Source organism: Muribaculum sp. NM65_B17, assembly GCF_004793735.1.
GTDB classification, from domain to species: Bacteria; Bacteroidota; Bacteroidia; order Bacteroidales; family Muribaculaceae; genus Muribaculum; species Muribaculum gordoncarteri.
Map to the genome: position 1 here is coordinate 115,343 of NZ_SRYY01000003.1, position 57,671 is coordinate 173,013.

Here is a 57,671-nt window from a genome sequence, read left to right on the forward strand (position 1 = left end):
GGTTTGCATGGGGTTGTGTGCGTTCCCCGCCATTCCCCGGGTTGCGATAGCTGCCCAATAAATACCCATCTTATGGAATACGGTCGCGGGGTTACGCACATATAATGCCTAACATTATATGCCATCCGGCATGTACGGGTACAATACATGCGGTTGCGGGACGGGATAAACGATTGTGTTAAAAGGAGATTTTTAGAGTATCTCTTGGTAGGAGATACTAACTTAGAGATTGCAAATCTATGTAAAATGTTTGAATTAAACAAAATATTTTTTGCATAAAATATGTTCAAGTTGCTTAAAATTGTCGATGATTTTTTAAGTTGAAAATTTAAATACTTTGATTCCCAATGGATTATGTGGGTTAGTATCTCCTACCAAGAGATATTTATTATAGAGATCATATAGAAATAGGGTATATGGTAATTTTGAGGAAAACGCTTACAGAGTACACAGTGTGTGACCAACCATGAAATTACTGTATTACAGAGCGTTAGAGAACCGTGTTTTATTATTTTTTAATAATTATTTAATCCAATTATTTACCATTTAAGTAAAACTACAATGAAAAAGTTGACTTACTTAGTCGCTTCGCTGTTGACTACAGCGACAGTCGGTATGACTTTCACCGGCTGTATCGACAATGATGAGCCCTACGGCATTGAGCAACTGCGTGGTGCCAAGGCTGAATTGCTTAAGTCCAAGAAGGCTCTTATTGAGGCTGATGCTCAGTACAAGCTTGCTTTGGCTGAGGCTGAAAAAGTGAAGGCTGCTGCTGAAGCTGCCAAGATTGATGCCGAGCGTGCAAAAACCGAAGCTGAAATCGCTGAAATTCGTCAGAGAATGGAAGCTGCAGCTCTTCAGGCTGAGCAGATATTGGCTCGCCTTCAAGCTGAGGCTGAACTGGCTCGTTTGACCTACGAGCAGGAAAGACTGAATCTCTCTACTCAGCAACAGACCGCTCTCGATGGATTCTACAGAAAATACTTCACCGCTCTTAACAATTACAACGAGAAGTATATGGAGTATGTGAGAGCCCAGAAGGATCTTGTAGCGAATGCTCTCGACCCCAATGGTACTGCTTATGATGCCAAGAAGCGTGTAGAAGAGGCTGTTGCCAACGCTCAGAAGGCCCTTGATGACGCTCAGGCCAATATCGAGGACTATAATGAGCAGCTCGCCGACGCAAAGACCTGGAAGCCTTCGGAACTCGGCGCAAAACTCACCGCTTATCAGGATCAGGTTGAGGAAAATACCGAGAAGATGAAGCTCATTAACCTTACTATTGCTGAAAACAACAACGAAAGCGAAGAGGGTAAGGCTCTTGTAGCAGCAAAGAAGGCTTTAGACGCTCTGTATAACGAAGAGGTAGGGATTCCGGCTTATACCTTCAATGCCGATGGCGCAATCACTATCCCCGGCTTGACTGAACCTGAGGAAGTTATAGGTGAAGGATGGAGCTATACTTGGAATAATCAATACGGCTACCACGGTTATAATGCCGCTCTTAACCGCCTTGATAATTTCAAGAATAGCATTCGCCGTTATGTCCTTGATGACAACGATGTTGAGTGGACTAAGGCAGAAATCAATAACCTTGAGGCTGAAAAGAAGGAAAAAACTGCTGAATTCGACAACCTGTTTGCCGGCTGGAAGATGTTTGCCGACGCTTATAACGTAGGTGGCACTCCCAAGTATGATGCACTCATGAGCTATGATGAGCTTAAGAAGGCTGTTGACGCTTACAATGCACAGCTTCCCGCAACTCAAGCTGCCAAGGATGCATACTATGCTGCTCAGAAGGCCGCTCAGGAGGCTTGGGATGCTTATTACGAGAAGAACAATCTCGAAGGTGATGCCTGGAATGCCTATAATGATGCAGTAAATGCAGCAAACGAGGCTTATGATAAAGCTGTAGCGGCTGCAAATAAAGAACTTGACAAAACCATCACTGATCTAAACAATGCTGTAGTTAAGGCTCAGCAGGAAAAGAATGCTGCCGATAGCAAGTATATGACCGCCCAGGGCTTGGCTGATAAGTACACCGAAGATGCCGACCTTAAGAAGGCTGCTGAAGCCGCCAAGAAAGTGGCTGAAGATGCCGCTAAGGCTCTTGAAACTGCCGAGAAAGCAAGAGAAGAGCAGGCTCCCAAGGCCCAGGCAAAGGCTGAAAAGGCTAATGATCTTGCTGCTGCCACACTGGCCAACGCTATCGCCGATGCTGACAAAGCACGTGAACTTGCACTTAACGAGGCTCCTCAGATTGCCGGTCCGTTGCTTGATGCCGCCAATGCTGCCGATAACAAGGTAAATGAGGCTCGAGAGGCTTATGTCAAAGAATGGAATGAATTAAGTGGACTTGTTAGCTCATGGGATAACGAAACTCAGAGTACTGTAGGTGTTTATGGTGCTATAGTCAATCAAGTTGAAGAGATTGATAATGAATATCAGTATGAGGAAGAGTGGTATGATGGCGAAAATTGGCATACATACACATGGATGCCTTACTGCAGTTATTCATTGTTCAATCAATTCAGGAATGAAGTCAACGGTTCTCAGTGGGATGAAGAAGTAGCTATACCTGAATGTTCGGTTGCTGATGTATGTGCTTATCCTTCTTCCAACATGAGATATAATATCATCGCTTTGTCAAATAAGATATATGGAAGTTACTATTATGATAAAAATGATGACGATATCTTAGGTATACCTTCAGCTCAACTGATACCTCTTACCAAGGAAGATATCGACAAGATGCTTGCCAAGTATGGTATAGATGAAATGAACTATCCCGGTATCTATAATAGTGATTTTGGCTTGTTCGGAAAGACTCTCTATGTCGACAATCGCATCGAAGTAGCTAACGCTTACATCACCAACAAGCCTGCTATTGAGGCTGCATTTGAGGATGTTCAGGCTCAGATTGACAATCTTGTCGCTTCTCGTGACGAATTGTCTGATAAGATTGATGAAGCAGGCAAGGCTGTAAAGGCTGCAGAGGAAGCTGTTGATGAGCTTAACGCGGATTCATGGACTGAATACAATGAACTTCAGCGTCAGAATAATGTTGCCGATGCCATGATTACTGCTATCTCGGAAGCCGCTTTGGCAACCGGTGTTGCTGAAACCGAGCAGTACACTCAGGAAACTATCGATGAAGCTATCAAGGCTATCGAAAATAAGATTGAGGAAACTGAAAATAGCATACCCGGCCTTGAAGAGGCATTGGCAAGAGCTCAATATGTGCTTGACCAGTATGAGAAGCAACTTGTAAGCGACGCTGAAATCGCAGCTCTTGCTGTAGAGGAGGCTAAGCTTGCAATGGATGCAGCCAAGGAAGAACTTGACGCAGCCAAGGCTCGTCTTGATGCAGCTATCAAGAGTGTAGAGGGCGCTGAATAATCTCACCGTCATCCAATTAGAAACAACAACAATCATTTAATAACGAAAAAATGATTAAACGACTTTGCACAATCTTATTGTCGGCACTTCTGGTCGCTCCCACCGTGTGGGGGCAGACCGGGGGATGCCCCGACAAGGGATGCGCATCGTTTGCACCGCACAAGGGTCAATGGGAGTTCTCGTTGATGCTCGGCAGCAGCGGCTCGGTCTATGGCGACGACCAGACCGCCCTGCTCCCGATGTACAACTCCAACTACGGTTCGATCGGTCTTCCCAACGGCGGGACGGCCACTTCGGGCAACCTGAGCGGCTACTTGAACCTCACAGGGTTTGACAACAACAGTCTTGTAAACATACTCGGCATTCAGGCCAAATATTTCTTCCATGACAGCTGGGCGGTGAATCTGTCGGCGGGCATGAACATCGGAGTAACTCCGAAGAAGGACTATATCGAGGCCGAATATGAGGATCTGGACAACCTCCGCATCCCCGACCAGAAGTATGTCAACGCGCAGGTCAACAACAACTGGTATATCAACGCCGGAGTTGACCGCTACTTCAAGACGAGCAACGAGCGCATACACCCTTATGTGGGAGTGACGATAGGGATGCAGATGGCCCGCATCCACACCAAGCAGCCCTACACGGGCATCATGGTTGACGATGAGGACCTAAGCGACCTCGGCGAGCAAATCGAGGAGGCCGTCTACCTTGCCCCGGGTCGTGTGGGCCAGATGATAGCGCTTAAGGGCGCGGCTGTAGCCGGTATCGAGTACAGCCTGACACGCGGCATGTTCCTTGCCGTAGAGTGTCAGCCGGTATCCTACCGCTACGACCTTATCCAGATGGCACCGCAGGGCTTTGACAAGTACAATCTGTGTCACCATAACATCAAGCTCATAGACATGCCTATCGTAAAACTCGGATTCCGATTCTGATTTTACAGAGGTACAACAATCCTGAAGAGGGCGGAGCGGCAGCAGCCGTGCCGCCCTCTCTATAATTGACTAATCAATATTGACGATGAAGACAATCAATTTCATAGTGACGCTGCTTCTTGTGGCCGCATTTACGGCCTGCGGCAGCGGAGCATCCAACAAGCCCGAATGCACGGTGTCGATAGTGTCGCCGGGCGAGGAGTATGCCCGGGCGGTGCTCTACGATGTCGACAACCGGGCGCTTGACTCGGTGGTGTTCAGCAACAACGAAGCTGTGATGGTGCGCCGCGACACGTCCGAGATGCCCTATCTGGGCTTTCTGCGCTTCTACAATCCGGCCGACTCTCTCGACTTTATCGAGCTGCCGATGGCGGTTGAGCGCGGCGACGTGAACATCGACCTGAGCCACGGCATCGGCCTGTCGGGCACACCGCTTAACGAGCGTGTTCACGGGTTCCTGATAGCGCGCGCACGGCTTAACTCGCAGTTTGACATCGAAAACGACACGAGCGTGACGGTGGAGGGGCTCCGCAAGGCGTTCTCGCAGTTCTACGTTGAGCAGATCAATGCCAACCGGGGTAATGTGTTGGGCGACTTCCTTCGTGAATCCTACGGAATCCACGTTCTGCCCGCCGACCGCTCGAAGCTGAAGTGACGGGTTGCGGTCGCGTGTTTTGCGGGCGGATATAAAATATAGTAAGCACGCGCTTATAAGCTGCGGTGGCTGTCAGGCATAAAGCAATACGGTGGGGCATTAGCCGGGCAGCCATCGCAGCTCCTCTCCCTTTTTATTGGTCAGCTAACGCAGCCCCGTCGCTACGCGCATGCCAGCCGCCCCCGCGCAGCGCAGGGCGCTCCCTCCACCCGCAAATCCCCGCGTTAGCGCCAAAGCTGCAGAGCAGCTTAATAGGGTTAGGCCCGCGCAAGGACGCTGTTATGCGTCCGCAGCACGGGTAGAAGGCATGGATTTTAAATAGGTAGAGGGCTGCGTAGCTGCCCATAACCTTCACCAACATAAAACCAGTAAATTATTGAAAAGATGGATATATGCGATCGCATAAATGCGATAATACGACATGAAAATATGAATGTGTCATCGTTTGCCCGCCGTATCGGTGTCGGCGACCAAACGGTGAGGGGCGTCGTGGTGATGCGTCGCAACAAGCCTGGATATGATTTTATTCTTAAGGTGGTGAAGGCGTTTGACTGGCTTGATGCCGACTGGCTCATCACGGGCGAGGGCAATATGGTGCGTGACATGCGCCGTCAAGCCGATCAGTCGCCGATAACCGACCAGGTCGATGCCTTGATGACAATCATCCGCGAAAAGGATGAGCGCATCGAGCAGCTTGTCCGCGAAAATACCCTCCTCCGCCGCAATACGTAACTTATCACGCCTTCGTAGCTGCGTAGCTGTCTAATAAAGGGTTATTTGATTGGGTATTTATTGGGCAGCTAACGCAGCTTTTTTTAGATGCCCCTTAGGGGCGATTGGCCTGATGTTCCGACAGTGTCATGACTATTTTACCGAGCTTTTAGAGAAATAGACTTCGCGCAGGGGTTTCTCCACCTTGGCGCCGGTGAGTGTGACTTCATCCTGCAGCCTGATGTCGGTCGACGATGCGCCCACCTTGACCAGGAAGCGGCCGGGAGCGATGTTCCAGCGGCGTGCGCCTTCGTTGCTGTAGTAGCCCATCTGCTCGGGATGCAGCTTCACGGTGACTCTCTTGGTTTCGCCTGGATTGAGCGACACGCGGGCAAATCCCTGCAGCTGAATCGGGCGCAGATTTTGGTCGTCATTGGCAGGTGAAATGTAGAGCTGTGCTATCTCGTCGCCCTTGACCGCGCCGGAGTTCTTGACATCAAACGACACGACAATCGAGTCGGCCGATGTGGCGGCACTCTTGTCAACGGTCAGATTGGAGTAGTCGAATGTAGTGTAGCTCAATCCGTGGCCGAATTCCCATGCCACGCGCTGATCCTTCTCGGTCGAGCGGTTGTAGCATATAGGCTCGTAGACTTCGGTGTTGGGGTAGCTTACCGACAGCTTGGCCGAGGGCGAGATGTTGCCGTAGAGAATGTCGGCGACAGCGTTACCTCCTTCCTCACCGGGATACCAGGCCTGAATCACGGCAGCGCAGCGGTCGGCGATGTCGGAAATCACTTGAGCGCGACCGCCAAACACAACGAGTACCACAGGCTTGCCCGTAGCAAGCAGCTCCTTCACAAATTGCTCCTGCTTGCCGGGGAGCCGCAGACCCTGACGGTCGCGGTTTTCGCCGCAAAGCATCACATTCTCACCCACGGCGGCGATAATCACATCGGCGTTGCGAGCCATGCGCAGTGCCTCGGCCTTGTCGGCCTTCTCGCCCGAGTCGACCTTGCGGTGTAGGATTTCATATTCCCATGCGCGTTCGTCGCCTCCCACGGTGTACTTCGTTTCGATATCTTCGGTCCAGTCACAGCCGCGCGAATAGCTGATGTCGACACCGTCGGGCTTGCGTGACTCCATGCCCTCAAGAAGCTTCACGACATGGGGATGATCGAGGTCGTCGGTCACCTTTTTCCAGAAATAGCTCATGGCCGGGAACGAATAGTCGCCGCACATGGCCCACATTGAGTTGGCGTTGGGGCCGGTGACAAGAATGTTTTTCTTATCCTTCAGCGGGAGGATGCCGTTGTTTTCAAGCAGCACGACCGACTGCGACGCGATGTCGTAGGCTGTCTGTCGCTCCTCGGGTGAGTCGAGCGTTATAGTTTCGGTGCTGTAGAGGTAGGGATCTTTGTCAAACATTCCCGCGAGGAACTTGTAGCGCAGCACATTCTTCACGGCGCGCTCCAGGGTCTCAGGCTTCACGGTGCCGTTGTCGATGGCCTCCTGCAGGTAGGCGTAGTTGGCTCCGTGGGGGAAGTCGACATCGTTTCCGGCGTTGACTGCCGCAGCAGCCTTCTCGGCACGGGATTCAAGACCGGGAATCTGGTCGATAGCCGTGTAGTCGCTCACCACCATGCCGTCAAATCCGAGGTAGTCGCGCAGAATGTCCTGAAGGATCTCGCTGTTGGCTACGCAGTTGGTGCCTTTATAGGCATGGTAACCCGGCATCAGCGCCTTGCTGCCTTCAAGTCGTATCATAGTTTCGTGGGGCAGGAGAATCTCCTCCATCAGCTCCTTCTCATCGGCATCACCGCCTCCGCCGTAGCCGAGGTAGTGCTTGGAGCATGCACCCACGCCCTTTTTGAGGTCGCCCTGCTGCAAACCCCTTACAAAAGCGGTGCCCATTACGGCCGATAGATAGCCGTCCTCGCCGTAGGACTCCTCAAGACGGTTGAAGCTCGGATTGCGACACACGTCGACCATGGGCGACAACGAGAGCAGTCCGCCCATCTTGCGCAATGCCGTAGCCGTCTGGCGGGTCTTAAGCTCGGCGAGCTCGGGATTGAACGAGCATGCCTGTCCTATCTGCTGGGGGTAGATTGTAGCGTCACGTGTGTTTATGCCCGACAGCACTTCTTCGTGAAACAGGGCCGGAATGCCGTTGGGGGTGTTGTTGATGAGCCACTCCTGCATTGCCGCAACGCGGTCGCGAAGCACGTTGGCATCGGTGGGTTTCTGGCTCGCATATTGCGAGAAGTGACCTATGCCGTTGGGAATCATCTCGGCGCACTTGGCGTTGTCGAGCACTCCGTTTTCGTCAAAGAGGTCGTCCATGTAGCAGCTCTTCAATTGAGCTATGCGCTCCTCCTGCGACATGCGGTCATAGAGTTCATTAACTTGGGTGTCGATGTCGGCGACTTTGTTGTTGCAGCTTGTCAGGGCTACTGTCGCACACATTATTGCAGCTATCTTTTTCATGTGATATTAATTGGTTAACCGCTGCGACATTGCAGCATAATGTGGTGTTGCTATTGCAAAATTACAAGATTTTGTGATAAAAACCATGCCGTGGGGCAACAAAAAAGCGACCGTGATGGTCGCTCTCTCTTATGCGGTGCGTACGGGACTCGAACCCGTGACCCCATGCGTGACAGGCATGTATTCTAACCAACTGAACTAACGCACCGTTTATGTGGGGGCAAAGTTAAGCGATTTATATCGATTATGCAATAGCCGCGGACTATATTTTAGGATTTTTGACGATTTTTATTGTCGAACCGGTTCTTATTGAAGCATGGCCGCTACGCGTTTCAGTGCCGCAATGAATGCATCGGCCTCCTCGCGGGTGTTGTAGAGGGCAAACGAGGCTCTCACCGTGCCCTCGATGCCGAGCGCGTGCATGAGCGGCTGAGCGCAATGATGACCGGTGCGCACGGCTATCCCTAACTTGTCGAGCAGCAGGCCGGTGTCGTAGTGATGGGCATCGCCGATAAGAAACGATATAACCGCACTCTTGCCGGGTGCCGTGCCGAATATGCGCATTCCCGGAATGTCGGCCATGCGCTCGGTGGTGTATTGGAGCAGGTCATGCTCATGGGCGGCGATAGCGTCGATGCCTATACCCTGCATGTAGTCGATGGCGGTGTGCAGTGCTGCTATTCCCACGAAGTCGGGAGTTCCGGCCTCGAACTTGAACGGGAGTTCGGCAAATGTCGTGTGCTCGAATGTCACGTTGGCTATCATCTCGCCTCCGCCCTGATAGGGAGGCATCATCTCAAGCAGGCTGCGCTTGCCGTAGAGCACACCCACGCCTGTGGGGCCGTACATCTTGTGGGACGAGAATGCATAGAAGTCGCAGTCGAGGTCACGCACATCGACTGCCATGTGGGCCACGGCCTGCGCTCCGTCGACGAGCACCGGCACGTCGTGACGATGGGCTTCGGCAATCATCTCCTTCACGGGATTGACGGTGCCGAGCACGTTGCTCACGTGGGTCACGGCCACCATGCGGGTGTGGCTGTTGAAGAGCGAGCGGTAGGCTTCGAGGTCGAGCACGCCGCGCTCGTCCATGGGCACAACGCGCAGTGTCACGCGCTTGTTGCGCGACAGCAATTGCCAGGGCACTATGTTGGCGTGATGTTCCATGACGGTGACAATCACCTCGTCGCCGTCGACAAACGAATCACCCATCGACGAAGCCACAAGGTTGATGGCCTCGGTGGTGCCTCGCGTGAAGATGATCTCCGATGTCGACTCGGCGTTGAGCATTTGGCGAACACGCTCGCGAGTGGCCTCCTGCATGGCGGTCATCTCCTGCGACATCGTGTGCACTCCTCGATGCACATTGGCCTTGGTGTGGAAATAGATGTCGCGTATGGTGTCGACCACACACGAGGGAGTCTGCGATGTGGCGGTGTTGTCGAGATATATCAGCGGCTTGCCGTAAATGGTGCGGTCGAGCACCGGGAAGTCACGGCGCAGAGCGGCTACATCAAGCTGGTTCATGAGCTGAGGGTTTTGCATTGTTGGATTCGTGACATGACGCCGCACAACTGCCGCAGAACGACCGTTGTCCGTGGAAACGCTTGTCGACGAGGTGACGCAGGCGGTCGCGAAGTCCGTCCATGCGCACGGTGTCGATGACATCGGCCATGAACGCCTGCATGAGCATGGTGCGGGCCTCCTTTTCCGAGATGCCGCGCGAGCGCATGTAGAACAGTGCTTCGGCGTCGAGCTGTCCGGTGGTCGCGCCGTGGCTGCACTTCACGTCGTCGCAGTAGATGAGCAGCTGCGGCTTGGTGTGCATGCGCGCCGAGGTCGAAGCCAGCAGGTTCTTGTTGCTCTGATAGGCTTCGATGAATCTTGCCGAGGGATTTACCGTTATTCCGCCCTCGAATGCTCCGGTCGACTCCTCGTCGAGGACATACTTGAACAGCTGACGGCTGTGACAGCGCTCGGCCAAGTGGTTGACGCTTGAATTGTTGTCGGTGTGCTGGTGTCCGGTGCCAATGGCCATTCCGGCGAGCAGGGTTTCGCTGTGTTCGCCCGTGACATCGATGTTGTAGTCGTTGCGCGTCACGCCGCCTATGAGCGTTATGCCGTTGACAAGCAGCGACGATCCGGCTTCCTGACGGGCGAAGAGCTGTGAGTAGCGTGCGGTTTTGGCCGATGACTCCTCCATGTCGTAGAGGTCGAATCGCGCTCCGCGTCCCATAACCACCTCGATTATCTGCGACGATAGGTAGTTGTTGTCGCAATCCTGGGTGTGGTCACACACGAGCAGCTGAGCCTCGCTGTCGTCGTCCATGACGATTAACACGCGGCGCACGGCCATGAGCGATGCGGGGGAGCTGAATATGTTTACGAGCTGAAGCGGCTTGGCAAGCTTCACGCCGCGCGGCACGTAGATGAACACGCCGTCCTGCACGAGCAGGGTGTTGAGCGCAACTCCGGGGCGGTCGAGCGGAGCGAGTGTGCCGTAGTGGCTTGCCACAAGCTCGGGATGCTCGACGGCGGCTTTGCGCAGCGAGTCGAATATCACCCCTTCGGGCAGCTTCGACGCGAGGGCCGACGACGGGTGAAACGAGTCATTCAGTACAAAGGCTATCGCGGTGCTCATGTTTGGGACATCGCAGCGGAACGACGATGCCACATCGACGGGGATGTTGACACGGTTGATATTGAGCCCGAAGTCGGGGGCAAACATCTCGTCGATGGAGGTCTTCTCAAAGCCCTCGTCGCGACGGTCGGGCAGCTCGCGGTCGTCGAGAGCCTCAAGCGCGGCCTGTCGGCGACTGTTCAGCACCTCGGCCGAGTTGCGGTCGATCGCTTCGCGGTTCTGCCTGAAAATATCGGTGTATTGTTTAATGCTGCCCATGGTTTAATCTTGAATGTTTTCGCCTTGCTTAATCCAGTCGTAGCCCTTCTCTTCAAGCTCGAGCGCAAGTTCGGGACCTCCGGTGCGCACGATGCGGCCCTTGTATAGCACGTGTACGAAGTCGGGCTTTATGTAGTTGAGCAGTCGCTGGTAGTGGGTGATGACGATAGTTGCGTTACGGTCGGTCTTCAGCTTGTTGACGCCGCCGGCCACGATGCGCAGTGCGTCGATGTCAAGACCCGAGTCGGTTTCGTCGAGAATCGACAGGCGCGGCTCGAGCACGGCCATCTGGAATATCTCGTTACGCTTCTTCTCGCCTCCCGAGAATCCTTCGTTGACCGAGCGTGACGCAAGCTTGTTGTCGAGCTCCACGATTGCGCGTTTCTGGCGCATGAGTTTCAGGAAGTCGCTTGCCGACAGCGGGGCCTCGTTGAAGTATTTGCGCTTCTCGTTTACGGCCGCACGCATGAAGTTGACCATCGACACTCCCGGAATCTCCACCGGGTATTGGAACGACAGGAAGAGTCCTTCGTGGCTGCGGTCCTCGGGCGACAGCTCGAGAAGTTCCTTGCCGTGTAAGTCGACGGTGCCTTCGGTCACCGAGTATCCGGGTGCTCCGGCGAGAACCATCGATAGTGTTGACTTTCCTGAGCCGTTGGGGCCCATTATCGCGTGAACTTCGCCTTCACGCACGGTGAGATTTATTCCTTTGAGAATTTCCTTGCCGTCGATCGAGGCGTGCAAGTCGTGGATGTCGAGTAATATTTTGTTGTCCATAGGTGGATGTGTTTTTAGCGTTATTGTTAGTGTTAGCCTACCGAGCCTTCAAGGGTGATTTGTAGAAGTTTCTGAGCCTCGACGGCAAATTCCATCGGGAGCTTGTTCATCACTTCCTTGGCATATCCGTTGACGATAAGTCCTATTGCCTCCTCGGTGGGAATGCCTCGCTGGTTGCAGTAGAATATCTGGTCTTCGCTGATTTTTGATGTCGTAGCCTCATGCTCCACTACGGCGGTGTCGTTGAGCACATCTATGTAGGGGAATGTGTGGGCTCCGCAGTGTGAACTGAGCAGAAGACTGTCGCACTGCGTGTAGTTGCGGCAGCCGTCGGCTTTGGGCGCTACCTTTACCAGTCCGCGATAGGAGTTCTGGCTGTGGCCTGCCGAGATACCCTTGCTGACGATTGTCGAGCGGGTGTTGCGTCCGAGGTGAATCATCTTTGTGCCTGTGTCGGCCTGCTGATAGTTGTTGGTCACGGCAACCGAGTAGAACTCGCCCACCGAGCCTTCGCCGGCGAGCACGCATCCGGGATATTTCCATGTTATGGCCGAACCGGTTTCAACCTGGGTCCACGACAGCTTGGAGTAGTCGCCGCGGCATAGTCCGCGCTTGGTTACGAAGTTGTATACACCTCCGTTGCCCTGCTTGTCGCCGGCATACCAGTTCTGTACGGTCGAGTATTTGACCTCGGCGCGGTCTTCGACTATTATCTCCACGATTGCAGCGTGAAGCTGATTCTCGTCACGCATCGGCGCGGTGCATCCTTCAAGATAACTTACGTAGGCATCGTCGTCGGCCACAATCAATGTGCGCTCAAATTGTCCGGTGCCCGAAGCGTTGATGCGGAAATAGGTCGACAGTTCCATGGGGCAGCGCACGCCCTTGGGGATGTAGACGAATGAACCGTCGGAGAATACCGCCGAATTAAGTGCGGCAAAGAAGTTGTCGCGGTAGCTTACCACTGTGCCGAGGTAGCGTTTCACAAGGTCGGGATAGTCCTTCACCGCTTCCGAGAATGAGCAGAATATCACTCCCATCTCGGCGAGCTTCTCACGGTGGGTGGTCTTAACCGACACCGAGTCCATCACCGCGTCTACGGCCATTCCCGACAAGGCCTTCTGTTCCTCAAGGGGTATGCCGAGCTTGTTGAACGTTTCAAGCAGCTCGGGATCCACTTCGTCAAGGCTCTTGGGCCCCTCTTTCTTTTTGGGCGCGGCGTAATAGCTTATGGCCTGATAGTCGATTTCGGGAATGTCGAGATGAGCCCATGTGGGCATCTTCAGCGTCAGCCAGTGACGGTAGGCTTTTAGTCGGAATTCAAGCAACCACTCGGGTTCGCCTTTCTTTTTCGATATAAGACGGATCACATCCTCGTTGAGTCCGCGAGGAATCACATCGGTGTCGATGTCGCTTACAAATCCATACTTGTATTCGCCGTTGGTGACATCGCCTATTATGTCATCGTGGCCGGCAGCAGTATTGTTTTGGTTATCTTTAGTCATTTCGTTGCAAAAGTGGATATAGAGATTTAACAATCACATGGATGGATTGTTGCAGCGTTAACTTACATTGTCAATGGTGGCCGATACCTGTCCGGCAAGTGCGCTGAGCATCTTCGGCGCGAAATTCATCAGTGCCGGAAAGAGTTCTCCGTCCATCAGCGTGGACGAGTGGAATATCGGGCTGTCGGGAGTTATGATGTGCCACAGGTTAAGCACTATGCTCATTATGAGTAGCCATTTGAATACCGAGAATATGCCTCCGAGCAGGTGGTCGAGCCAACCTATCATTATCGCGTGGGTGAGCTTGTGGGCCATCGAGGCTATAAGCGCCACGGTGAAGTAGACAAGGAGGAAAAGCACGATATTGCCCACGATGGAGGCCGCTTGCTGGGAGTGGAATGTTCCGGGTAAAATCCCGGTCATTACCTCGGCCATGTTGTCGCCGAATATGCGGCAGGCGATAAGTCCCAAAACGAACCCGCCCAGGGATGCCAACTGGTTGATAATGCCTTTGATAAGACCGTAAACCAATGCAGCTCCCGCTACTATTAGTATTGTTATGTCGATAGCACTCACTTCACTCTATGATTTAGGCAGCAAAATTACTAATAATTAGCGAGAATGCGAAATAAGATGCTCCCACAAATACACAGCGCCTCCCCCACCGTGGTCAGAGGATGACGGCGATTTCTTTGAAGGCGTGGATGCGGAGGCGGCCGGAGGTGTCGCGGAGGTGGATGTGACCTATGGGGGCTACATCTTCGATTATGGCCGAGAATATCTCGCCGGTGGCGGTGTCGCGATAGGTGCGGCCCTCTTTGCCCCACAGCGACTCGATATAGGCCCGGTGTAGCGATGCCGGATCGGCGATTCCCTCGTCAAGTCGTGAGAGAATTGAGTCGATTACAAGGTTGAGCACCTCGTCGAGATTATATTCGATACCGGTGATGTTCCGCAACGACACAGGATTAGGAGCGTCACTGTGAAACTCCTCCTGATTTACGTTGATGCCTATTCCGGCGATGCTTCGACCGATGCGGTCGCCGGTTATGCTGTTTTCAATTAATATCCCGCATATCTTGCGATTGTCGACATATATGTCGTTGGACCACTTTATCTTCACGCGGTCGGCCGGGAGAAAATGACGTAACGCGTCGGCGATGCCGAGCGCTACTGCTTCCGATATGGTGAACTGGCTGTGGGCCGCAATCGATTCAGGTCGCAGCAGCATGGAGAATGTAAGGTTGGCTCCGGGTTGCGACTCCCAGCTGTTGCCTCGTTGCCCTCGTCCCGCCGTCTGCTCACGTGTAGTCACTACTGTGGCATGAGGAATGTCACGCCCTTCGACAGCGAGCCATGAATTGGTCGATGTCACTGAATCGAGATGCAGGATGTTGTGTTTCATTTTACAGGTAGTGTCATGTAGAGATATGTCGCCATAGTCAATATCGCCAAGCCAAGTACGATGTAGAATATCCTGGCCCATTTACGCGACATGCGTCCGGTGAGCATTCGTGAGTTGACGCTGGTGAAAAACCAATCCCAGCCGGCCATTCCGGCCAGGATTGAAAATAGTCCACACAGCGTGAATATGCCTATCAGCACCAATGTGCCTGTTACGAGCGACATGATGCTACTGTTCGGGTGATGTTACGGTGAGTTCGCGGCTTCCGTCGGGAAGTTCGCGGATGTCTACACGCACAGTGTCGTCGGGTAGTATGTCGGCGATGCGTTCGGGCCACTCGATGAAGCACAATGCACCCGAGTCGAGATAATCCTCAACGCCTATGTCAAATGCCTCCTCAAGGTTTTCAAGACGGTAGAGGTCGAAGTGATATATCAGCTCGGCTGTGGTGTCGGAGCGGTATTCGTTGATTATTGCAAACGAAGGGCTGCTCGTGGGGTCGTCCTCGACACCGAGTGCGCGCGACAGGGCGTTGATAAATGTCGTTTTACCGGCTCCCATCTCTCCGTAGAATGCAAATACGGTGGCATCGTCCATCAGTTCGACGAATTCGTGAGCCGCCTTGTCGAGGTCGGCAATCGAAGGAATCAATATTTTCGTAGTCATGGGTGTTGTTATTATTTTTTGTCGTTTGATTTCGGGGTAAGTATCACAATCGGCACGAGCATCTCCTCAAGCGATATGCCTCCGTGCTGGAATGTGTTGTCGTAGTACTGCACGTAGTGGTTGTAGTTGTTGGGGTAAGCAAAGAAGTCGCGTCCCGAAGCGAATATATAGGTCGATGAAACGTTGGGCGACGGAAGTCCGTAACGCTCGGGATGTTTTATCTCATATACCTGACGCGGATTGTAGTCGAGATTCTTTCCCACTTTGTAACGCAGGTTGGTGTTGGTGTTTCGGTCACCCACCACTTTGACCGCATTGTTCACCTTTATTGATCCGTGGTCGGTTGTGATGACTATGCGGTGTCCTCGGGCACCGGCCTTGCGCAGCAGGTCGAGTACAGGAGAGTGACGCAGCCACGACTCGGTCAGCGACCGGTAGGCGGCATCGCTTGACGCAAGTTCGCGCATCATCCGTGAGTCGGTGCGTGCGTGCGACATTATGTCGATGAAGTTGCACACTACTACATTCAGTCGGTTGGCCTCGAGATTGGCGAAATCCTTTACAAGCCGTTCGGCTGCAACCGAGTCGTTGATTTTGTGATAAGAAAATCGCACATCGCGGCGAAATCGCTGAAGCTGCGTGGCTATGAGCGACGCTTCATTAATGTTTTTGCTCTCGTCGGCATCCTCGTCCATCCACAGGTCGGGAAACAGTGACGCTATGTCGCGAGGCATCAGTCCCGAGAAAAGTGCGTTACGTGCATATTGCGTTGCCGTGGGCAGGATTGAGGTGTAGAGCGACTCTTCAAACGAGAACATGTCGCCCAACAGCGGCTTTATCGCACGCCATTGGTCGAGGCGCAGATTGTCTATGACGAGCATCATCACCTTCTCGCCTGAATCGAGATGCGGAAGTATGTGATGCTTGAAAACATCGTTGCTCATCAACGGACGCTCTTTTCCTTCCATCCATGAGCCGTAGTTCTTGTGCAGAAACTTGCTGAAGGCGGCATTGGCCTCATCCTTCTGCATCAGCAGCAGGGAGTTCATGTCGGTGTCGGCCGACGACAGTTCCATCTCCCAGTACACTATGCGGTCGTAGAGGGCATACCAGTCATTGATCGAACGGCACTCATTGATCATGAGCGACAGCCGTCCAAACTCCTTGCGGTAGTCGCTCGTGGCCTGACGGCTTACAAGCTCGTCGGAGTGCAGTGCTTTTTTCAGCGACAGCAGTATCTGGTTGGGGTTTACCGGCTTTATCAGGTAATCGGCTATCTTGCTTCCTATGGCCTGATTCATGATGTTCTCCTCCTCGCTCTTGGTAATCATGATGACGGGGGTGAGCGGCGATGTCTGCTTTATCATGGCGAGCGTTTCAAGTCCCGACAATCCGGGCATGTGCTCGTCGAGTATTACCAGATCGTAACCGCCTTCGGCAATGAGGTCGAGAGCGTCGCGACCGTTGTTGGCGGTCGTGACATCATATCCTTTTCCGTTAAGGAAGAGGATATGGGGCTTCAGCAAGTCTATTTCATCGTCGGCCCATAGTATCTTGTAGCGATTATTGCTCATTGTCGTTTTCATCATTGTCAGGCACGGGGACGGTTACCGGTTCGTCGGCTGCACGCTCGTTGACATATTTGAAGTAGTCGTCAATCGACCGTCCGTCACGCAGCAAAGCGTTGAAGTCGTCGACACTGATCATGACCGGCGTCACTTTGGGAGGCATTGTGAACGAGGTGTCGTCGTCAAGTACTTTGCGATAGTGTGCAAGTTCGTCAAAGTTAGCAAATCCTTTTACAATCAGCAACCCGATGTTGCCGAAATTTAGACATTCAAGGTCAAAATCCTTTATGACAAACGAGCTGAAGTTGTGTCGTGCCACATTGTAAAGCAGTTGGTTGGCTTCGACTTCATCGACAGGGTATGCGAGGATAAACAGTTGCGGAGTGTCGGGATTAAGCTCAAATTCAGCGGGAGTGTCGGCCGACCCGGCGATTGAGTCGGCGGTGAGTGCCTGTCGCCACACAATGCCGCGTGGATTCTCCGCTCCGCTGAGTATGTGACGGCCCTGATTGAGCCCGGCAAGATAGGCCGAGGCTACAGGCGTTACATCGGCATCGGGGTAGCGGTCGACAATCTCTTTCAACGTGTTCTTGAATCGGTCGGCGTCATTTTCCGTGACATAGCTTAACGCGTCGATAAACATGAATTTGGGCATCAGGTTGCTTAGCGGGTAGTCACGTTTCATCGTGCGCAATGCTTCATGCACTTCCTCATTTCGGTTCCCGATATAGGCCGAGTAGGCCTTGCCGTAAAGTTCCTCTTCGCGACGGGCCATGTCACGCATCCGTTCAAGTCCATCGGGATTACGTAACGCTGTGGCATAACGTGACTCGGGGAAGCGGTCGAGCAACAGTGAGCGATAACGCTCGGCTTGCGTCATGTCGCCGTTTCGGCGATACATCATGTACATATTATAATATGCATCGATGCAGTAGGGGTTGTCGGGGTAGCGTGACAACAGGCGTTCCCAGTAACGGGCGGCCGAAGAGTAGTCATGCAGATCGTCCTTCAGAATCAGAGCGGCGTTGTAGAGCCCGTCCTGAATTATGTCGTTGGCCCTGCGCCGGGCTTCGGCTGTCAGCGGCAACTGCTTCATGTAGTACTCCACATCGTAGGGATTTTCCGATGTCACGTTTCGCTCGTCATCGCTTTGCGTTACATCGTCATCGTTGTAGTCGGTTTCGTCGGTTGAGGTTACGCCTAATGTCGACGAACTCTTGTCGCGTCGTCGCCAGTCATCCTCAAGCCGGCGAGCTCCCCAACGGCGTTGAAATTCGGTGCGTCCCGCGTTACGTACTGCGTTATTGTAGAAGTACCACGAGTCATCGTTGTTAAGTGAGAATGATGTCGGTGCAGCCGCTCCGTCGGTTGACGATGCGGTGGCGTCACCATTTTGCCGATCGGCGAAATATTCCTCTCGTCGAGCCTTTTCGGCCTGCTCCTTGTCACGCTTTTTGAGTTGTGATATATATGCCTTGATTATTGCCGTGCGCTCCTCCTCGGGTTTGTCGGCGAGATTGAGTGTGGAGTCGTTGTGATTTATGTTGTTGATGTAGACGGCAAGTCGGTCAAGGATGTCGCTTAACCGGCTTATTGAGTCATATCCCGGATATGCAGTGGGTAGCAGGGCCACCGCTTCGGCGTAGCATGGTTGAGCCTTGACATACTCCTTGCGCTTGAAATATATGTCACCGAGCGACAGCAGGGTGAAGCCTTTGTCGGTATTCCCTTCGGGTTGTGATTCCAGCGAAAGCCTGTAGTTGGTTACGGCCTGCGCTGTGTCGCCGCGCGACTTGTAGAGATTGCCGATGGCGTAATATAGAAGGCCCCGATAGTCGCTGTTGCTGTCAAAGCGTGTCATGTGCTTCATTGCCTTGACTTCGCGCGTTATGTCATTGGAGGTATACACCTCGCTTTGTCGCACACGGGCGTTGATGCGCGCTCGGTTGGTTGTTGCCGATGAGGTCGATTTCCCGAAAGCGTTATATGCGGCCGATATGTCCCCGGCTCGTGAATATAGTTGTCCGAGCAGATAGTACAGGCGGTGTTTCTGCCATCGCGATGCCTTGGTGACAGCCTTCTCGATATAAGGAATGGCCTTCTCCGGATTTCCTGATGCGAGGAAGCGAGTCGCGCAGGCTATGTCATATAACTCTTCAAGTTGCTGTGACTTGAGGTCGTCGGTCGTTATGCCTTGCAGCAGGCTTTCGGCCTCAAACTCCCAGCCAAGCACACTGTAGCAGCGGGCTTGCCACAGCTTGGCCTCGGTCACTGTTTCGGGCAGCCATGAAAAGTGACGCGCAATGTAACGGAATGTAGCGGCCGCTCCTGTGAAGTCGCCCGATGCATATTGGCTGCGTCCGAGCATCATCCACGCATTGTGAAGAAAAGGATTGTACTCCTCGCGTTTCAGCCACTCGCGGTAGGCCGGATCGTTTGAGCGTCCCGGTTTTCGCGCCGGGCGCCGCTTTATCGAGCGTAGCTCTATTGCTTTCTGTGCTTTTTCGATTGAACGGGTGAAGTCGCCCGACGGTTGGGGTGACATGGGGTCGCGCCGTGCATCGGCCGGATGCAGGGGCAGCAGGCGTGAATAGTCGTCGGCATAGTCACGCTCCATTGCCTCCAGTGTCGACTTGTAGTGCTCGTCGCCGTTGTAATATATGTTATAGCGCGTTATGAATGCCTGATAGTTGCGGTTTGCCGCAGTGTTTTTGCGGGTTGAGCATCCCGATAACAGCATTGCTGCTGTCACGGCTATGACGAGTATGTAAAGGCGGCTGCAGGTCATCGGCTGGAGAGAGGTCAGCGTATGGGGCGTTTAAGCGAAATGTCTTTGCCGATTCGTGCCACAAAATAGAGCGCAACCTGCAGGAGCACGATGATTGCCGAGCAAGGGACATCGATGATCGTAGCCACCAACAGTCCTCCGAGGCTGCTGACGATGGAGATTATTATAGCCGCGAGCATTATGTTTATGAAGCGGCGTGACCACGTTTCGGCAATAAGCACCGGCACCGTCACCATCGAGAGCAACAGCATGATGCCTACAAGCCTTATCGTGAGGACTATGCACACGGCCACAAGCACCGTCATGGCGTAGTTGATGAAGCGCACCGGCAGGCCCGACACCTGGGCGAAGTCGCTGTCGAAAGCACAAGCGATTATGGTGCGACGGAAGAGTGCGAAGAATATTACGAGCACCACCGTGTAGGCCGCGAAAGCCCACAGGTCGGATGTGCCTATCGTGAGGATGTTGCCAAACAGGAATCCGTTAAGTTCGGGGACATATCCCGGAGTAAGAAAAACAAACAGGATACCCAATGCCATGCCGAGCGACCATATAACGGCAATGGCCGAGTCCTCGCGTATTCTGTAGCGTGACGCAATCCACTCGACACCCATCGACGATGTGACTGCAAATACCGCCGCCATAAACACGGGGCTTATGCCGAGGTAATATCCCAGTCCGAGTCCGCCGAAGCAGGCGTGGGTTATGCCGCCGGTTATCGACACCATGCGTCGCGTGATGATGTAGGTGCCTATCATGGCGGCTGCGACCGAGATGATGAGTATGCCTATGACTGCGTTTCTGAAGAATGCGTATTGTAGATAGTCCATGACGGTAATCGGGGGATTAGTTGGGATTCACGGCATCGTGACGGGCTTCGGCCACTATCATGAGCAGCTCCTCGCGCACGGCGGGAGGCAGTTCGATGCCTCGCAGCTGGATGCTTCGTCCCCAGCCGGCTATGTCCTGAGGAAGCAGTGTGAGCAGCACATCGCGAAATTGCTCGATTTCATCGTCGGTGTAGGACTCCGGGTTGCGCCCCTTGAAAGCGTCGAGCTCCTCGTCGTCGTAGTATTCGATCGTTTCGCTCACCGATGCAAGGAGCGAATCACGCTCGCAGGTGATGTGCATTCCGCAGCACTCCTCTTGATCCTGAGGCTGAGGCTCCGGCTCTTCGTCCTGCTGCGAAGGCTTGCGGCGTGCATATCGGTCATGCATGTACAGGGCTATTCCCACAACGGCCAGCGCACCTATTATTATGAGGCTTACTTCCATGATTATATATTGTTGAGCAAGGTGTCGGCATCGACCTCCTTGGTGGTGAAACCGATGCTGCGCAGGTGGTCCCAATATTCGGGATAGGACTTGGTAACTACATCGGCGTTACGTATTATGAGTCCGGGAATGTATAGTGCCACCGGGGCGAATGCCATAGCCATGCGATGATCCTGATAGGTGTCTATGACAACAGGGTGTGATGTGTCGACAGGGCATCTCGCGCCCTCCCATTCAAGGGCGTTGTCGTCGACTATGTCGATGACAAACGACAGCTTGCGCAACTCGTCGCGCAGGGCGGTTAGGCGGTCGGTTTCCTTTATCTTCAATGTCGACAGTCCGGTGATGTGGAAGGGCAGTCCCAGCATCGCGCAGGTCACAACCACTGTCTGAGCAAGGTCGGGCTGCTCGCTCATGTCGAGCGTGATGCGTGGCGTGAGGTCGGGCGACGGCATAAGTTCCATAACGTCACCGTCCCACTCCGAGTTGACTCCGAGTCCGGTAAAGAAGTCGGCAACGTGACTGTCGCCCTGCAGGCTGTTGCTTGACAATCCTCTCAACGAGAGGTCGCCCGATGAGAGTGCTTCGATTTCATACCAGTAGGAGGCAGCCGACCAGTCGGCCTCGACTTTGAAGTCGACGGGTGTGTAGTGTTGAGGCTCTACCGTTATCACATTGTCGGTAAAGTCGCTGTCGACGCCCCATTCCTTCATGAGTCCGAGCGTCATCTTGATATAGGGCAGCGACACTATGCCATCGGTTAGCGTCAGCTTTAGGCCGTGTTCCATCAGCGGTGCTGTCATGAGCAACGCCGATACATATTGCGAGCTGACCGATGCCGGCAGCGTTATGTCGCCTCCCGCCAGTCGGCATCCGTGGATTTTCAATGGAGGATAACCCTCCTTGTCCACATACTCGATCGATGCTCCGCACTGGCGGAGTGCGTCGACAAGCAGTGCTATGGGACGGTTGCACATTCGTTCCGTACCGGTTATCGTCACGGTGCGTCCGGGTTGCATCGCGAAGTAGGCGGTGAGAAACCTCATGGCGGTACCTGCGGCACCGATGTTGACTTCATCGGATGTCTGCGACAGGGCAGTGAGCATCACGGCGGTGTCGTCACATTCGGCCGTTCGCTCGATTCGGCCACGGTTGCCCGTGAGCGCATTCAGTATAAGCACTCGGTTGCTGATGCTCTTGGATAGCGGAAGGTCGATTATGCCTTCAGGCATCTCTTCGGGAGGAAATATGCAGTAGTCCATTTTGCGGGATTATTGATTTCGTTATAGATTGTTGTAGTCAGAATGTTGACGATTTCACCCATTGAAGCCATTGCTCGCGGTCGCCGTTGAATGTGTTGAGGTCGACTTCGGTGTCGCAGGCTTCGGTCCATCCCCAGTGGCTGTATTGCCATAGGGCCCAGTCGTTGTTGTCGTCGCCGAGTGGCGGGTCGGTGAATGAGCATATCCACAGGGGATAGTCGTCAAAACGGTCGCGGACAAATCGTTGGTATCCGTCCTTATTGGTATAAAACAGTATGGTTAGGCCGTTGATTTCGAGATAGTCGATCATTGCCTGTAGGCGTGTCACCACTTCATCGGTGTCAAGGTGCTTGGGATTGGTCCACTCCTCGAGGTCGATGGCTACAGGCAGGTCGATGGTCTTGCCGCGCAGGCTGTTGATGAGATTCATTGCCTGCATCTCGCCGTCGGTGTCGAAACGGAAGAAGTGGTAGGCTCCGATGTGGCTTATACCGGCTTTGCGTGCCTCGGTGTAATTGCGGTTGAATTTCGGGTCCTTGAATGTGGTGCCTTCGGTGGCCTTCAGCATCACGAAGTCGACCGAGTCGGCCTTCAGTCTGTTGAAGTCGATGTCGCCGTTATGTGACGACAGGTCTACCCCGAGAATGGGGTACTCGTCGCGTGACACATTGACAGCATGGGCAACTCCGCGTATCTTCACGAGATAGAGCATGATGCCCACCGAGGCTATCAGGGTCAGCGCAATCACCAATATTATAATCTTTGACTTCATCAGGTCACAAAATTACAAATAATAACGCTAAATGCGAAATTCATGTTATCCTCGTGCCGGCTTAGGGTTACACTTATTTTGGGGTCAGTTGTTGAAACTGTTGCGGTAGGTCTGCGGGGTCATGGAGGTGTGCTTGCGAAACAGTCGCGAGAAGTAGGAGTAGTCGTCATATCCGAGCGAATAGGCAATGTCCTTTATCGAGGTGTTTTCGGTGGCGAGCATAAGCTGTGCCTTTATCAGCTTCCTGTTGATGATGAATTGTCCCGGGGTACATCCGAGTTCCTGCTTGAACAGCTTTATGAAGTGGTCGCGCGACAGGCAAGCCTCTCTTGCGAGTGTTTCAATTGATATAGGTTCGTTGATGTTTTCGTTGAGGTACTCGAGGGCGAGCTTTATGCGCTTGTCCGATGCTTCGTATTTAGGTCGTGCGTGACGCATGAACCGTGACATAAGCTGCAATATTATCCCCATCGACTCCATGCGGTCAAACAGCGGGCGTTCGCGATTTAGTCTTACGCACTCGATTAGGGAGTGCTTGTTGTCGTAGATTCGCGGGTCGACATTCTTCAACACCATCGATGTGTTGTGCTCGCAGATGCTTTTAAAGAGCTCAAGCTCTATAGGTGAGGCTTCAAGTTCGGTGGGGAAGTCGAAGTTTTCGATTATGCTTACTCCCGATGACGAGTCCTCATACACGTGTATGTAATAGTGCTTGAACAGCGATGTACACACATTGGTGTGGAGCGTGAATGCAGGGATGATGTAGAGGTGGTGGGGACGCAGTCGCACCCGGCCGTTGGGGAGAATCAGTTCGGCGTTACCTTCGGTCACATAGTAGAGGCGTGTGAACGGGCTGCTCACATCCTTGAAGTTCCAGTCGGCGTTGTGCAGGGCGTGACCCACATTAAGCATCAACAGGTTCGGTCTGACATTTATCGCACTCATAGCATAATACTGTATATTGACGCAAAATAAATGAATATTTTTCTATCGACAAAGGTTAAAGTGTGACATATATCGATTTTGTCCTACTATTATCGCGATATTTTCACTTCAATTAAATGCAATAGTGTATAATTTTGCCATGAATCGAAATCAATACCTTACCAACATGAATTATTGCAAATGTCTTCTTGCAGCGCTGCTCATCCCTGCAGCGGCTTTGAGTCAGAATTATGAAGTCCCGGTGTCGGAGGCCCAGGAGCCGATGATGAAGGGAAAATATGATGCCACATGGGAATCATTGTCGCAATATGAAGTGCCCGAATGGTTCCGTGACGCAAAGTTTGGAATATGGGCCCATTGGGGGCCTCAGTGTGTTGAGGGTTCGGGCGATTGGATGGCCCGGTCAATGTATATAGAGGGTTCCAATGAATATAAGCATCATGTGGCCAACTACGGACACCCGTCGGAAGTAGGCTTCAAGGACATCCTTCCACTTTTCAAAGCCGAGAAGTGGGATCCCGACTACCTTGTAGGGTTGTATAAGAAGATAGGTGCCAAGTATTTCTTTGCACTCGGCAACCATCATGACAACTTCGACCTCTGGGACAGCCAATATCAGGAGTGGAACTCCAAGGCAATCGGGCCGAAGCGTGACCTGCTCGCCGGGTGGGCCGAGGCTTGCCGCAAGCATGGATTGAAATTTGGCGTAAGCCTGCATGCCGACCATGCCTGGTCATGGTATGAACCTTCGCGACGCTATGACCGTAACGGCGACAAGGCCGGTGTGCCCTACGACGGACGCATGACTAAGGAGGATGGCAAAGGCAAATGGTGGGAGGGCCTCGACCCGCAGAATCTATATGCCCAGAACCACCCCGACAGCTACGGCTCATGGAGCGACGGCATGATTCACCGTCAGTGGGCGTGGGGCAACGGTGTCGCCGTGCCTACTGTGGAATATTGCACCAATTTCTACAACCGCACGCTCGATGTAATCAACCGTTACAACCCCGACTTGCTCTATTTCGATGTCACGGGTGTGCCGTTCTATCCCATAAGCGATGCCGGACTTAAAATTGCCGCCCATTTTTATAATCACAACTCGGCCACACATCCCAACGATTTTTCGGCTGTAATGTTTGGCAAGATACTGAACGACACGCAGAAGGAAGCTCTCGTGTGGGATGTTGAGCGTGGCGCCCCCAACAACATTCCCGAAAAGCCGTGGCAGACATGCTCCTGCATAGGCGGATGGCACTACAACACCGATATTTATAAGAACAATTGGTATAAGTCGGCTGCTTCGGTGGTGAAACTCCTTGTCGATGTTGTGAGCAAGAACGGTAATCTGCTATTGAGTATCCCTCTTCGTGCCGACGGCACATTTGACGAGAAGGAGGAGGAAATCATAAACGGCATAGGTGATTGGATGGCTGTGAACAGCGAGTGCATCTACTCGACCCGTCCGTGGCACATATTCGGCGAAGGCCCTATTGCCGAGTCGGACATTGCCATAAACGCCCAGGGTTTCAACGAGGGATCCTATACGGCGGCCACATCCAAGGAGATACGCTTCACCCAGACTCCCAAGCATCTTTATGCCATAGCGCTGGCGTGGCCCGACGACAACATGGTGCACATCAAGGCTCTTGCCGACGGGTCGGAGTATCATAAAGGCCGAATAAAGAGCGTTGAGCTGCTGGGATATGGAAAGGTGAAATTCACCCGCACCGCCGACGGCCTTACCGTTAATCTCCCTGCCGATGCCAAGCGCAGCGTCGCTCCCGTGCTGCGTATAAAGAAGTAAAAAGATTAATTGTTAATTGTCATGTCAGTGAAATCGATTGGTGGGCAATCGGCTCATCCTACATATTTCCCCTGCCAAATCAGGAATCTTATTGTCGTTGTGTTAATGGGCGTATTGTCAAACATGATTGATTTGATGGCTGTTAATCCCAATATTAATCCTCCGTCACCGATTGGGCCTGTGCCTAATGAAAATCAGATGAAGTGGCAGGATTTGGAGATGTATGCGTTTATACATTACTCGTTGAATACTTATACCGATCAGGAATGGGGATTTGGCGATGAATCGCCTGACTTGTTTAATCCCTCCGATCTTGATTGCCGCCAATGGGTTAAGGTGTGTAAACAGGCAGGCATGAGCGGTATAATTTTTACAGCAAAGCATCATTGCGGTTTCTGTATGTGGCCGTCGGACTTTACCGATTATTCAGTAAAGAATTCGCCATGGAAGAACGGTAAAGGAGATGTAGTGCGAGAGCTTGCCGATGCTTGTCGAGAAGAGGGGTTGAAATTTGCGGTATATTTGTCACCGTGGGATAGAAATCATCCTAAATACGGCGATAAGGAATATATTGATTATTTCCGAAATCAATTGCGTGAACTGTTGACAAATTATGGAGAAATTTTTGAAGTTTGGTTTGATGGCGCAAATGGAGGTGACGGATGGTATGGCGGGGCTAATGAAATAAGAACCATTGACCGCACTACCTACTATCAATGGCCTGAAACCTATAAGTTGATACGTGAACTTCAGCCTGAAACCGTAATATGGAATGACGGTGGTGATCGCGGCGATTTGCGATGGGTGGGTACCGAAGCCGGAAATGTAGGAGAAACCAACTGGAGTCTGCTTTACAAAACGGGGGATACTTCCTATCCAATGCTCCATTATGGCTTGGAAAACGGTGACGCATGGGTGCCGGCTGAAACCAATACGAGTATACGCCCGGGATGGTTTTATCATGAACCGGAGAATGAGCATGTGAAAAGTTTGTCAAAGCTGATGGATACCTATTATAAATCGGTTGGGCGTAATTCTACACTGTTATTGAATTTCCCTATAGCACCCAACGGAAGGATTCATCCTAATGACAGCCTGCGCGGAATTGCATTCTCAAATATGATAAAAAAAGTGTTTGAGTGCAATCTTGTCAAGAATAGCTGTGTTAAAGCATCTAATGTCAGAGGCAATAGCCCCATGTATCAAGCCGACAATGTAATAGATGATGATGAGTCTACTTATTGGTCAACTGATGATGACATATCCACAGGTTCTTTGACTTTTGATTTTGACAAGCCTACATCATTCAACCGTTTTCTTGTGGAAGAGAATATAAAACTCGGACAGAGAGTTAAGAAGTTTTCGATAGAAGCATGTGTCGATGGCAAATGGCTGGCACTGACTGATGAACTCGCGGGAAACGGTGATGGATTGACGACTATAGGACACAGGCGAATCGTTTGTTTCCCGACAGTCACGGCTACTGCATTACGATTTAATGTCGATGATAGCAAAGCGTCGCCGGTTATATCAAAAGTAGGGGTGTTCCTTGCTCCGGAACTGACTCCCGATATACCTGATTCGGGAGAGAAGCGTTCATCGGCATTGCGTATATTTTTCAGCTCTCCAACGCAAATGCTTATAGAACTTGACAAGGCCCAGAAACTTACCGCTTTCAGGTATGAGCCACCACAAAATTCAAAGAGCGGAACAATAACTCACTATGCACTTTATTCATCAACCGATTGGACCAACTGGACGGAGCTTGCTTCAGGAGAGTTTTCCAATATTGTCAACAATCCTATATGGCAAACTATTAAGTTTGATCCTGTAGATGCAAGGATTATCAAGTTTGATGCGATAAGATTGTATGAAGGCGATCGTATGGCATATTCCGATATTGAATTGGTGGGTGAAACGCAGGAAGATTAAAAAGGAGTGATATGAATAGTGTTTTGTTGTGATAAAAAATCGCTTAGTTGGGATGCATAATGAAAAAATTGTGTAAATTTGAGGATTATGCTATAACCAATCAATCGATATGATATTATGACAAGGAGTTTTGTATCGGCGGTCGTCTTGTCGGCGTTCATGATTGTGTCGTGCTTTTCGGCAAGCGCACAGTCGATAATTGAGGTTACCGGTTCGGCTACGATTAATGTCGTGCCCGACCGGATTACCGTTGAAATAGGCATGGAGGAGTATTTCATCCCCGATGAGAATAATCCCGGCGACAGCGTTATTGTGGGAATCAAAGCTGTGGAGCGGGCTGTAATGAAGACTCTTTTAGGAGCGGGAGTGCCCGATTCGATGATAAATGTTTCCGATATGGGAAATTATCGCGACCGCCGCTCGACGAGTGAGTTCCTTATGGCCAAGAGGCTGTCGGCCGTCGTGACCAACATAGGTCAGCTTGACAATATCGCACGAAGAGTTGACCGCAAGGGGATAACGAGTTTCAATATCTCGAAAATCGACAACTCCGACATGGGGCGATATAACCGTCAGGGACTGAAATCGGCTCTTGACGCCGCTCGTGAAAAGGCCGAATTCATCGCGGCCAACGAGGGACTGGTCATTGTCAAGCCTGTGGAAATCGTGGAGAACAGCTCGGGCTACAATGAAGGCTCAATGTTCAGTAATGTCGCCTACGGCGGCGGTTCCGGCATGGACGGTATGCGTCGCATCGTGCGCCGTTACAGCGTTACGGTTAAGTATCAGTTCTCCGACAAAAAATCCCGATAATCAATAAAACCCATGAATCAACATTCATCAATGATGAAACACTTGAAAAAATTGTTGGCGGCAGCTTGTCTGTCGGCCGTCGTTTCAGGCTTTGCTGCCGATTATGTACCGTCGCCCGAAATAAAGAAAGCACAGGCCCAGTTTGAGGATGCCCGGTTCGGGATATTTCTCCATTGGGGACTTTACAGCATGTTTGCACAAGGAGAGTGGTATCTCAACTACGGAGTGAATGCCGAGGAGTATGCCAAGTCGGCACGGGCTTTTTATCCTGCCGATTTTGATGCTGCTGCCTGGGTGAGTGCCATAAAGGCTGCCGGTGCCAAATATATATGTATAACATCGCGTCATCACGACGGATTTTCGATGTGGGGCACGAAGCAGTCGCCTTATAACATTGTCGATGCCACGCCGTTTGGGCGCGATGTGCTGAAGGAGCTTGCCGACGAGTGCCACCGTCAGGGCGTAAGGCTCCACTTCTACTACTCCCACATCGACTGGACGCGTGAGGATTATCCTCAAGGACGCACAGGTCACGACACAGGACGTGACTCTACAAAGGTCGATTGGCCGGGATATTACGATTTCATGAACGCTCAGCTCACCGAGCTGCTCACCAATTACGGCGAGATTGGCGCAATATGGTTTGACGGATGGTGGGACCATGACGAGGATACGGTGCCGTTTGACTGGCAGCTCGACGAACAGTATGCGCTGATACACCGCCTGCAACCGTCGTGTCTTATTGGTAACAATCACCATCAGTCGCCCTATCCCGGCGAGGACATTCAGATATTTGAGCGTGACCTTCCGGGCGAGAACACCGCCGGACTGTCGGGTCAGGAGGTGTCGAGGCTGCCACTTGAAACGTGTCAGACCATGAACGGAATGTGGGGATACAAGATAAAGGATCAGGACTATAAATCGGTTAAGGAGCTTGTGCACTATCTTGTAAAGGCAGCCGGAATGGGTGCCAACCTGCTCCTGAACATAGGCCCTCAGCCCAATGGCGAACTTCCGGCGGCCGCTCTCGACCGACTGAAAGGCATAGGCGAGTGGATGAACCGTTACGGAGAAACATTCTACGGCACAAAGGCGGGTGACTTCCCGGCACAGGAGTGGGGCACCACCACCCGTAAGGGCGACCGCCTCTTTGTGCATATACTCAACGCCAAGAGCAATGAGATAGAGCTTCCATTGACCTGCAAGGTGAAAAAGGCGTTTACCTACGACGGCAAGAAGCCAGTGAAAACCGTGAAGACACCCGGCGGCATCAAGCTTGTGCTCGATGAGGTGCCCGATGGCATCGACCATATAGTTGAACTGCAAACATCGGGACGGTGATGCTTGAGGTGTGTGTGACCACTCCCGAGGGAGCGTGTGCGGCCGCCGAGGGCGGAGCAGGACGCGTGGAGTTGTGCTCGGCGCTCGGCGAGGGCGGCGTAACTCCGTCGTGGGGATTGATGCGACAGGTGCGTCAGGTGCCGGGATTGAGGATGCATGTGCTCATAAGGCCGAGAGGCGGCGACTTTGTCTACAGCCGGGCCGAGGTGGAGTGCATGATCGACGACATAAAGGCGGCCGCCGAGTGCGGTGCCGACGGAGTTGTGACAGGTGCGTTGCTGCCGACCGGCGACATAGACATGGATGTGTGTCGCAGGCTTGTTGAGGCCGCAGCCGGGATGTCGGTTACGTTTCATCGTGCATTTGACCTGTGTCGCGACCCTTTCAAGGCGTTGGACGACATAATGGCTCTCGGGTGCGACCGGCTGTTGACTTCGGGGTGCGCGTCGTCGGCATTGGCGGGCTCAGGACTTATTGCCGATTTGCGCATACGTGCCGCAGGCCGGCTCACGCTGTTGCCCGGCGGTGGAGTCAATCCCGGAAATGCGGCCGAGATCATGCTTCTTACGGGTTGCCGTGAACTGCATGCATCGGCACGTTCAAGTCTTGCCAGTGTCATGACCTACCGCCGCGACGGAGTAGCCATGGGTGCTCCGGGCAGCGATGAATATTGTCGTCTTGAAACCTCGGCCGAAATTGTGAGGGGTATAGTCAAGGCGATGAACGATAATGTTGTGTAATGAATAAAATCAAAAACATATAAATAGTTATGTCATCAAACAACCGACATTACATAATTCTGTTACTATGGGCCGTGTTGACTGCGTGTAATGCAGTAGCGACTCAGCAGTCGACCGTAAAGCGCGATTTTGAGGCGCGAAAGGAGGCTTTGAATCTGCCCGGTTATTACACGATATTTGACCGTCAGCTCGATGACGACAGGCGTGAGGCTCTTGAGTTTCTCTACGCTTACATGCCGTTGCCCGACCTGACCGACTACACGGGCGACTTCTATCTTGAGAATGTTGATTGCTCGCTTCGTGCCCGCAAGGAGATGCCTTGGGGCGCTTCGGTTCCCGATCGCGAATGGCGTCACTTTGTGTTGCCCGTGCGGGTAAACAACGAGAATCTCGACAGCAGCCGCATGGTGTTCTACAACGAATTGCGCGACAGGGTGAAGGGACTGTCGATGCGTGACGCAGTGCTTGAAGTTAATCACTGGTGTCATGAGAAAGTGACCTATCAGCCGTCGGACAGCAGGACAAGTTCGCCGCTTGCAAGCATTAAGTCGGCCTACGGTCGATGCGGTGAGGAGTCGACATTCACTGTCGCCGCGTTGAGGGCGGTAGGCATTCCGGCTCGACAGGTCTACACCCCGCGTTGGGCTCACACCGACGATAATCATGCCTGGGTCGAGGCTTGGGTTGACGGACGATGGTATTTTCTCGGAGCGTGTGAACCTGAAGCGGTGCTGAATCTCGGATGGTTCAATGCCCCGGCATCGCGTGGAATGTTGATGAATACAAAGACATTCGGACGATATGACGGCCCTGAACAGCAATTGGCTCAATCGCCATGCTACACTGAGATAAATGTCACGGCCAACTATGCTCCGGTCGATTCGGTGATGGTGACCGTTGTCGATAGTGACGGCAATCAGGCGGCAGGGGCACGCGTTGATTATAAGCTGTATAACTATGCCGAGTTTTACTCCATAGCTTCACGCCGTGCCGATGAAAAAGGCAAGTCAACCTTGACAACCGGGCGTGGCGACCTGCTCGTGTGGGCGACCGACGGAGAGAGTTTCGGATTCAAGAAATGCACCGTGGGCAAGGATCGTGAGATAGTCGTGACGCTCGACCACCGCATGCCCGTGAATGAAGCGATCGAGCTTGACATAGTGCCGCCGGTGCAGGCTGTGGCGTTGCCTGAAGTGACGCCTGAACAGGCTCGGGAGAACGACAGGCGCAAAGCGCAGGAGGATTCGCTGCGCGGGGCCTATATGGCTACGTTCTTTACGCCTGAACGTGGAGCCGGGTTTGCTCGCTCGGTGGGCCTTGACACGGCGGCTGTGGCTAAGGTTCTCGTGGATTCGAGGGGCAACCACGATGTCGTCACACAATTTCTCTCGGAGGTTTCCACTGCCGACCGTGAACGCGCATTGCGGCTTCTGCAGGTGGTTTCCGACAAGGACCGCCGTGACATAACGCTTGATGTGCTGCGTGACCACCTTGCGACTCCGGTTATCGACAGTAAGCTATATGACGAGTATGTGATGAATCCGCGCGTGGCCAATGAGATGCTTACTCCCTATAAGGCTTTTTTCCGCAAAGTGATTCCGGCCGACAAGCGTGAGCGTTATCGTGACAATCCGCAGGAGTGGGTAGCATGGTGTGCCGACAGCATCGCGATAGACCGTGACTGGAATCCACAGAATCTTGCTATGGCTCCTGCGTCAGTGTGGACATCACGCATCACCGATGCACGTTCGCGCAACATATTCTTCGTGGCCGCGTCACGCAGCATGGGGTTGCCGGCGCGAATCGACCCCGTGACCGAAAAGACTCAGTATGCTGCACCCGACGGACGGTGGATTGACGCCGACTTTACCGAGCCTCTTGACATGGCTGTAGCTCCGCAGGGAACACTCAGAATCGACTTTACACCACAGGGGCGCATAACCGATCCACAATATTATTCCCACTTCACGTTGTCGCGCATCGTCAACGGCGTGCCGGTGCTGCTTAACTATCCCGAGGATGCTACATGGAGCAGCACGTTTGCCAAGCCGTTGAAAATCGATGCCGGACAATACATGATGACAAGCGGTCAGCGCATGGCCGACGGAAGCGTGCTCGCCTACACCTGCTTCTTCAATGTTGAGGAGGGTGAAACGGCGACTCCTAAGCTTGTCATGCGACAGGATGCCTCGGGGGTGCAGGTGATAGGCAGTTTTAACTCCGAAAACATATATCACGACTCGGCAAGCGGCGACGACAAGTCGATTCTGTCGACTACCGGACGCGGATACTATGTACTCGGACTTTTGTCGCCCAATCACGAGCCGACTGTTCATGCGCTCAATGACATATCGCTCATGCGTGACGAACTGGAGAAATGGGGAGGTTCGATTGTGCTGCTGTTCAATGACAGTGACGATGCATCGCGCATGAAGCTCGACCGTTTCAAGAATCTGCCGGCGACCGTGACATTCGGAAACGACATCGACGGCAACATATCACGCGAGATAATCGAGGGTATGGAGCTGCCTACGGGCGACCGTCCCATATTCATAATCGCCGACACGTTCAACCGCATAGTATTTTTGTCGCAAGGATATACAATAGGCCTCGGCGAGCAACTCGTTGATATACTGCATCGTATCGGACGAAATTGACGACGCGTGAAAAATTTTTCAAAAAAGTCAATCATTCAGTGAACTTTTAATGCCGGTTAAGCATTATAAGAGCACATAGCAAAATTACTTTTTCCATTGCAAGAAATGTGATAATGATTGGTTTAAAAGCATATCGGGTTGCCGTGAGGCAATCCGATTTTGTTTTATCCCCCCGGAAGCAACCGGTAGAGGGCTACTCTTCTTCGTAGTAATAGGAGTAGTCGATGCCTTTCGTAAACATCTCGCGGTCGTTGATTTTGTCGGTCAACGCCACTTTCAGCAGCGCTTTGATGTGAGATGAGTCGACAACGCTCTCGCGCATCGCAGTGAGATACTCATTTTTATCTATTCGGCTCCAGTCAACGCAGCGTTTCAACGAATGTTTCAGCATCAGGTCAAGCCAAATGCGCATGCTGCGTCCGTTGCCTTCCATGAATGGATGCACAACATTCATCTCGACATACCTGTCGGCTATCTCATCGAGTGTGGTTTCGGGCATGCGTTCAATCGTCGGGATGACAGTAGGGAAAAGCATGCAGTTGGCAAAAGTAAAGCCTCCCTTCGATATATTTTTGTCCCTTATCTGTCCGGCAAAATCATAGAGGCCGCCAAACAAGTAAGCGTGAATCTGCTGTAGACACTTCATGCTGCCCGGTGCAAGAGAATTGAGCAAATCGCTCTCAAACAGGGTGTATGCCTTTTTGCGGCTCTGCCCGTCAATAGTGTTGTCGCTGTAAGTGAACCAATCGAGAACGCCAATAGTTGCCGGCCTTCGTATAGACAGGCTCGTCATTGATGGCGCGCACGATGTCAGTAGCCGAAAACCACTTGGGGCAGAGTTGCACGTGCTTGAGTGGGATGACGCTCGCGATTATGTAAATTTTTTTGGCCGTTTTTCTACTTGGTATTCATGGCGTTATTGATTGCAATGTTAAAAAATTTAATCGCTCAGTGAACTTTTAATGTCGGTTAAGCATTATAAGAGTACATAGCAAAATTACTTTTTCCATTGCAAGAAATGTGATAATGATTGGTTTAAAAGAATACCGGGTTGCCGTGAGGCAATCCGGTTTTGTTTTGCCTCTCGGCTACTATCATGCCGTTGTTTATATTGCCCGGTCTAATGATTTTGACTATATTTGTAATATCCCCGGATTCGGTGGCTTATTACGCCTGAAAATTTAAACCCAATTAACCAAAACCAATATGATGGAGAAAATTATTTTGCCTGCCATGCTGCTTGCTGCAGCTGTTGCGGTTGCTGAAAATCCGGTCGTACAGACCTGTTTCACAACCGACCCCGCACCGATGGTGTACAATGACACTCTTTATCTCTACACCGGTCACGACGAGGCCGGAGCCGACTTCTTCTGGATGCAGGAGTGGCGCGTCTATTCCACTGCCGACATGGTCAACTGGACCGACCACGGTTCGCCGCTCGCCATTGAGGATTTCTCGTGGGGCGATGACCGCGCATGGGCTCCGCAGTGTGTCGAGCGTAACGGAAAATTCTATTTCTATGTACCCTTGCACTCCAAGGTGAGCGGAACTATGGCTATAGGTGTCGCTGTCGGTGACAGCCCCGTGGGCCCGTTTAAGGATGCGCTCGGAAAGCCGTTATATGACGGTAGTTGGGATCACATAGACCCCACGGTATTTGTGGATGATGACGGACGCGCCTACATATATTGGGGTAATCCCAACATCTATTATGCCGAACTTAACGATGACATGATTTCGTTTAAGAGCGAGGTGAAGGTGCTTGAGCAGACCGAGGATAGCTTCGGTGCCCCGTCGCCCAAAAATCGCGTGAAGGGCAAGAAGTACAAGGACACCTACACCGAAGGCCCGTGGTTCTATAAACGCGGCGACAAGTACTACCTGCTCTATGCCGCCGGAGGCGTTCCCGAACACATCGCTTACTCCATGAGCGACTCCCCCATGGGTCCGTGGAAATATATGGGCGAAATCATGCCGCTGCATGACACCGGTTCATTTACCAATCATTGCGGTGTGGCCGACTTCAAGGGCAACTCCTACTTCTTCTATCACACCGGCAAGCTGCCCGGAGGCGGCGGATTTGCCCGCAGTGCTGCAGTCGAGCAGTTCAAATACAATCCCGACGGTACTTTCCCCACCATCACTTCAACCGAAGAGGGTGTGGCTCCCGTTGGCCGACTGAATCCCTATCGTCGTGTCGAAGCCGAAACAATGGCCTTTTCGCGTGGCGTGACTACCGAGCCCAATGCCGCTACAGGCGTGTATGTGTCGGATATACATAACGGCGACTACATCAAGCTGCGTGAGGTCGATTTCGGCAACAAATCTCCGCGTGAGTTTGAAGTGAGCGCAGCGAGTGCATTGCGCGGCGGTGCCATTGAGGTGCGACTCGACAGCATCGAAGGCGAGGTCATAGCTCTCGTCGATGTCATCGGTACAGGCGGATGGGAGAACTGGAAGAAATTCTCGGCTCCGGTGAGCGGTTCACCCAAAGGTGTACACGACATCTACTTCACGTTCAAGGGCCGCAAGGGTCCGAAGCTCTTCACTCTCGATTGGTGGGAGTTTAAGTGATTTATCGCCCGTTGACTGAAAAAACAGATGCACCCCGAAGGTTGGAAAACGAAGCCTTCGGGGTGCAATCTTTTTATATTCAGGAGATAGTGTAGTTATTCATTTTCGTCGACGTCGCGCACGCAGCGTACGGGGCCTCCCACGGCACGGCGGGAGTAGCCGAAGCTTGTTTCAAACGGGTCGACTTCACCGGGAGTGTGGAGATGGAATATGTTCACGCGACCTCCTGCCGAGGCCGATGAAGTGTGATAGTTTCCACACATCCCGTTACGCCACGGGCGACCTCCGGCTGTGCGCAGTCCCTGACTCGGGAAGTACACCCACTTGCCCTTTTTCCACTCCTGGACATACATCCTGAAGCCTCGATAGCTTGCGTTGTCGCTGGTGTGCACGGAGTTTATGTTTCCATAGGCGCCACCGGTGGCATTCCTTCCGTTTTTGGTAAATCCGAGCCACATGTCGCCCGGAGGCACCATCCATCCTGCCGGACACGGGTCGAAGATGGATTTTTCGGTTGCTCCGTTGTCCGAGAGCACACATCCGGTAGTAACTTCATATTTCTTGGCATTTGAGTAGGGCTTGCCTCCCCAAAGGAGATCATTGTGTCCCCAGAACCAGTCGCCGTCGTTGTTGCAAGTCGATGCATCTGATGGGTTGGAGGCTCCTGATTTTACCGGACTTATGAAGTGGGTGGGATGTTCGATTGCATAGGCTATTGTGCCGGTGGTGGCGCTTGTCTGCTCGGTGCTGAACAATTCGGTCGTGTGTACGGCTCCGGTGGTGTTCATGTCTATTTTAGCGTTATTGTTGTCACGCAGGTCACCCACGTTGCCGCGGCTGTATTGGTAATAATCCACATTATAGTCTAAATTCCCAATCGGGAACGGATCCTTGCGTCCCCATTGATACACGGTTCCGTAAGTCTTTAAGCCGTAATCGTTGGCATTGCCCGACTTCGCTCCGAGATTGCACTTCATCAATGAGCGGCCTTTAACGGAGCGCTTGTCGTTGGTGGTGATGATGCTGCCTGTTTTACCGTCGGCACTTCCGGTCCATCCGAAAGTGTAGTAGGGTACAGCCTCGTCGAGGTTGGCCGGCTTGTCGTTGTTGACCCAGATGTGCCATGACCACAGGATTTTGTTTGACGAGTTGTAGGCTGCTATGACAGCATTACCCACGGCGGAGCCTGTCTTTACATGCACACGGTCGTATTGGTCGAGCCACACACGGTCGCCATTGCGGTTGTCGCCTATTACATTCACATATTGCCACAGGATTTTCACATAAGCTATCTTCTTTGCCGGAACTTTCTTGTTTACGTAGTCGGAGTATTTCCAGCCACCGCCCGTTTCGGTGCGGGTGTAAGGGTCAAACATGATTTCGTTGTTGGTGTTGACCACGAAGCAGTTGGCGGCAGCTGCAAGCACGCGGTCGTCACGTATTTCCGACTTCAGATTGAGCGTGATGTTGTAGTTGTGGTTGCGGCGCACGTTGAAGTCATTTGTGTCGTTTTCTCCGAGATAGATCGTGTAGAGGAAGTTGGAGCCGTTGGATCTCGATGTGACGAAAAGCTGCACATACAGGGCCTTCTCGGGTGCTCCGTTGTTCTTTGCCTTGGGATCGGTGTTGGTAGTCGTGCCGCGACGGTTGGCTGGCATGTAGAAAGTGTAGACCTCGCCCGACGCGAGCTTCTTGTCGAGAGTCACCGAGCGTGTTTCAAAGTCGTTGCCGACGGGATAGTTTTCCTCCTTGGGCGTTTCCTCCATGCGCATGGCAAGCGGCATGTTGTTGATTATGACACGTGTCACGATGAGGCTCTTGGCGGCTTCGGCCGTAACGTACTTGAAGCTTATCTTAGCCATCATTCGTGTCAGGTGAATGTCGATGGGGTGCAGGTCGGTTTCCTTTCTGATGGTTGACTCGACATGACCCTCCATGAGCAGTCGTTCATCCTTGCCCATTTCAACGTTATCCTCGGTAAAGGGATATTCGTAGGACACAAACTTCTCCAGTGTTGTAAAGTCCTTGTCCTGCGCCCACGTTTCGTCACCGGTGTTGGCCAGCACATACACGTGGCTGTTGTTGCCCTCGGCGAGGCGAATGTTTAACTTGCGTATCTCCGACGACTCTACCTTGTAGAATCGCGGGGCTATGAGCTGGTTGCCGTTTTCGTCATATTGGAATACCCAGATGTCGTTTATGGCCTCCTCGGCGGCCTTTTCGGGGTCGTCGGTTTCTTCATCGCCTTCGGCGCGTGAGGGTATGTCGTTGACGAGTGGCTTGCCTATTAACGACGGTTTCTCGACATGAAATCGCAACGGCACCTCGATTGTGGCGGCGCGGTCGCCCGGCTGAACCGACGGGTCGTCGACTTCGGCAATGTATTCGTTGTCGGAGCATGACACCGCTGCAATCAGCAGCAATGTCGATGCCGTAATGTCAATAAGTTTCCTGAGATAGCTCATTTCGGGTTAATTATTATTGAGAGGGGTGTTGTAGTAGCTTATTGTGTGACAATCAATCGTCGACATCGCGCACGCAACGCACGGGACCGGCAAATGCACGGCGTGTCGATTCATATCCTGTTTCAAACGGAAGGGCCGCCGATGCGTTGTGGATGTGGAAGCAGTTCACTGTACCGTTGGTACTCGGCGTCGATGTGTGGTAGTTGCCGCAGTTGCCGTTGCGGCGCAGTGTGCCGTTGCTGTTGCGGAATCCGTTGCTGGGGAAGTACACCGTCTTTCCGCTTTTCCATGCCTCCACATAGATTTTGTGTCCGTAGATTCCCGCCTGGAATGTGCCGTTGACGCGGCTGGTGGCGTTGGTGCCCCAACCGGAGTTCTTGCCGTCGACTGTGAATGAAAGCCACATGTCGGCCGGCGGAACCATCCATCCTGCGGGACACGGGTCGAAGAGCGACTTCTCGGTTGCGCCGTTGTCGCTCAGCCAGCCGTCGACTGCCATTGTGCCGCAATCGAGCCATGTCGAGCCTTTCGGGTGTACGAGAAACTTCTTTGTGGCTTGAGCGAAAGGCTTGCCTCCCCAAAGGCGGTCTTCACCGCCCCAGTACCAGTCGCCATTGTTAACCCATGTCTTGGGCTGGCGCCAGGTGTCGGTACTCATGGCTCCTGAAGAGGTTTCGGTATTGGTGGCACCGAGGAATATGGTGGGATGCTTAAGCGTATATTCGATTTTGCCTATCGTGGCATTGGTCTTCTGATAGTCAAACAGCTCGCCGCAATTTTCCTTGCCTCCGTCGGTGGTCATTTTTATTTCCTTATTGGAGTTGTCGGTTATCACTCCGATACTATTACTGTTGAACATGTATGCGCCCGAGTTGCAGTTGGTGATCTTCCACCCTATGGGGAACGGGTCCTTGCGTCCCCACTGGAATACGGCTCCGTAGCTGCTTGCACCGGTGGCCGATGCGCTGTGGGCTCCGATGTTGCACGACATGAGGGCTCTTCCCTTGACAACGCGTCCGGCGTCTTTCTTGATTCCACTGTTGTCCCATCCGAAGGTCTTGTAGGCTATGGCCTTGGATATTTCGGCGGGTTTCTCGTTGTTGACCCAGATGTGCCATGACCACACGATTTCGTTTGCGCTGTTGTAGCCGGCAATAACAGCATTGCCGTTGGTCTTGGCCGACTTCACGTGTATGCGGTCATACTCGTCCTTCCACACGCGACGCTTTGCGGGATCGGTCTGATTGGAGTTGTCGCCGATTACGTTCTGCTCCTGCCACAGTACTTTCACGGTTTCGATGCGCTTTGACGCCACTTTCTTGTTTACGTAGTCGGAGTATTTCCAGCCGCCGCCCGTTTCGGTGCGGTTGTAGGGGTCAAACATTATCTCCTCGTTGTGGCCGAGCACGAAGCAGTTGGCGGGTGCGGCGAGCACACGGTCGTCGCGGCCCTCCGAGTTTATCTTGAGCGTGATGTTGTAGTTGTGGTTGCGGCGCACGTTGTAGTCATTCGTGTCGTTTTCGCCAAGGTATATAGTGTAGAGGTAGTTTGAGCCGTTGGACTTCGATGATACGAATAGCTGTACGTACAGCGCTTTGTCGGGTGCGCCGTTGTTCTTTAGTTTCGGGTCGGTGTTGGACGATGTGCCGCGTCGGTTGGCGGGCATGTAGAATGTGTAGACCTTTCCCGACGAGAAGTTGTTGTCGAGAGTCACCGAGCGTGTTTCAAAGTCCTCGCCCGTGGGATAGTTCTCCTCCTTGGGCGTTTCCTCCATGCGCATGTTCATGGGCATGTTGTTGATGATGACGCGGTTTACCACCAGGCTGGCGGCTGCGGCTGCGGTCACATACTTGAAACTGATTTTGGCCATCATTCGTGTCAGGTGAATGTCGATGGGGTGCAGGTCGGTTTCCTTTCTGATTGTCGACTCTACATGGCCCTCCATGAGCAGTCGTTCATCCTCTCCCATCTCAACGTTATCCTCGGTAAAGGGATATTCGTAGGACACAAACTTTTCAACCGTTGTCAGGTCCTTCTCCTGCGCCCACGTTTCGTCGCCGGTGTTGGCCAGCACATAAACGTGGCTGTCGTTGCCCTCGGCGAGGCGTATGTTCAGCTTCCTGATCTCCGACGACTCAACCTTGTAGAATCGCGGTACTATGAGCTGATTGCCGTTTTCGTCATATTGGAATACCCAGATGTCGTTTATGGCCTCCTCGGCGGCCTTTTCGGGGTCGTCGGTGGTGTCGTCGCCTTCACCTTCGGCGCGTGAGGGTATGTCGTTGACGAGCGGCTTGCCTATTAACGACGGCTTTTCGACATGGAATCGCAACGGCACCTCGATAGTGGCGGCGCGGTCGCCCGGCTGAACGAACGGGTCGTCGACATCGATTTCGACGATGCTTTCATCAGAGCAGGAGGCAAGAGCCAGCATCCCTGCGGCAAACATAGCTATATGGCTGAATAGCTTCATTATCTGTATGCGAAAAAATAATAGAAAAGCTTCCCGGATTCCCGGAGAATCCGGGAAGCTGTCATCAACCGATTGTAAATTCAAGATTTGACGGTACTACCCAGGGGTCGACGATTATGTGGCCGACCTTGTCGGGGTATATCGTTATGAAAATCTGATATAAATGTCCTGCTTCAAGACCCTTGTATTCACCGGGCTTTAGAAGCTCCGACATCTCTATCGGATACCAGTCATACTCGACACTGCCTTTAAACAGCAGGCCTATTTCAAGGACTGCGTTGGCGTCGGTATAGTAGGTATAGAGTGAGGCAATAGGTGAGTCCTCCTTGACATTTTCGAGTATCCAGTCACTGAAAAGCTCGTTTTCGGTGACTACAGGTGTCATTTTGTCGGAAACATCGGAGAATTCTACTGTTACCGTATTGGTCGTTTCGTCGTTCGGATATGACAAGTCCCAATTGAGTTTCGTGTAGGCTTTTGAAACCCTTATGGCAGCGCCGGCTATGCGGCTTGTTTCCGAGGGCAGGCAGCGGGCGTGCAGATCCACTCTCGCCATGGGCGGAGCGAGCGGAATCTCGACATAGCTCGTCTTGCTGTCCTCTTCATCGGCTGCTACATTCACGATATTGTCATGTATCAGAACCATGCGATGGCTTGACTGGACGCTTTGAAGCACTTTGTCCGAAAATGATAGCGAAGATTTCAGCTCGGCGTAATACCTGTACACAGGCTTGATATTGCTCCACACCGTGTCGCCCTTGTAGGTCTTGACATTGCCGTACTCGTCGGTAATCGGCGTGTGGCAGTCGATGGCTACGCGGTCGCGGAGTATCTTGGGCGCGTTGGCCAGGACTACAATACGCTTTTTGCCTTCGGGAATACGCAGTGAAGCAACTCTCTTGTCAGGGTCAATCCTATCTCCGCCTTCATAGACGCCGTCCTCATCATATATGAGCACTATGCCCTCTTGGAGAGTGAGGTCGGAGTGGACATCTGATGTCGCATCCTCGCCTGCACGCGGACTGCGGGCCTCGATGGTTACGAAAAGGTCACCTTTGGGCTCCTCGGCGAGGGGTTCCTCTGAAGAGCACGCAGTGAGCATTGTCGCCATGATGCCGCCGGCCACGATAAGTATGTCATGCAGTTTTTGCAACATTTCTCTTTAGGGGTTAAATGCTCGGATAGATGGGTTTAGGCTTCCATCCGGGGAATCGGATTGAGATATTGGTGCCTGAAACTGAAATCAGGATGTCGACCACGGCCTCTTCCACTCCGGTGAGCCGGATATTGTTTGCTGAAATGTAACCTGCCAGGTCCACCGATGTGATGCGGTTGCCGGTGGCGGCGCTGCACACCTCGAGGGTGGCGCTTGTGTGCTCGTTGAAACGCGGAAGCCATGCCGATGCTTCAAGCATGGCGTTCTCACCTTCGGAAAATCCGAGTGTGTATATGCGTTGCGGACCGAGTATCTCGCCGCTGTTGGAAACTCCGGTGGCAAATTCACCGACTTTCAGCATAAAATCTGAGGCCGAAAACTCATCGCTCGTCGATTGGATATAGGCGTTCAGCGTCACGTGGACTGAATGCATGGGTGCTGTCCACTCATGGCGTCCGTCGACACTCTCGAGGTCGAAGTCGAGTTTACCGAGATAGAGCTTGTTGAATGTCTTGGGATTCTCCCCGGGAAGCACTACACGGCCGCCCGAAAGGGTTTCCTGGGACTCCAGCACGCAATCTCCGCCTAAATTTCCCCACGCTGTCAATGAGTAAGTGCCTGCCGATGGAAGACGCAGCTTCACGCCTTGAAATTCATCAAGGCGATTTTGGTCGAGCGTCGCCTGTGTCACTATCTCGCCTTCGCTGTCATAGATGCAGTAGGTAACCGAGGTGATGTATTCGGGGAACACATCCTTGTCACCGTCAGCAAGGTATTCAAACCGTATCACGGTGTTGTTGCATGCGCCTACATCGACTTCGGTGATGCAAGCCTGGCACAGGAGCGACAGGTACACTGTGACAAGGATTCGGGATAATACTTTTGACATGAGGCTAAGTTGTCGTGGTGATGATTAAATCTGCGGATATACCTTCTTGATGCTCCAGGCCTTGACTGTCACTGTGATGTTGACATTGATGTCGGTAGGCATGATGCGGTCCGAAAGGTTCTGAGTGGTGATTTCGAAGTTCTGTACCTGATAGATGTTGCCGTTGTAGAACTGTACGGGCTCGGCCTGAGTGTCGTGATAGTTCTCTACGAAACCGTTGATGTTGAGGTAGCGGATACCGGCCTTTTCGTCGGGAACGCCCTGCTCCTTGTCCCATGCGGTTACATCGCGCAAGTGGCGGTCGCCGTTCTCGTCCTTCAGGTAAACCTTCAGGTTGGAAACCTTTACGATAAGACGAAGTCCGTAGTGCTCGGTGTCGTTGCGGGGTTCATACTTTCCGAAGAAGGGGAATGCCCACACCTTGCCATCTTCCTCAGGATAGAAGGCTGTTACTTCGCGTGCGTCGTCGCCTTCACCCATTGTTTCCTTAACGGCCTTGATGTCGGTGTTGACGAGATAGGGATAGCCGGTGTAGAAGTTGATAAGCTCGGTTGCGGGGTCGGCGTTGTCATAGTCGGGTGATGCCCAGAATTCGCGGTTGGAAATCTGGCTTACATACATCTGCTTGTAGAAACCTGCCAGATAGATACCATCGACCTGATACTCTACAACATCGGGTCCCGGGGTAATCTTGGCGATTTCAAGACGGGCGCACATGGGGCGGAGCTCAAGTGTGGCGCTCATGGCGTTACCTCCGGTAACTTCGAGGGGCTTCATGTCGTAGAGGGCTACATGGCTCATGTTGTCCTTGTACTGGTTCTCAAGATAGATTATCTTGTTGAGGACATCGTTTTGGAAGCGGAGTGTACCGTTGTGGAACTCTTCGGGGCTGATTTCGTCCTCGGTTATGTTGGCTATGATGGCTACGTTGGTTACATCGCCGGGTATATCTTTGAAAGTCTTACCTTTGCGAAGCTCGTCAAGGAGAATCACGTGGTCGGTCTTGTCAAGCAATTTGGGGTCGGTCACGATTTCATAGTGCTTGCGGATAGCCGACTTGGGTGTTCCGAAGATGATGAAACCGTTGTGGAACTCGGTGATGTCAGACTCTAATTTAGGATCCTCTGTCATTCGAGATGATGGTCCGACTACATTCTCAAGTTTGATGAAAACACATCCTTCGGTAGATTCGCCTTCGATGTTTTCATCGTCCGATGAGCATGCGCTTAGTCCGAAGAGCACTGAACCGAGCGCTAACATAAACATAAATTTTTTCATAATTGGTTGATAATGATAAATGTTTTGAAGTATTTAAATATTTCGTATGTGATTTCGTAGCTGTAAAGGGTCGTGGAATCGGAATGCCGAAACCATTACCTTGACTGCCCGCAAAACGCTCTCGGCCTTCCGGTTAGAAACGCCAGGAGATGTTAAGGGCGAAGCCTGTGAGCTTGAATTGATTCTTGTCGATGCGCTGGCAAAGACAACGGTCGCCGGCATCGTTATAGACATATTTCTTGACCTCGGTCGAGCGATATCCCGCACGGATATTGAATTCTACGGCAAGACCTCTCCACACAGGGTAGAGATATCCGGCCGACAGACCGGCTCCCCAGAAGTGACCCGTGTATTTGCGTTCGGGATCGATGTCGTTGTAGTCGCCGAGCTGACCGTAGATTCCTCCGAAGAATCCTTGGAACGTAGCATCCTTGCGGAGCCAGTAGCGTGGTTCGACAATGTACGATGTGAATCCCTGGAATTTGTCGCCATGGGAATAGTGGTGTTCACTGTAGGCGGCCGAGAGCAACACCGAATATTGCTTCTTGAAATAAAACTCGCCATGCACATTGGATGCCCACGTGGTGTATTTAAGGTCAGGCATCACGCCTATCCATTCGAGCAGATTTGTCCCTACATTCCACTTTGGATACTTTACAATATCTCCCTGTTGCCTGTCCGCACTGCTGTCAACGGAAAGTATGCGCTCGTTGGTTCCCTGTTCGCGCAATTCACTTTCCGTGGCTCTTCCATTGTCGGATTGCACACCTGCCTCAACATTCACTGGCGCGATAACAACGCAAGCAAAACAAGAGGCAATTACCATTCTTCTTAAGAATGAACGATTAGTTCGCATAATGTTTTTGTTGTCTTTAATATTGTTCCTCTTTCCCGGGGTTGGAGTCACAATGTTAAAATTGTTTATCGATTCATGGCTACTCGCTTTCTGTGGTAGTCGATTATGGAAAAATTTTGGGCGCAAAGATATAATATTTGATGAAACGATAATTTCATTATCACGCATTTTTATTTCTTATCCCCCCCCATTTTAACATTATTTAAACTAATGTAGGTTGATAGCGCCGTCGCATTTGCTTGTTTTCAGTCGATAACTCCACCAAATGTTTACAATTTTTATCAACCGTCGATGGCATAATTGTTAAAATTTGTGGCATTAAATTGTCGTTATGCTCAACTCTTTCTTAACTTTGCACCTGAATGATGTTGATAAATTCCGGCTATGAATCTCTATAATTTGAAACTGCTGAAAGCAACCTTAGTGACGCTTGTCATGCTCTTGGCCATGTCGTGCAACTCCCCTGCCGGGCGTAACGCTTCGGCCGCTACTGACACTCCCGTCGATACCATTTCCCGACCGGAATCGGCCATGGAGCTTGTGGTGCCCGAGGCTCCGGCTACGATGACCGACCCGCAGGAGATGGCAGGTTATGTCGCAATCCATTTTTGGGATAATATGGACTTCTCCGATACAATAAGGGTGAACGATGACCGGTTTATGGAGCACCACTTTGCCAACTATTTTTCGGTGTTTCCCTACGTGTCGGCCGATGATGCCGTCAAGGCGGCCGGGCGGTTGGTGAAGCTTTCGGAGGTGACGCCTGCGTCATTGGGCACGGTGCTGCGTGTGACGCGACGCTTTCTCACGAGCCCTAACTCGTCGATGCGCGATGAGGAGCTTTACTACATCTTCCTTGAGGCGGCTTCCAGGTCCGATTCACTTGATGACGCTTCGCGGGTGAAAGTCGAGGATGGAATCAAGGAGGTGCTTAAGAACAGGCAGGGCACACCGGCGGCCGATTTCAAGGTGATTGACAATCGGGGAAAGAACACTACGCTTTATGGCGAGGCGAAGGCCGGCCAGTGTAGGCTGGTGGTTTTCTATGACCCCGAGTGTAGCCATTGTCATGAGATAATCGAGGAGCTGAAGCAACTGGATGTCCTCGCTTATGCCGTAGAGGCGGGATTGGTTAAGGTGATGGCGGTGTATGCCGACGGCGACAGTGATGTGTGGGAACGGTCGCGCGACTCAATGCCCGGGGATTGGATGAACTGTATGTCACCCGGAGGGGAGATAGAGGAGAAGGAGATATATTCGCTTCCTGCAATGCCGGTGCTATATCTCATCGCTCCCGACAACAGCGTCATATTGAAGGATCCTCCGCTGCCGCTGCTTGCCGATTGGCTCTATAATGAGATGTCGGCTGAATGATGATATAACGCTTCCTTAAGGGCGGCGAGAAAGGCCGCTCCGTGTAGCCGGTCGGGCTCCATGTAGTTGCCTTCGCCCCATTCGTTCCATGACTTCAGGAGTATGATGCGGTGCTCTGGTGACTTGTCGGCCACTCGGCTTATGGCATCGGCTGCATGGCGGGCAAAAAGCTGAGGCGTGTTGCCGGTGTAGATTTGCGCTTTGCGTCCGGCTCGGGGAGAGCGGTCGTAGCCCGGTAGGATTGTAGGGTAGACATCCTCGCGACGGTCGGTGTCGTCACATATCCACTTGATTATTTCGGCATAATCGTAACGCTGCAATGCCGCGTTCAGGTGTTGCGACAGGAAGCTGCGTGCCATTTTGAGCCACTTTGAGCCTGCGACATGACATTCGGCTCTCCACATGTTGTAGTTGCAGTTGTTTACCGAGTCAAATCCGGCGTCGATCAGCTCGTCGACGGTCATGTCCTTGCGGCTCACCCTTATGGCCGTCAGATGCAGTCCTTTAAGCCCGGCTTCGGTAGCGAGCGACTTCCACAGCTTGATGAAACCTTTCAGGTCGGGTATGTCACAGGGGGCCCATATCGCAAAGAGCGGGCATTGGTCGACGGTGATGTAACGCTTGTCGCGGAATGCCGGCAGGCAGTAGTTGAAGTGGGCTATATGGTCGTCGACGCCGGGGTAAAGCTGGTTGAATATGGTGATGCTTTTGTGTCGTCGGCCACCCGCTGCGGTCCACGACCCGGTGTGCCAGGAGTGGTTGGCCCATCCCATGCAGAAAGGGTAGTCGGGAGTCCCCGATGACAGTACATCCTCGAGCGGGCGGTTGAGCGCCATCGTTCCGTTGCCAAACCAATAGTGCCAGTACATGAATCCCTCGATTCCCGCGTCGGCGGCAAGTCGGGCCTGCAACTCGCGTATTTCGGGGCGTGACAGGTCGTAGAAGCCGAGTGTGTTGTCGGGCAGCTTGGGCTGCTCGTGACCCTTGAACAGCGGGCGCGCCTTTGTCACGTTGTCCCACTCGGTGAATCCCTCTCCCCAGTAGCGGTCGTTGACCTCGGTGCGGTGGAACTGAGGCAGATACATGGCTATCACTCTCGCCTTGAGCCGCTCGTTATCGGTGTGGTCGTTTCTCTCCTTCATAGTAGTACTCCGACTTGTCGGGATTGGAATGAAATATCGTGTAGAAGTAACGGTACTTGGCCTGGGTGAAGTAGACCTTTTCGCCAAACATCGCGTTGTAATAGGCTTTGCCGGGAATCAGGAGCGCGAGAGCGAGGAATGCGGCGTAGACTGTGCGTGACGCTACCGACGATGAGTTTTCGCGCATGGCCTGAAGCAGTAGCGGCAGGGCGATGATGAATGTTATTTCGTAATAGTAGTTCAGTCGGGCGAAGTTGCCGAAGAGGAAGTTTCCGCCCATGAGCGAGGCGATGGCGATGAGGAATATCTTGAACCCTTCGGGCGATGTGCGGCGGTTGTAGATGAGCAACAGAATGAACATGGCTGCGCTGAATATGCGCGAGAATATTCCCGGCATTGTGGCCTTGGGGTCCATGCGGTCCTGCTCCTCGATGTACATCGTGTAGCGGTCGTCGCCCATCTCGTCGCCCTGCACCACATCGACAACATCATACAGCAGGTCGCTGAATGATGAGAGGCTGAACGACATGAGGAGAACGTAGACCGCTATCAGCGATATTATGGCAACCTTGTTCAGCCGGAATCTGACGAGCGGAAGCAGGAAGAATGGAGCGCACACCAATGCCGAGGTGTGGATGTTGACTGCGGCGGCAAATGCCGTCACGGCCCACAACCAGCGCAACCGGTTGCGGGAGTAGACCATAAAGTATATGACCCAAAGCACTATCGCCATCGCAAGAAACTGACGCTTCATGTTCATGTAGAGCAGCATGTTCATGGGCTGTATGATTAGAATCACTATGCCAACCCACATGTAGGCTTTTGGGACGGCTCTCTTGTAGAGGAAGCAGAGCGTGTACATCTCGAAGGCGGCCATCACGGAGTTGAATACGATGAATCCCACAGGGCGGAAAATGTCGAGTAACATTCGATAGAGCGGTTCCCACATTACATGCTCGCCGGGACGGTTGAAATTCTCATAGTACACCGGATAGTCGCGGGTGGTGTAGAACTCGATTGAGAACATGACCCATGCCGCTATGAATATGGCGTTGATGAACTGAAGCCGCTCGTAGTTACTCCTGTACCACAGGAAGAGCATCGACAATGTGAATATGACAAACAGATTGTAGACCATTACCGTGACATTATTGATTGATAGGCTTCGATGAGTTGCTTTGCGATTGTTTCGGGAGCGTGACGCTTGCGCGATGTCGACAGTGCCGCCGATGAGAGGCGTGACATCATGTCGGGGTCACCGCTAAGTCGCAATATCGCTGACGCAAGTGCGTAGGGGTCGTTGACTTGTGTGAGCAGGCCGTTGACTCCGTGGGTGATGATCGAGGGTATGCCTCCCGTCGCCGAGGCTATGCACGGAACTCCGAGCGCCATCGCCTCACACAGCGAGTTGGGGCTGTTGTCGATGTAGGAGGGCTGGATGTAGAGGTCGCAGTCGAGCAGCTCCTCCTTTATGGTGTCGGCGTCGAGCACGCCGAGAAAGCGCACGTTATGTCGTGCAAATGTGTCCTTCTCCATCCACTCCACATAGTCACTGCAGGCGGGGGAGCCTATTATGTGCCATTCGATCTTCTGACCGGCGGTGTCGTGGAGGCAATGCGCGGTCTTCAATATTATGTCGAGCCCCTTCCACAGGCTGCCGTGTACGGTGGTGCATAGACGCAGTGTATTGCGGCCGTTGTGGAGGCTCCATTGCCGCGTCATGTCGAGGAAGCACGGGCGTAACGCCTCGTTGCAGGTGAAGTAACGCGAGCCGGGCGAGAGGAGCGATGTCACGCTTTTGTCCCACTCGGTGCGTCCCATGTAGTTGTGACATGCAAGCATCACCCTGCGCTCGCGCTCGACGCGTTGACGGCTCTTGCGCGGTTCGAGCAATGCTCGCAGTGCCTTGTGGGGGCGCAGTCGTGACAGTTGCCATGCCGCTTCGGTGTAACTGTTGTAACGCGGCGGATAGAGCGTGTTGTGACATGGTGCCATGAGCCCCTGCAGATGCGTCACTACCGGCACATCGGTTAGTGCGGCGATAAGACCGAAGCACCATTCGCTGCCGAAGCACTCTATTATGTCGGGCTTGAAGTCGTTGACGATCTCCATGCAGCGCGGCATCAGGTAACGCTCCTGGTGCGAGAACTCGATTTTGTTGCGGAGGCGGTAGATTAGTGAGTCAATACGGATGGGAAAGTAGGTGACGCGGTCGCGTACTCGCTTTTGGTTGTCGACGGGATGCTCGAATGCCACGGCAAGTTCAATGCCGGGAATGTCACGCACGATGCGCTCAAGCGCACCTATCCATCCGCCGCCGTTGTTAAATGGCCGGTATCCGTCGTCATAGAGCGACGGGTTTGTTGAAAACCACAGCACTCTCATTTCGGTAAATTGAAGTCTAAACCATTAAGCCGCATCTTTAGTTGGGTCAGAAACCTGAAGATGACGCGGTCGTCCCTCACCACATGGTGCTCATGCCACAGGAAGAAATCCACTTTGCGGCGTATCTCATTCTTTTTGGCCGAAAAGGCCGAGCCGCGTGCCATCTTGTCGTGGTACTCTTCGATGCTTTTGCTCCAGTAGTGGTTGATGCGTATAGTGTTGTGTCGCGGCAGTGGATGATGGTCGGGATACACGACAAAGCTTCCCGACTCATTTACCATCGGCACCTTGAATTTGATTCCGAAAATCGATACGGAGCCGTAGAGGTAGTGCACAAAGAGCTCCTCGAGAGGAAACGCTGTGTTCCATATCGGTTTTCCGGTGTTGCGCAACTCCTGCCATGATGTGGTGTACTGCTCTATAAGCGTCTTCTCGGAGTCGGGATGCAGTCGCCCCGCAGTTCCGAACATCAGCCAGTACAATATCACTCCGGGATACTTTTCGTAACGCTTGATCCACTCCTTTATGTCGGTTGCCTCATGGGGGCAGATGTACTCGTCAAGGTCGATGAAGGCAATCCATCGGCACGACTTGCCGAAATTGGCCGAGCAGTGCATGTAACACTCCATCTGTCCGTGTTCACGGGGCCATTCGGTGAGCGTTACGACTCCTTTTTCAATATAGGGTTGGAGTATCGACATGAAATCGTCGGTCGAGAAGTTGTTGTAGAGGAATATGTGGTCGACCCCTATCAGCAAGTGATATTCAATCCATTCGCGCATGTAACGCGCTTCATTGCGGAATATGGCACATATCGCAAACATGTAACGCGCATCGCTGTTTACGCATGGTCGACGCATGGCAAACAGGCCGCGGTAGAACAGATTTACCGCCGGCGTGACTATGTGTCGTTTTATCGCTATCTTCATTGTCTTGTTCATGACCGTTTGCGTATATGGTTCAATATCACGTTACGTTCCTCTCTCGTTATGCCGAATGCATAGACCGACGCCGATAACGACAGCGTCAAGATGACGCACATTATAAATGTGTTGACAATCGTGTCGGCGTCAAATATCCACAGCTGCAGCGCAATCGGCAACGGCAATGTGAACAATGTCACGTAGACGATGGGCGCGAATGTGTCCGACATGTACGATTTCATCGTTATTGTGGAGTTGGCTATGGCATATTTCAACCTGATATATAGGGATATGTATCCTATTACTATAAACGGCAGGTAGACACAATAGGGGGGCAGCCCTGCATATAGCGCGAGGCACATGAGCGGCAGATTGGACAACTGCAACAGTGACAGCGTAATCTGGCTGCTCTTTATTCTCCCCGATGCAAGCGTTACGGTGTCGAGTACCGACGAGGCGGGCATGATGAGGATGTAGATCATTATGATGCGCACAAAAGGCACCGTGTACGACGGCACCGATTTCAGCCACAGCGACAGCAGCGTGTAGGTGCGGAACAGCAGCGGCAGACACAGCAGAAGCGTGAGATAGGTGCCAAAACGTGTGCCACGGCTTACGAGCGAATTGAAGAATGCTGTGTCGCCCGAAGCATAGGAGCGGGTGAGCTGCGGCCTTATAGACATCATCAGATTTTCAACGAGCGACCTCACGACATTCTCAATCTGTGACGCCAACCCCTTGGCGGCGTTCATGAGCACGTTGAAAAATAGGTTGAGGACGATGCCTATGCTCTCGATTGTGATTATCGAACTGCTTGAGCCGAGGAAATTCCAGCCCGATATTCCGAGTATTTCGCGGTATATGCGCTTGTCGGTTATCTTGACCATGCGACATTCGCTGAAGTGGCATCGGCAATAGATGCCGTAGAAAATTCTCACCGCCACGCTCAGCGTAGTCAGCATCGCGGCGTAAAATATAAGCCGGTTGCTCGATGTGTGCATGAGCGCGACGGCTATCCCCAACTTGACTACCGACTCGGCTATGTTGACGGCTGCAAAGAGGCCCATGCGCTCCTTGGCGGTGATGACGGCATTATAGGGGACGCTCAGCACATTGAAAAGAAATGACACGACCGATAGCTGATAGACTACATGCACTGCCGGCATGTCCTCGGGCGGGAAGTTCAGTTTGGTGTTGACAATCCACAGTCCCAGTGTTTCAAAGAGGATGAGGATGCCGGCTGCGAGCAACCGGTGCAGCTTGACCGATGCGGTGAAGATTCTCGACAGTTCGTCGATGCCGTTACGTTCCATGGCGATGTTGATGAAGCGCTGGGTCGACGAGATGAACGAAGTGCTGAAGAGGCTGAACATCGTGACGGTGCTCCCCACCAGGGCATACACGCCGAAGTCCTCAAATCCGAGAGCTTCCAGAACTATGCGCGAGGTGTAGAGCGAGATGACAAGCGTGACCACCGACCGGCAGTACAGCAACATGGAGTTGCGTGCTATGCGCCGGTTGTTGTAGCTGTTGCGTGTCATGTCGGTTGTCGTTGAGAGGAATTATGCCTTGCCATAGCCGTAACCGTAGCCGTAGCCTTTGCGCACATGGGTGCCGTTGAGCACAAGCGCAATGTGGGGAAGGCGTTTTTCGGCATAAAGTCGGTTGACAAATTCGATGTCGCTGAATGTCGTGTGGTTGGCACGGCACACATAGATTGTAGCGTCACTTACGCGGGCGAGCGAATAGGTGTCGCTTACCATGCCTACCGGTGCGCTGTCGATGATGATGTAGTCGTAGCGTGAGCGCAGTTCGCTGAACAGGTTGTCGACGCGCGTCGACATGAGCAGCTCCGACGGGTTGGGCGGTACCGGGCCTGAGGTTATTATGTCGAGTCCCTTTACTTCGGGGTGGTGTACCGTTATGTCGTCGATTGTGTATTGCGACGACGAAAGATAGGTGGTGAGTCCGGTTTCCGATGCCACTCCGAGATAGTTGGTGAGCTGCGGATTGCGTATGTCCATTCCCACGAGCACCACGCGCTTGCCCGAAATGGTGAGTGATGCAGCCATGTTGATGGCGACAAACGACTTCCCTTCGCCGGCTGTCGACGACGTAACGAGCAGCACTTTGGCGTTGATGCCTCCGGTTATGAACTGCAGGTTGCTTCTAAGCAGGCGGAACAGTTCGGCGGTCGACGACGATGAGTTGCCGGCCGTGACCATCTTGTCGCCGCTGCGGTCAAGCGACACTTCTCCGAGTATGGGTATGGTGGTGAGCCGTTGCAGTTCACGGATGTCAGAAATCTTGTTGCGTATCAGCGAGCGGAAGTAGAGCCACAGCGGCACGATGAAGAGTCCGAACAGAAACGCGAGGATTAGCACTTTGGCCGGTGTCATGTTCACTTGGTCGGAGAGTGCGTAGGCCTTGTCGATTATCATTCCCTTGGGTACGGCGTTGGCTATGCGCAGTGCCGATTCCTCACGCTCCTTGAGCAGAAACAGGTAGAGATTCTCCTTCACGGCCTGTCGACGCTTTATGTTGACAAACTCACGTTCCCTTGCCGGGATATCGCCGAGGCGCGACTGCGAATCCCCGCTCTTGCCGCGGAGCTCGTTCAACGTAACGCGTGCCGACGCTATCGAACGTTCCAGCGTCGTGGCCACATTGGATCGCATAGCGTCGATCTGCTCGTTGAGGGCCGTGAGCACCTTGTTGCCCGGCTTCGCGCTCTTTTCAAGACGGATGCGTTCAAGAATCAGCGAATTATAGGCTTCTATTGCCTCGGCGGCCGCTTCGGCCCCGAGCGGGGTGGGAATCAGGTTGAAACGGTTGGCGGGGTCGGCTATGAAGTCACGCGTAAGTTCAAGCACGCCCACTTCGGTTTCGGCGGCAATGAGGCTCTCCTCGAGTGTGCCTTTCCGGGTCAGGAGATATTTGGTTTCTACTTCCACATCTACAATGTCGTGCGACTGCTTGTACTGCTCGATGTCGCTTTCGGCATCGTTCAGCTCCTTTGAAATGTCGACGAGCCTCTTGTCGATGAAGTCGGCTGTCTGTTGTGCCTTCCGTTGGTTCTCCTCGATGCCGCGCGCGTTATATTGGTCGACGATAGCGTTGACCACGCTCTTGGCGTAGTTTATGTCGGTGCTGTTGAGAGCAACGGTTATCACATCGGCCTTCTTGTTGGGGATGTAGCACATCACCTCTTTCTGTAGCCGCTCCGCCGCAAGGTCATATCCGCAGAATCCTATCTGCATCGACAGACTCCGATCCTTTTCATATTTGTCGGTTGTCGACAGGATGAAGTCGCCGTAGGGCGTAGGCAAGGTTACGGGAAATCTCTTGTCCTTGACTTCGCCTACTACCTTATTGCGGCTGTTGCGTGCCGTGACGCTGACCAGGCCCTCCTTGTCGGCTCTCAGCTTGAACTTCAGTGAGCTGCGAAGCGTGTCGGCTATCCCGGCTGGAGGCGTTAGCTTCACCGGTGAGCCGGAGTACTTCGTCGTCCGTTTTATCAGATTGTTCTTTACCGTGTAGGTAATGTTGCATCCGAGCTTTTCGGTCACGTTGCGAAATAGCGAGTGTGAATTTAGTATCGACATCTCCTCGTCGACCGATGTGTTGTTGACAAACATGTCGGCCATGCTTATTGAGCGCATTAAGTCAGATGTCTTGTCATCGTCGGTTATGAGGATATTGGCCTGAATCTCATAAACTGGAGCTTTGATGTATATGTATAGTACAGCCAATGCAAGACATGCCGCGATTGAAATAAGGAATGCCGGCCACTTGGAGCGATATAGGCTGATGAGGTCGGCTATCTCAATGCGGTTGTCACGCTTTTTGTATACGGGATTGTCAGGCTTCATGGGGATGGATGCGTTTTAGTTAGCGTATTACAAGGGCGATTATCAGTGACGCTATCACCGAGCATGCTCCTGTGACGGCCGATACGACCGATAGCTTGAAGGCGTTGTTCTGGTTGTACTTTGAATTGTCCTTGCGAATCTTGTTGGGATTCACACACACTACATCGTTCTGTTGCAGATAGAAGTAAGGCGACGACAAGAGTTCCGAGTCGTTGAGGTTGAGGTGATGGAATGTCTTTGTTCCGTCATTTTCCTCGCGCACGAGCAGTATATTGTCACGTTCACCGTATTGTGTCAGGTCGCCGGCATCGGCAAGCGCATCGAGTATCGAGTATCGCTCGCGGTTCACATCTATCGAACCCGGGCGGTTGACCTCGCCCATCACATTGATGCGGAAGTTGACAAGCACTACTTTTACATAGGGGTCCTCTACTTGGGCGCTGATTTTTTTTACGAGCAATGACGCAAGTTGCGATGTCGTCATGCCGTCGACATGGAGCATGCCTATGCCCGGAAATTTTATGTCGCCGCTTTTGTCGACGATATAGGTCTGCTGCTTGCCTTGCGACGGGGTCATTATGTTGTTCTGCGTGGCCGGATTGGAGAGCGGTAGGTTGTATTCGGCGGTAGCTTCGGGCACGAGCGATGTCACGGTTATGAGCAGTTCGTCATCGGGGCGGAGCTTTATCTCATAGTCGGTCGATGGAAGAGTGCCCGATTGCGTGCCGCTCAGGTCCTCGAAATAGGTCAATGACGATTTTGGCGCGTTACATGCCGTCAGCATCAATGCCGCTGACAATATAATTATGTGTAGAATTGTTCTCATATCGATGAAGAGTGATGATTGCTCGACAAGGCGTCACATTGTGTGGCCTTATTGAGATAACGTAACATGAGGTACGTTTATTTTGCTATGTCGTCGGTCAGTTTCGACCAGTTGGAGGGCCCGAGGGTTTGCCAGGCATACTGTCCGCTGTGGGCGCGGTGACTCTTTATATAATAGATGATGTTGCGTATCGGACGCCACAGCAGAGCCAACGGCACGGAGAAGAAGAACCGGTGTCCTCCGAGCGCGCGTGACGCACTGTTCCACGAGGCTATGAGCGGAACCCATAACAGAAGAGCCACTACTATGTTGGAGCTTATTACAATGATGTTGCGAGGGGCGATGGCGATCGATGCCGCAGTGAGCAGCAGCCACACCCACAACAGCGCAAGGCAGAATCCGTAAAGGCGGTGCTGCCACTTGCCGGCGTGTGATGATGTGAAGGTGTATTGCAGTTTTTTGCGCTTCATCGCTTCTCGCGGATTGGCAAACGATGTGCTTACATGACTCTCGCGCGACAGCTCCACCGCAACGTTGCGCGGAGTGGAACACTGATGGATAAACACGTCATCGTCGCCATAGCTGAGATTGAGCGACTGAGAGAATCCCTTGTTCTTGAAAAACAGGCTGCGACGGTAGGCGAGATTGTCGCCGTCGCCTCGATAGGTGTGTCCGTCGAGTGCAGCTGCCAGATAATGCACTATGTCGATGAGCCAGTCGTGGACTTCGCTACGCGACGGGGTGTTGGCCACGTTGTCGAGGTCGGGAAATGCGTAGCCTATCACGATGTCTTTCTCGGGGTCGTTGAAGTGACGAGCCATCTTTTCGAGCCATCGTTGCGATGTTATGCGGCTGTCGGCTGTTACGAGCACTATCGATTCATACCGGGCCGCCTTGATGCCGAGCGTTATCGCAAGTTTCTTGCGCGACACGTTGCGGGTGTCATGAGGCGTGAATGTGTGATATAGATTCTTGTGAGTCGCTTCAAGTTCGCGCAGCAGTGAGTCGGTGGCCTCGTCGTTGCCGTCGTTGACGACTATCACCTCAAAGCCGCCGTCGTAGTCCTGCGACAGCAGCGAGGGGAGCAGCGCGGCCACTCCGTCGGGATTTTCATAGGCATATACGATGATGGATGCCGGGGAAAGCCCGAAAACCTGATTGGTGTCGTCGGCTTGTCGACGCGCGTTGCGTACGACAAGTATTATGCGTCGTGCATATATGATGAGTATTGCTATTGCTGTAGCTGCGGCCAGGCAGGAAAGCGTCAACGCCATCAATGCCTGATTGTCGATATTGTAAGTCACTGTGAGCGATTTGGCTATTTATTGTGCAAATTTACAAAACCTTTCACAATACACAGCAAACGCGCGTGAAAAAGATGATGTCGCGTCGGGATGATGTGCGATATAAACCCATTAATTTGGTTAACAATATTTAACTTTGGCTCTGCGTTATGTTGAGCCGCCTTGAATCGGTGTGATGTAAATCTACAATAAGGTTCTGTGTCAACCGCTACTTGCCAACTCACTATTGTGCCTTATTTCGCGGAGTTTTGGCTTATTGTACTTATTACAATTAGGACTGTCGCGATTCTACAGAAATACATATTGTAGTTATTACATTAACCCATGAAAATGATATTGTATAAAGTAAGATAACTACTGAGGCTATAAACAATGTTTTACAACATAAAATTGAATGTTGCATATTCATAAAATATCGTTACTTTTGTGTCGGAAATATATATGGAATCTATGCAAGGTGAAGTAATTTATCCTCCATTAGCCAATAATCACATATCTGTCGACTGCGTTGTGATAGGATTTGACGGAACACAATTGAAAGTGCTCCTCGTTAACCGTCACGGCGAAGAAGACGGGCTCGCTTATCACGACATGAAACTTCCCGGAAGCCTCATCTATCAGGATGAGGATCTTGACGGGGCCGCTATGAGAGTGCTTAATGAACTTACAGGCGTCAAAAACATCAAGCTGATGCAATTCCGTGCCTACGGATCGAAGAACAGGACAAGCGATCCCAAGGATGTGCATTGGCTCGAGCGTGCACAGCAGGCCCATGTAGAGCGTATAGTTACCATCTCCTATCTCGCGCTTGT

Annotated in this window: 43 protein-coding genes, 1 tRNA gene and 1 pseudogene (1 of these 45 cut by a window edge); 13 read left to right on the forward strand and 32 right to left on the reverse strand. The window is 52.4% G+C overall.

Features of this window, described 5'->3' with window-relative positions; translation table 11 throughout:
- Nucleotides 1–561: 561 nt before the first annotated feature.
- The 4 genes from E5354_RS05100 (at nucleotide 562) to E5354_RS05115 (ending at nucleotide 5,724) form a co-directional block, all read left to right on the forward strand.
- A complete protein-coding gene (locus E5354_RS05100; protein WP_135946652.1) occupies nucleotides 562–3,399 on the forward strand; it encodes a hypothetical protein in 2,838 nt (945 codons plus the stop codon).
- 50 nt (nucleotides 3,400–3,449) lie between these two features.
- Complete coding sequence (locus E5354_RS05105) at nucleotides 3,450–4,337, forward strand: BT1926 family outer membrane beta-barrel protein (protein ID WP_135946653.1); 888 nt, start codon at nucleotides 3,450–3,452, stop codon at nucleotides 4,335–4,337.
- A gap of 85 nt (nucleotides 4,338–4,422) precedes the next feature.
- Entirely contained in the window at nucleotides 4,423–4,992 is a 570-nt protein-coding gene (locus E5354_RS05110) for a hypothetical protein (protein ID WP_135946654.1), read from the forward strand.
- Between the two features lie 384 nt (nucleotides 4,993–5,376).
- Nucleotides 5,377–5,724 carry a glycerate kinase gene (locus E5354_RS05115; protein ID WP_135946655.1) on the forward strand — a complete coding sequence of 116 codons (348 nt, stop codon included), beginning with the start codon at nucleotides 5,377–5,379 and terminating at the stop codon, nucleotides 5,722–5,724.
- A 132-nt stretch (nucleotides 5,725–5,856) separates the two neighbouring features.
- On the opposite strand, the gene E5354_RS05120 is transcribed toward E5354_RS05115, so the two are convergent.
- The 17 genes from E5354_RS05120 to E5354_RS05200 form a co-directional block, all read right to left on the reverse strand.
- Nucleotides 5,857–8,190, reverse strand: a complete 2,334-nt coding sequence (locus tag E5354_RS05120; protein ID WP_135946656.1) for a glycoside hydrolase family 3 C-terminal domain-containing protein — start codon at nucleotides 8,188–8,190, stop codon at nucleotides 5,857–5,859.
- A 134-nt stretch (nucleotides 8,191–8,324) separates the two neighbouring features.
- Nucleotides 8,325–8,398 (reverse strand) — tRNA-Asp (locus tag E5354_RS05125).
- Between the two features lie 98 nt (nucleotides 8,399–8,496).
- Complete coding sequence (locus tag E5354_RS05130) at nucleotides 8,497–9,717, reverse strand: aminotransferase class V-fold PLP-dependent enzyme (RefSeq protein ID WP_135946850.1); 1,221 nt, start codon at nucleotides 9,715–9,717, stop codon at nucleotides 8,497–8,499.
- Nucleotides 9,704–11,089: a Fe-S cluster assembly protein SufD gene (gene sufD / locus E5354_RS05135; RefSeq protein ID WP_123395506.1), complete on the reverse strand. Its 1,386-nt coding sequence runs from the start codon at nucleotides 11,087–11,089 to the stop codon at nucleotides 9,704–9,706. Before sufD ends, E5354_RS05130 begins: the two co-directional genes overlap by 14 nt.
- A gap of 3 nt (nucleotides 11,090–11,092) precedes the next feature.
- Nucleotides 11,093–11,866 (reverse strand): Fe-S cluster assembly ATPase SufC, encoded by a 774-nt coding sequence (gene sufC, locus E5354_RS05140; protein WP_135946657.1) that lies wholly within the window; start codon nucleotides 11,864–11,866, stop codon nucleotides 11,093–11,095.
- A gap of 32 nt (nucleotides 11,867–11,898) precedes the next feature.
- Nucleotides 11,899–13,371, reverse strand: coding sequence for a Fe-S cluster assembly protein SufB (gene sufB, locus E5354_RS05145; protein ID WP_123395508.1), 1,473 nt, complete (start codon nucleotides 13,369–13,371; stop codon nucleotides 11,899–11,901).
- A 57-nt stretch (nucleotides 13,372–13,428) separates the two neighbouring features.
- The gene (locus E5354_RS05150) at nucleotides 13,429–13,947 is read right to left on the reverse strand and encodes a CvpA family protein (RefSeq protein ID WP_135946658.1); all 519 of its coding nucleotides are present in this window, start codon (nucleotides 13,945–13,947) and stop codon (nucleotides 13,429–13,431) included.
- Nucleotides 13,948–14,041: 94 nt separating this feature from the next.
- On the reverse strand, nucleotides 14,042–14,776 hold the full coding sequence (locus tag E5354_RS05155) for a biotin--[acetyl-CoA-carboxylase] ligase (RefSeq protein WP_135946659.1): 735 nt from the start codon (nucleotides 14,774–14,776) through the stop codon (nucleotides 14,042–14,044).
- The gene (locus E5354_RS05160) at nucleotides 14,773–15,000 is read right to left on the reverse strand and encodes an immunity 17 family protein (protein WP_135946660.1); all 228 of its coding nucleotides are present in this window, start codon (nucleotides 14,998–15,000) and stop codon (nucleotides 14,773–14,775) included. Before E5354_RS05160 ends, E5354_RS05155 begins: the two co-directional genes overlap by 4 nt.
- Nucleotides 15,001–15,004: 4 nt before the next feature.
- The gene (tsaE, locus tag E5354_RS05165; RefSeq protein WP_123395513.1) at nucleotides 15,005–15,442 is read right to left on the reverse strand and encodes a tRNA (adenosine(37)-N6)-threonylcarbamoyltransferase complex ATPase subunit type 1 TsaE; all 438 of its coding nucleotides are present in this window, start codon (nucleotides 15,440–15,442) and stop codon (nucleotides 15,005–15,007) included.
- 11 nt (nucleotides 15,443–15,453) lie between these two features.
- Entirely contained in the window at nucleotides 15,454–17,016 is a 1,563-nt protein-coding gene (locus E5354_RS05170) for a PglZ domain-containing protein (protein ID WP_123395514.1), read from the reverse strand.
- Nucleotides 17,006–19,798 (reverse strand): tetratricopeptide repeat protein, encoded by a 2,793-nt coding sequence (locus tag E5354_RS05175; RefSeq protein ID WP_135946661.1) that lies wholly within the window; start codon nucleotides 19,796–19,798, stop codon nucleotides 17,006–17,008. The genes E5354_RS05170 and E5354_RS05175 overlap by 11 nt, the downstream gene beginning before the upstream one ends.
- A 14-nt stretch (nucleotides 19,799–19,812) precedes the next feature.
- Nucleotides 19,813–20,628: a metal ABC transporter permease gene (locus E5354_RS05180; protein ID WP_123395516.1), complete on the reverse strand. Its 816-nt coding sequence runs from the start codon at nucleotides 20,626–20,628 to the stop codon at nucleotides 19,813–19,815.
- A gap of 16 nt (nucleotides 20,629–20,644) precedes the next feature.
- Entirely contained in the window at nucleotides 20,645–21,073 is a 429-nt protein-coding gene (locus E5354_RS05185) for a phospholipase (protein WP_135946662.1), read from the reverse strand.
- 2 nt (nucleotides 21,074–21,075) lie between these two features.
- The gene (locus E5354_RS05190) at nucleotides 21,076–22,335 is read right to left on the reverse strand and encodes a 3-phosphoshikimate 1-carboxyvinyltransferase (protein WP_135946663.1); all 1,260 of its coding nucleotides are present in this window, start codon (nucleotides 22,333–22,335) and stop codon (nucleotides 21,076–21,078) included.
- Between the two features lie 37 nt (nucleotides 22,336–22,372).
- Nucleotides 22,373–23,107, reverse strand: a complete 735-nt coding sequence (locus E5354_RS05195; RefSeq protein WP_123395519.1) for a glycoside hydrolase family 25 protein — start codon at nucleotides 23,105–23,107, stop codon at nucleotides 22,373–22,375.
- Between the two features lie 84 nt (nucleotides 23,108–23,191).
- A complete protein-coding gene (locus E5354_RS05200; RefSeq protein ID WP_135946664.1) occupies nucleotides 23,192–24,052 on the reverse strand; it encodes an AraC family transcriptional regulator in 861 nt (286 codons plus the stop codon).
- A gap of 166 nt (nucleotides 24,053–24,218) precedes the next feature.
- Here E5354_RS05200 and E5354_RS05205 point away from each other — a divergent pair, with 166 nt between their 5' ends.
- The 6 genes from E5354_RS05205 (at nucleotide 24,219) to E5354_RS05230 (ending at nucleotide 33,342) form a co-directional block, all read left to right on the forward strand.
- The gene (locus tag E5354_RS05205) at nucleotides 24,219–25,859 is read left to right on the forward strand and encodes an alpha-L-fucosidase (RefSeq protein WP_135946665.1); all 1,641 of its coding nucleotides are present in this window, start codon (nucleotides 24,219–24,221) and stop codon (nucleotides 25,857–25,859) included.
- Between the two features lie 21 nt (nucleotides 25,860–25,880).
- Nucleotides 25,881–27,791, forward strand: coding sequence for an alpha-L-fucosidase (locus E5354_RS05210; protein ID WP_210433134.1), 1,911 nt, complete (start codon nucleotides 25,881–25,883; stop codon nucleotides 27,789–27,791).
- A gap of 117 nt (nucleotides 27,792–27,908) precedes the next feature.
- Nucleotides 27,909–28,604 carry an SIMPL domain-containing protein gene (locus tag E5354_RS05215; protein ID WP_135946666.1) on the forward strand — a complete coding sequence of 232 codons (696 nt, stop codon included), beginning with the start codon at nucleotides 27,909–27,911 and terminating at the stop codon, nucleotides 28,602–28,604.
- 30 nt (nucleotides 28,605–28,634) lie between these two features.
- A complete protein-coding gene (locus E5354_RS05220) occupies nucleotides 28,635–29,945 on the forward strand; it encodes an alpha-L-fucosidase (RefSeq protein WP_135946851.1) in 1,311 nt (436 codons plus the stop codon).
- Entirely contained in the window at nucleotides 29,945–30,685 is a 741-nt protein-coding gene (locus tag E5354_RS05225) for a copper homeostasis protein CutC (RefSeq protein WP_135946667.1), read from the forward strand. The genes E5354_RS05220 and E5354_RS05225 overlap by 1 nt, the downstream gene beginning before the upstream one ends.
- A gap of 29 nt (nucleotides 30,686–30,714) precedes the next feature.
- Nucleotides 30,715–33,342 (forward strand): transglutaminase-like domain-containing protein, encoded by a 2,628-nt coding sequence (locus E5354_RS05230; protein ID WP_135946668.1) that lies wholly within the window; start codon nucleotides 30,715–30,717, stop codon nucleotides 33,340–33,342.
- Between the two features lie 193 nt (nucleotides 33,343–33,535).
- Here the strand turns inward: E5354_RS05230 and fic are convergent.
- A pseudogene (fic, locus tag E5354_RS05235) lies at nucleotides 33,536–34,169 on the reverse strand (protein adenylyltransferase Fic); the annotation flags it as partial.
- A 382-nt stretch (nucleotides 34,170–34,551) separates the two neighbouring features.
- On the opposite strand from fic, the gene E5354_RS05240 reads away from it, so the two are divergent.
- A complete protein-coding gene (locus E5354_RS05240) occupies nucleotides 34,552–35,916 on the forward strand; it encodes a glycoside hydrolase family 43 protein (RefSeq protein ID WP_123395526.1) in 1,365 nt (454 codons plus the stop codon).
- Between the two features lie 95 nt (nucleotides 35,917–36,011).
- On the opposite strand, the gene E5354_RS05245 is transcribed toward E5354_RS05240, so the two are convergent.
- From E5354_RS05245 to E5354_RS05270, 6 genes are all read right to left on the reverse strand, one after another.
- The gene (locus tag E5354_RS05245) at nucleotides 36,012–38,381 is read right to left on the reverse strand and encodes a fimbrial protein (protein WP_135946669.1); all 2,370 of its coding nucleotides are present in this window, start codon (nucleotides 38,379–38,381) and stop codon (nucleotides 36,012–36,014) included.
- 52 nt (nucleotides 38,382–38,433) lie between these two features.
- Entirely contained in the window at nucleotides 38,434–40,854 is a 2,421-nt protein-coding gene (locus E5354_RS05250) for a fimbrial protein (protein WP_135946670.1), read from the reverse strand.
- A gap of 64 nt (nucleotides 40,855–40,918) precedes the next feature.
- Nucleotides 40,919–42,010: a FimB/Mfa2 family fimbrial subunit gene (locus tag E5354_RS05255; RefSeq protein WP_135946671.1), complete on the reverse strand. Its 1,092-nt coding sequence runs from the start codon at nucleotides 42,008–42,010 to the stop codon at nucleotides 40,919–40,921.
- A gap of 13 nt (nucleotides 42,011–42,023) precedes the next feature.
- Nucleotides 42,024–42,899 (reverse strand): FimB/Mfa2 family fimbrial subunit, encoded by an 876-nt coding sequence (locus tag E5354_RS05260; RefSeq protein ID WP_135946672.1) that lies wholly within the window; start codon nucleotides 42,897–42,899, stop codon nucleotides 42,024–42,026.
- 24 nt (nucleotides 42,900–42,923) lie between these two features.
- Nucleotides 42,924–44,165 (reverse strand): hypothetical protein, encoded by a 1,242-nt coding sequence (locus E5354_RS05265; RefSeq protein WP_135946673.1) that lies wholly within the window; start codon nucleotides 44,163–44,165, stop codon nucleotides 42,924–42,926.
- Nucleotides 44,166–44,310: 145 nt separating this feature from the next.
- A complete protein-coding gene (locus E5354_RS05270) occupies nucleotides 44,311–44,943 on the reverse strand; it encodes a DUF3575 domain-containing protein (RefSeq protein ID WP_168353832.1) in 633 nt (210 codons plus the stop codon).
- A 474-nt stretch (nucleotides 44,944–45,417) separates the two neighbouring features.
- Between E5354_RS05270 and E5354_RS05275 the strand changes: the two genes are divergently transcribed.
- Entirely contained in the window at nucleotides 45,418–46,407 is a 990-nt protein-coding gene (locus tag E5354_RS05275) for a DUF5106 domain-containing protein (RefSeq protein ID WP_135946675.1), read from the forward strand.
- On the opposite strand, the gene E5354_RS05280 is transcribed toward E5354_RS05275, so the two are convergent.
- From E5354_RS05280 to E5354_RS05315, 8 genes are all read right to left on the reverse strand, one after another.
- Complete coding sequence (locus E5354_RS05280; RefSeq protein ID WP_135946676.1) at nucleotides 46,383–47,549, reverse strand: glycoside hydrolase family 99-like domain-containing protein; 1,167 nt, start codon at nucleotides 47,547–47,549, stop codon at nucleotides 46,383–46,385. The two genes, E5354_RS05275 and E5354_RS05280, sit on opposite strands and share 25 nt — an antisense overlap.
- Complete coding sequence (locus tag E5354_RS05285) at nucleotides 47,521–48,687, reverse strand: EpsG family protein (RefSeq protein ID WP_135946677.1); 1,167 nt, start codon at nucleotides 48,685–48,687, stop codon at nucleotides 47,521–47,523. The genes E5354_RS05280 and E5354_RS05285 overlap by 29 nt, the downstream gene beginning before the upstream one ends.
- The gene (locus E5354_RS05290; protein ID WP_135946678.1) at nucleotides 48,687–49,934 is read right to left on the reverse strand and encodes a glycosyltransferase family 4 protein; all 1,248 of its coding nucleotides are present in this window, start codon (nucleotides 49,932–49,934) and stop codon (nucleotides 48,687–48,689) included. Before E5354_RS05290 ends, E5354_RS05285 begins: the two co-directional genes overlap by 1 nt.
- Nucleotides 49,931–50,875 carry a glycosyltransferase family 92 protein gene (locus tag E5354_RS05295; protein WP_135946679.1) on the reverse strand — a complete coding sequence of 315 codons (945 nt, stop codon included), beginning with the start codon at nucleotides 50,873–50,875 and terminating at the stop codon, nucleotides 49,931–49,933. Before E5354_RS05295 ends, E5354_RS05290 begins: the two co-directional genes overlap by 4 nt.
- Nucleotides 50,872–52,398 carry a lipopolysaccharide biosynthesis protein gene (locus E5354_RS05300; RefSeq protein ID WP_135946680.1) on the reverse strand — a complete coding sequence of 509 codons (1,527 nt, stop codon included), beginning with the start codon at nucleotides 52,396–52,398 and terminating at the stop codon, nucleotides 50,872–50,874. Before E5354_RS05300 ends, E5354_RS05295 begins: the two co-directional genes overlap by 4 nt.
- A 21-nt stretch (nucleotides 52,399–52,419) precedes the next feature.
- Nucleotides 52,420–54,729 (reverse strand): GumC family protein, encoded by a 2,310-nt coding sequence (locus tag E5354_RS05305; protein ID WP_135946681.1) that lies wholly within the window; start codon nucleotides 54,727–54,729, stop codon nucleotides 52,420–52,422.
- Between the two features lie 19 nt (nucleotides 54,730–54,748).
- On the reverse strand, nucleotides 54,749–55,555 hold the full coding sequence (locus tag E5354_RS05310) for a polysaccharide biosynthesis/export family protein (protein ID WP_135946682.1): 807 nt from the start codon (nucleotides 55,553–55,555) through the stop codon (nucleotides 54,749–54,751).
- A 77-nt stretch (nucleotides 55,556–55,632) separates the two neighbouring features.
- Complete coding sequence (locus tag E5354_RS05315) at nucleotides 55,633–56,859, reverse strand: glycosyltransferase (RefSeq protein ID WP_135946683.1); 1,227 nt, start codon at nucleotides 56,857–56,859, stop codon at nucleotides 55,633–55,635.
- A 441-nt stretch (nucleotides 56,860–57,300) separates the two neighbouring features.
- Between E5354_RS05315 and E5354_RS05320 the strand changes: the two genes are divergently transcribed.
- On the forward strand, nucleotides 57,301–57,671 hold the 5' portion of the coding sequence (locus tag E5354_RS05320) for an NUDIX hydrolase (protein ID WP_135946684.1). The gene runs 370 nt beyond the window's last position; 371 of the gene's 741 nt are visible here — the first part of the coding sequence; its start codon is at nucleotides 57,301–57,303; its stop codon lies beyond the right edge, outside the window.

What these genes read in the sequence shown, in the direction of transcription:
- E5354_RS05100 (WP_135946652.1), top strand. Translation starts at nt 562, where the DNA reads ATGAAAAAGTTGACTTACTTAGTCGCTTCGCTGTTGACTACAGCGACA.
- E5354_RS05105 (WP_135946653.1), top strand. Translation starts at nt 3,450, where the DNA reads ATGATTAAACGACTTTGCACAATCTTATTGTCGGCACTTCTGGTCGCT.
- E5354_RS05110 (WP_135946654.1), top strand. Translation starts at nt 4,423, where the DNA reads ATGAAGACAATCAATTTCATAGTGACGCTGCTTCTTGTGGCCGCATTT.
- E5354_RS05115 (WP_135946655.1), top strand. Translation starts at nt 5,377, where the DNA reads ATGGATATATGCGATCGCATAAATGCGATAATACGACATGAAAATATG.
- E5354_RS05120 (WP_135946656.1), bottom strand. Translation starts at nt 8,190, where the DNA reads ATGAAAAAGATAGCTGCAATAATGTGTGCGACAGTAGCCCTGACAAGC.
- E5354_RS05130 (WP_135946850.1), bottom strand. Translation starts at nt 9,717, where the DNA reads ATGAACCAGCTTGATGTAGCCGCTCTGCGCCGTGACTTCCCGGTGCTC.
- sufD (WP_123395506.1), bottom strand. Translation starts at nt 11,089, where the DNA reads ATGGGCAGCATTAAACAATACACCGATATTTTCAGGCAGAACCGCGAA.
- sufC (WP_135946657.1), bottom strand. Translation starts at nt 11,866, where the DNA reads ATGGACAACAAAATATTACTCGACATCCACGACTTGCACGCCTCGATC.
- sufB (WP_123395508.1), bottom strand. Translation starts at nt 13,371, where the DNA reads ATGACTAAAGATAACCAAAACAATACTGCTGCCGGCCACGATGACATA.
- E5354_RS05155 (WP_135946659.1), bottom strand. Translation starts at nt 14,776, where the DNA reads ATGAAACACAACATCCTGCATCTCGATTCAGTGACATCGACCAATTCA.
- E5354_RS05160 (WP_135946660.1), bottom strand. Translation starts at nt 15,000, where the DNA reads ATGTCGCTCGTAACAGGCACATTGGTGCTGATAGGCATATTCACGCTG.
- tsaE (WP_123395513.1), bottom strand. Translation starts at nt 15,442, where the DNA reads ATGACTACGAAAATATTGATTCCTTCGATTGCCGACCTCGACAAGGCG.
- E5354_RS05170 (WP_123395514.1), bottom strand. Translation starts at nt 17,016, where the DNA reads ATGAGCAATAATCGCTACAAGATACTATGGGCCGACGATGAAATAGAC.
- E5354_RS05175 (WP_135946661.1), bottom strand. Translation starts at nt 19,798, where the DNA reads ATGACCTGCAGCCGCCTTTACATACTCGTCATAGCCGTGACAGCAGCA.
- E5354_RS05180 (WP_123395516.1), bottom strand. Translation starts at nt 20,628, where the DNA reads ATGGACTATCTACAATACGCATTCTTCAGAAACGCAGTCATAGGCATA.
- E5354_RS05185 (WP_135946662.1), bottom strand. Translation starts at nt 21,073, where the DNA reads ATGGAAGTAAGCCTCATAATAATAGGTGCGCTGGCCGTTGTGGGAATA.
- E5354_RS05190 (WP_135946663.1), bottom strand. Translation starts at nt 22,335, where the DNA reads ATGGACTACTGCATATTTCCTCCCGAAGAGATGCCTGAAGGCATAATC.
- E5354_RS05195 (WP_123395519.1), bottom strand. Translation starts at nt 23,107, where the DNA reads ATGAAGTCAAAGATTATAATATTGGTGATTGCGCTGACCCTGATAGCC.
- E5354_RS05200 (WP_135946664.1), bottom strand. Translation starts at nt 24,052, where the DNA reads ATGAGTGCGATAAATGTCAGACCGAACCTGTTGATGCTTAATGTGGGT.
- E5354_RS05205 (WP_135946665.1), top strand. Translation starts at nt 24,219, where the DNA reads ATGAATTATTGCAAATGTCTTCTTGCAGCGCTGCTCATCCCTGCAGCG.
- E5354_RS05210 (WP_210433134.1), top strand. Translation starts at nt 25,881, where the DNA reads ATGTCAGTGAAATCGATTGGTGGGCAATCGGCTCATCCTACATATTTC.
- E5354_RS05215 (WP_135946666.1), top strand. Translation starts at nt 27,909, where the DNA reads ATGACAAGGAGTTTTGTATCGGCGGTCGTCTTGTCGGCGTTCATGATT.
- E5354_RS05220 (WP_135946851.1), top strand. Translation starts at nt 28,635, where the DNA reads ATGATGAAACACTTGAAAAAATTGTTGGCGGCAGCTTGTCTGTCGGCC.
- E5354_RS05225 (WP_135946667.1), top strand. Translation starts at nt 29,945, where the DNA reads ATGCTTGAGGTGTGTGTGACCACTCCCGAGGGAGCGTGTGCGGCCGCC.
- E5354_RS05230 (WP_135946668.1), top strand. Translation starts at nt 30,715, where the DNA reads ATGTCATCAAACAACCGACATTACATAATTCTGTTACTATGGGCCGTG.
- E5354_RS05240 (WP_123395526.1), top strand. Translation starts at nt 34,552, where the DNA reads ATGGAGAAAATTATTTTGCCTGCCATGCTGCTTGCTGCAGCTGTTGCG.
- E5354_RS05245 (WP_135946669.1), bottom strand. Translation starts at nt 38,381, where the DNA reads ATGAGCTATCTCAGGAAACTTATTGACATTACGGCATCGACATTGCTG.
- E5354_RS05250 (WP_135946670.1), bottom strand. Translation starts at nt 40,854, where the DNA reads ATGAAGCTATTCAGCCATATAGCTATGTTTGCCGCAGGGATGCTGGCT.
- E5354_RS05255 (WP_135946671.1), bottom strand. Translation starts at nt 42,010, where the DNA reads ATGTTGCAAAAACTGCATGACATACTTATCGTGGCCGGCGGCATCATG.
- E5354_RS05260 (WP_135946672.1), bottom strand. Translation starts at nt 42,899, where the DNA reads ATGTCAAAAGTATTATCCCGAATCCTTGTCACAGTGTACCTGTCGCTC.
- E5354_RS05265 (WP_135946673.1), bottom strand. Translation starts at nt 44,165, where the DNA reads ATGTTTATGTTAGCGCTCGGTTCAGTGCTCTTCGGACTAAGCGCATGC.
- E5354_RS05275 (WP_135946675.1), top strand. Translation starts at nt 45,418, where the DNA reads ATGAATCTCTATAATTTGAAACTGCTGAAAGCAACCTTAGTGACGCTT.
- E5354_RS05280 (WP_135946676.1), bottom strand. Translation starts at nt 47,549, where the DNA reads ATGAAGGAGAGAAACGACCACACCGATAACGAGCGGCTCAAGGCGAGA.
- E5354_RS05285 (WP_135946677.1), bottom strand. Translation starts at nt 48,687, where the DNA reads ATGGTCTACAATCTGTTTGTCATATTCACATTGTCGATGCTCTTCCTG.
- E5354_RS05290 (WP_135946678.1), bottom strand. Translation starts at nt 49,934, where the DNA reads ATGAGAGTGCTGTGGTTTTCAACAAACCCGTCGCTCTATGACGACGGA.
- E5354_RS05295 (WP_135946679.1), bottom strand. Translation starts at nt 50,875, where the DNA reads ATGAACAAGACAATGAAGATAGCGATAAAACGACACATAGTCACGCCG.
- E5354_RS05300 (WP_135946680.1), bottom strand. Translation starts at nt 52,398, where the DNA reads ATGACACGCAACAGCTACAACAACCGGCGCATAGCACGCAACTCCATG.
- E5354_RS05305 (WP_135946681.1), bottom strand. Translation starts at nt 54,729, where the DNA reads ATGAAGCCTGACAATCCCGTATACAAAAAGCGTGACAACCGCATTGAG.
- E5354_RS05310 (WP_135946682.1), bottom strand. Translation starts at nt 55,555, where the DNA reads ATGAGAACAATTCTACACATAATTATATTGTCAGCGGCATTGATGCTG.